The sequence below is a fragment of the Streptomyces noursei genome, from assembly GCF_016917755.1.
GTDB lineage: Bacteria > Actinomycetota > Actinomycetes > Streptomycetales > Streptomycetaceae > Streptomyces > Streptomyces yunnanensis.
This window is the reverse complement of record NZ_CP070326.1, coordinates 8116909-8174579: the sequence shown is the minus strand read 5'-3', so window position 1 is coordinate 8174579 and position 57671 is coordinate 8116909. Positions and strand designations below refer to the sequence as shown.

9 protein-coding genes and 1 pseudogene (2 of these 10 only partly in view) are annotated in these 57671 nt (G+C 75.5%); 6 read left to right on the top strand and 4 right to left on the bottom strand.

What is annotated here, in order from left to right; all coding sequences use genetic code 11:
* From JNO44_RS35435 to JNO44_RS35420, 4 genes are all read left to right on the top strand, one after another.
* On the top strand, positions 1 to 16429 hold the 3' portion of the coding sequence (locus JNO44_RS35435) for a type I polyketide synthase (protein WP_205368073.1). It extends 12179 nt beyond the left edge of the window; the window shows 16429 of its 28608 coding nt (coding positions 12180-28608); its start codon lies off the left edge, out of view; its stop codon occupies positions 16427 to 16429.
* Positions 16430 to 16449: 20 nt separating this feature from the next.
* Positions 16450 to 32763 (top strand): type I polyketide synthase, encoded by a 16314-nt coding sequence (locus JNO44_RS35430; protein ID WP_420882713.1) that lies wholly within the window; start codon positions 16450 to 16452, stop codon positions 32761 to 32763.
* A 55-nt stretch (positions 32764 to 32818) separates the two neighbouring features.
* Positions 32819 to 39019, top strand: a complete 6201-nt coding sequence (locus JNO44_RS35425; RefSeq protein WP_205368071.1) for a type I polyketide synthase — start codon at positions 32819 to 32821, stop codon at positions 39017 to 39019.
* Between the two features lie 143 nt (positions 39020 to 39162).
* Positions 39163 to 40347 (top strand): cytochrome P450, encoded by a 1185-nt coding sequence (locus tag JNO44_RS35420; RefSeq protein ID WP_205368070.1) that lies wholly within the window; start codon positions 39163 to 39165, stop codon positions 40345 to 40347.
* Between the two features lie 87 nt (positions 40348 to 40434).
* Here JNO44_RS35420 and JNO44_RS35415 read toward each other — a convergent pair whose 3' ends face one another.
* The 4 genes from JNO44_RS35415 to JNO44_RS35400 form a co-directional block, all read right to left on the bottom strand.
* Positions 40435 to 40626, bottom strand: coding sequence for a ferredoxin (locus JNO44_RS35415; RefSeq protein ID WP_205368069.1), 192 nt, complete (start codon positions 40624 to 40626; stop codon positions 40435 to 40437).
* A gap of 64 nt (positions 40627 to 40690) precedes the next feature.
* On the bottom strand, positions 40691 to 41887 hold the full coding sequence (locus JNO44_RS35410; RefSeq protein ID WP_205368067.1) for a cytochrome P450: 1197 nt from the start codon (positions 41885 to 41887) through the stop codon (positions 40691 to 40693).
* Positions 41884 to 42942 carry a DegT/DnrJ/EryC1/StrS family aminotransferase gene (locus JNO44_RS35405; RefSeq protein WP_205368065.1) on the bottom strand — a complete coding sequence of 353 codons (1059 nt, stop codon included), beginning with the start codon at positions 42940 to 42942 and terminating at the stop codon, positions 41884 to 41886. Before JNO44_RS35405 ends, JNO44_RS35410 begins: the two co-directional genes overlap by 4 nt.
* Positions 42943 to 42960: 18 nt before the next feature.
* Positions 42961 to 44352 carry a glycosyltransferase gene (locus tag JNO44_RS35400; RefSeq protein ID WP_205368064.1) on the bottom strand — a complete coding sequence of 464 codons (1392 nt, stop codon included), beginning with the start codon at positions 44350 to 44352 and terminating at the stop codon, positions 42961 to 42963.
* A 367-nt stretch (positions 44353 to 44719) separates the two neighbouring features.
* Between JNO44_RS35400 and JNO44_RS35395 the strand changes: the two are divergent.
* Together JNO44_RS35395 and JNO44_RS44025 are read left to right on the top strand one after the other, a co-directional pair.
* A pseudogene (locus JNO44_RS35395) lies at positions 44720 to 48811 on the top strand (type I polyketide synthase); the annotation flags it as partial.
* Positions 48812 to 48856: 45 nt separating this feature from the next.
* Positions 48857 to 57671 carry the 5' portion of a type I polyketide synthase gene (locus JNO44_RS44025; RefSeq protein WP_275695781.1) on the top strand. Its footprint extends 764 nt past the window's final position, so 8815 of the gene's 9579 nt are visible here — the first part of the coding sequence; it begins with the start codon at positions 48857 to 48859; the stop codon falls past the right edge of the window.

The following is a 57671-nucleotide window of genomic DNA, read 5'->3' as shown; positions in this document are numbered from 1 at the left end:
CAACGGCCCGCGGTCCGTCGTGGTCGCCGGCGAGCCCGAGGCGCTGGACGCGCTGCACGCCCGGCTGACCGCCGACGACATCCGCGTCCGTCGGATCGCGGTGGACTACGCCTCGCACTCGCACCAGGTCGAGGACCTGCACGAGGAACTGCTGGAAGTGCTGGCGGAGTTGGCGCCGCGCACGTCGCAGGTGCCGTTCTTCTCGACCGTGACCGGCGACTGGCTGGACACCGCGCAGATGGACGCCGGCTACTGGTTCCGCAACCTGCGCGGCCGGGTGCGGTTCGCCGACGCGGTACGGGAGTTGCTGGCGGCGGAGTACCGGGCGTTCGTCGAGGTCAGCTCGCATCCGGTGCTGACGATGGCGGTGCAGGAGGCGATCGACGAGGCCGGCGTGCCGGCCGTCGCCGCCGGCACCCTGCGCCGCGACCAGGGCGGCACCGACCGCTTCCTGCTGTCGGCCGCCGAGGTCTTCGTGCGCGGTGTGGACGTGGACTGGGCGGGGCTGTTCGAGGGGACCGGTGCGTCCCTGATCGACCTGCCCACCTACGCCTTCCAGCACGAACACCTGTGGGCCGTCCCGCCCGCCCCGGAGGCCGTCGCCGCCGCCGACCCGGACGACGCCGAATTCTGGGCCGCCGTCGAGCAGGCGGACGTCTGCGCGCTGACCGCCGCGCTCGGCACCGACGAGGACTCCGTCGCCGCCGTGCTGCCCGCCCTGTCCTCCTGGCGCCGGGCCCGCCGCGACCGCTCCACCGTGGACGCCTGGCGCTACCGCGTCGTCTGGAAACCCCTCGGCGGCACCCTGCCGCACCCGTCCCTGACCGGCACCTGGCTGCTGGTCACCGCCGACGGCGTCGACGACACCGATGTGGCAGGGGCGTTGGAGACCTACGGCGCCGAGGTGCGCCGACTGGTCCTGGACGAGGAGTGCGTCGACCGCGCCGTCCTGCGGGAGCGGCTGGCCGGCGCGGAGGACGTGACCGGCATCGTCTCCGTCCTCGCCGCCGCCGAGCGGACCGACGCGGTACCGGGCACCTCCCTGGTGCTCGGCACCGCCCTGACCGTGGCACTGATCCAGGCCCTCGGCGACGCCGAAATCGACGCTCCCGTATGGGCGTTGACCCGCGGGGCGGTCTCCACCGGCCGGGCCGACGAGCTGACCGCGCCCGTCCAGGCGCAGGTCACCGGCATCGGCTGGACCGCGGCGCTGGAGCACCCGCAGCGCTGGGGCGGCACCCTCGACCTGCCCGCCGCCCTCGACGCCCGGGCCGCCCAGCGGCTCGCCGCCGTGCTGTCCGGCGCCCTCGGCGGCGACGACCAGCTGGCCATCCGGCCCTCCGGGGTCTTCACCCGCCGCATCGTGCGGGCCGAGGCCACCGCCGGGCGGCCCGCCGGCACCTGGACGCCGCGCGGCACCACGCTGGTCACCGGCGGCTCCGGCACGCTCGCCCCGCACCTCGCCCGCTGGCTGGCCGAACGCGGCGCCGAGCACCTGGTCCTGATCAGCCGGCGCGGCGCGGCCGCCCCGGGCGCCGCCGAACTCGTCGCGGAACTGGCCGAGTCGGGCACCGAGGCGACCGTCGCCGCCTGCGACATCACCGACCGCGACGCGGTCGCCGCGCTGCTGGCCGACCTCAAGGCCGACGGGCGTACCGTCCGCACCGTCGTGCACACCGCCGCCACCATCGAGCTGCACACCCTGGACGCCACCACCCTGGCGGACTTCGACCGGGTGCTGCACGCCAAGGTCACCGGCGCCCAGGTCCTCGCCGAACTGCTCGACGACGAAGCGCTGGACGACTTCGTCCTGTACTCCTCTACCGCCGGCATGTGGGGCAGTGGCGCCCACGCCGCCTATGTCGCCGGCAACTCCTACCTCGCCGCGCTCGCCGAGCACCGCCGGGCCAACGGACTGCCCGCCCTGTCGCTGTCCTGGGGCATCTGGGCCGACGACCTCAAGCTGGGCCGGGTCGATCCCCAGATGATCCGGCGCAGCGGCCTGGAGTTCATGGACCCGCAGCTGGCCCTGAGCGGCCTGCAGCGGGCGCTGGACGACAACGAGAACGTGCTCGCGGTCGCCGACGTGGACTGGGATACCTACCACCCCGTCTACACCTCCGGCCGCCCCACCCCGCTCTTCGACGAGGTGCCGGAGGTCCGCCGGCTCACCGCGGCCGCCGAGCAGAGCGCCGGGACCGTCGCCGAAGGCGAGTTCGCCGCCGCGCTGCGCGCCCTGTCCGACGCCGAGCAGCAGCGCACCCTGCTGGAGACCGTCCGCACCGAGGCGGCGTCCGTCCTCGGGCTGTCCTCCGCCGAGGACCTCACCGACCAGCGGGCCTTCCGCGACGTCGGCTTCGACTCGCTGACCGCCGTCGGCCTGCGCAACCGGCTCGCCTCCGTCACCGGCCTGACGCTGCCCTCGACGATGGTCTTCGACTACCCCAACCCGGCCGCGCTCGCCGCCTACCTGCACGGCGAGCTGGCCGGCGCCCGGTCCGCCGCCGCCGGCGCCGCCGCCGTCCCGACCAGCGCGCCCGCCGCCGACGACCCGATCGCGATCGTCGGCATGAGCTGCCGCTACCCCGGCGGGGTCGGCTCCGCCGAGGACCTGTGGCGGATCGCCCTGGACGAGGTCGACGCGATCTCCGGCTTCCCCGCCGACCGTGGCTGGGACGCCGCGGGCCTCTACGACCCGGACCCCGACCGGCCCGGCCGCACCTACTCCGTCCAGGGCGGATTCCTGCGCGACGTCGCCGAGTTCGACCCGGGCTTCTTCGGGATCTCGCCGCGCGAGGCGCTGTCGATGGACCCGCAGCAGCGGCTCCTGCTGGAGACCGCCTGGGAGGCGTTCGAGCACGCCGGCATCGACCCGGTCGCCCAGCGCGGCAGCCGCACCGGCACCTTCGTCGGCGCCAGCTACCAGGACTACGCCTCCGGCGTGCCCAACAGCGAGGGTTCCGAAGGCCACATGATCACCGGCACGCTCTCCAGCGTGCTGTCCGGCCGGGTGTCCTACCTCTTCGGCTTCGAGGGCCCCGCCGTCACGCTCGACACCGCCTGCTCCTCCTCCCTGGTCGCCATGCACCTGGCCTGCCAGTCCCTGCGCAACGGGGAGAGCTCGCTGGCCCTGGCCGGCGGCGTCAGCATCATGTCCACCCCGATGTCGTTCGTCGGCTTCAGCCGGCAGCGCGCCCTCGCCGAGGACGGCCGCTGCAAGGCGTACGCGGACGGCGCCGACGGGATGACCCTCGCCGAGGGCGTCGGCCTGGTGCTGCTGGAGCGGCTGTCCGACGCCCGCGCCAACGGGCACCAGGTGCTCGCCGTGATCCGCGGCTCCGCCGTCAACCAGGACGGCGCCTCCAACGGCCTGACCGCGCCCAACGGCCCGTCCCAGCAGCGCGTCATCCGCCAGGCGCTGGCCAACTCCGCGGTGGCGCCCGGCGACATCGACGTCCTGGAGGGCCACGGCACCGGAACCGCCCTCGGCGACCCCATCGAGGCCCAGGCCCTGCTCGCCACCTACGGCCAGGACCGCGACGCCGAACGGCCGCTGCTGCTCGGCTCGGTGAAGTCCAACATCGGCCACACCCAGATGGCGTCCGGCGTCGCCAGCGTCATCAAGCTCGTCCGCGCCCTCCAGGAAGGCGTGGTGCCCAAGTCCCTGCACATCGACCGGCCCTCCACCCACGTCGACTGGTCGTCGGGCGCCATCGGGCTGCTCACCGAACGCACCCCGTGGCCCGAGACCGGCCGGCCGCGCCGCGCCGCCGTCTCCTCCTTCGGCATCAGCGGCACCAACGTCCACACCATCCTCGAACAGGCCCCCGCGGACGAGGCGCCCACGCCCACCGACCCGCCGCGGGACGGCCTGGTGCCGCTCGTGCTCTCCGGCCGCGGGGAGGCCGCGCTGCGCGCCCAGGCCGCCCGCCTGCTCGCCTTCGTCGAGGAGCGGCCCGAGGCCCACCTCACCGACCTGGCCCACTCCCTCGCCACCTCGCGCGCCGCGCTGGAGCGCCGCGCCGCCGTCGTCGCCGCCGACCGCGACACCCTGACCCGCGGCCTGCGCGCCCTGTGCGACGGCCGGCCTGACCCCGGCCTGGTCCAGGGCACCGCAGGACGCGGCCGGACCGCCTTCCTGTTCACCGGACAGGGCAGCCAGCGCGCCGGCATGGGCCGCGAACTCCACGACCGCTACCCGGTGTTCGCCGACGCGCTGGACGAGGTGCTGGCCCGGCTCGACGACGGACCGGACCGGCCGCTGCGCGAGGTGCTGTTCGCCGCGCCCGACTCCGCCGAGGCCGCGCTCCTGGACCGGACCGGCTACGCCCAGCCCGCGCTGTTCGCCGTCGAGGTCGCCCTGTTCCGCCTGCTGGCGTCCTGGGGCCTGGCCCCGGACTACCTGGCCGGCCACTCCGTCGGCGAACTCGCCGCCGCGCACGTCGCCGGCGTGCTGTCGCTGGACGACGCCTGCACCCTGGTCGCCGCCCGCGGCCGGCTCATGCAGGCGCTGCCCGAGGGCGGCGCGATGGTCGCCCTGGAGGCCGCGGAGGACGAGGTCCTGCCGCTCCTGGAGGGGCTCACCGACCGGGTGTCCGTCGCCGCAGTCAACGGGCCGCGGTCCGTGGTCGTCGCCGGTGTCGAGGAGGACGTGCTCCTCCTCGCCGACCTCTTCGCCGCCGACGGGCGCCGGACCAAGCGGCTGCGGGTGAGCCATGCCTTCCACTCGCCGCTGATGGACGCCATGCTCGACGACTTCGCCGCCGTCGCCCGCGGGCTGACCTACCACCCGCCGACGATCCCGTTCGTGTCGAACGTCAGCGGCGGCCTGGCCACCGCCGAACAGGTCTGCACGCCCGACTACTGGGTCGGGCACGTCCGCGCCGCGGTCCGCTTCGCCGACGGCATCGACTGGCTCGCCACCCAGGGCGACGTCCACACCTTCCTGGAGCTCGGCCCGGACGGCGTGCTCAGCGGCATGGCCCGGGAGAGCCTCACCGACCCGTCCCGCACGGCACTGCTGCCGACCCTGCGCGGCGACCGGCCCGAGGAACCGGCCCTGGTCACCGCCGTCGCCGCGGCCCACGCGCACGGCGCCCGCGTCGACTGGAGCGGGTATTTCGCCGACCACGGCGCGCGCCGGACCACGCTGCCGACCTACGCGTTCCAACGCGAGCGGTACTGGCCCGACACCACCGCCGCCGGGACGGCCCCCACACCCGGATCCGCCCTCGACGCCGAGTTCTGGGCCGCCGTCGAGCGGGACGACGTCGCCGCCCTCGCCGCCTCCCTGGACCTGGACGACGCCACCGTCACCGCGATGGTCCCCGCGCTCACCGCCTGGCGCCGGCGCCGCGGCGAGCAGAGCGAACTGGACTCCTGGCGCTACCGCGTCACCTGGAAGCCGCGCGGCGGCGCCACCGCACCCGCCGCCCTCACCGGCCGCTGGCTCGTGCTCGTCCCGCACGACCACCAGGACCGTCAGGACGCCGAGACCGCGGCCTGGGCCGCCGACGTCGAGACCGCCCTGGGCACCACCACCGTCCGGCTGCCGGTCACCACCACCGACCGCGCCGCGCTGGCCGCCCGGATCACCGAAGCCGCCGGTGCCCAGGGGCCGTTCAGCGGCGTGCTGTCCCTGCTGCCGCTCGCCACCGGCGACGCCGGCCACCCCGGTGCGCCCGCCGCCCTCACCCTCACCACCACCGCCGTCCAGGCCCTCGGCGACGCCGGCATCGACGCGCCGCTGTGGAACGTCACCCGCGGCGCGGTGGCCGTCGGCCGCGCCGAACAGGTCACCGCGCCCGAACAGGCCGCCGTCTGGGGCCTGGGCCGCGCCGTCGCCCTGGAACTGCCGGCCCGGTTCGGCGGCACCCTCGACCTGCCCGCCACCCTGGACGGCCAGGCCGCCCGCCGGCTGCGCGCCGTGCTCGCGGCCACCGACGGCGAGGACGCGGTGGCCCTCCGGCCCTCCGGCGTCTTCCTCCGCCGCCTGGCCCACGCCCCGGCCGGCCCCGACACCGCCCGCACCGCCTTCGACCCGGCGGCCGGCACCGTCCTGATCACCGGCGGCACCGGCGGCATCGGCGGCCACGTCGCCCGCCGCCTGGCCCGCGACGGCGCCACCCACCTGCTGCTCACCAGCCGCCGCGGCCCGGCCGCCCCCGGCGCCGACGCGCTCCGCGCCGAACTGGAGGAACTGGGCGCCCGGGTCACCCTCGCTGCCTGCGACGCCGCCGACCGCGACGCGCTGGCTGCGCTCCTCGCCGAACTGCCCGACGACGCGCCGCTGTGCGCGGTGTTCCACACCGCCGGCGTCGTCGAGGACCACGTCGTGGACGCGCTCACACCGGAGAGCTTCGCCGCGGTGCTGCGCGCCAAGACCGTCGCCGCCCACCACCTGCACGAGCTGACCGCCGACCTGGACCTCGCCGCGTTCGTGCTGTTCTCCTCCACGGCCGGCGTCCTGGGCGCCGCCGGACAGGGCAACTACGCCGCGGCCAACGCCCACCTGGACGCCCTCGCCGAGCACCGCCGCTCCCGCGGCCTGACCGCGCTGTCCGTCGCCTGGGGCCCGTGGGCCGGCTCCGGCATGGTCGCCGACACCGCCGAACTCACCGACCGGGTACGGCGCGGCGGCTTCGAACCGCTCGCCCCCGAACCGGCCGTGCGCGCCCTGCTGCGCGCCATCGAGAACGACGACACCACCATCGCGCTCGCCGACATCGACTGGGAGCGCTTCCAGCGCGCCTTCGCAGCGGTCCGCCCGCTGCCGTTCGTCGCCGACCTCCCCGAGACCGGCCGGGCCACCCCCGCGACCGCCACCGGCGCCGCCACCGGCCTGCGGCAGCAACTCGCCGAACTGCCGGAGCACGAGCGCCCGGCAGCGGTCCTGGACCTGCTGCGCACCCAGGTCGCCGCCGTCCTCGGCCACGCCGAGGCGCGCACCGTCGAGGACGACCGCGCCTTCCGCGACCTGGGCTTCGACTCGCTGACCATCCTGGAACTGCGCAACGCCCTCAACGCCGCCACCGGCCTGAGCCTGCCCGCCACCCTGGTCTACGACCTGCCCACCCCGCGCGAGATGGCGGACTTCCTGCTCGCCGAACTCCTCGGCACCCTGCCCACCGACACCGCCGCGACCGTCGCCGCCACGTCCCCCAAGCTCTCAGCTTCGTTCGAGCAGGGCGGTACCCCCCTCGACGACGACCCGATCGCCGTCATCGGCATCGGCTGCCGCTTCCCCGGCGGCGTCACCACCCCGGAGGAGCTCTGGCAGCTCCTCGACGAGGGCCGCGACGGCATCAGCCGCTTCCCCGACGACCGCGGCTGGGACCTCGCCGCGCTGGGCGCCGGCGCCTCCGACACCCTGGAGGGCGGCTTCCTCTCCGGCGTCGCCGACTTCGACGCCCGGTTCTTCGGCATCTCGCCCCGCGAGGCGCTGGCCATGGACCCCCAGCAGCGGCTGCTGCTGGAGACCACCTGGGAGGCGCTGGAGCGGGCCGGCATCGACCCGGCCGCGCTGCGCGGCTCCACCACCGGCGTCTTCGTCGGCACCAACGGCCAGGACTACCCGACGCTGTTGCGCCGCTCCGCCTCGGACGTGGCCGGCTACGTCGCCACCGGCAACACCGCCAGTGTGATGTCCGGGCGGCTGTCCTACGCGCTCGGCCTCGAAGGCCCGGCCGTCACCATCGACACCGCCTGCTCCTCCTCGCTCGTCGCCCTGCACTGGGCCGGCCGGGCGCTGCGCGCCGGCGAGTGCGACCTCGTGGTGGCCGGCGGCGTCTCGGTCATGGCCAGCCCTGACTCCTTCGTCGAGTTCTCCACCCAGGGCGGCCTGGCACCGGACGGGCGCTGCAAGGCGTTCTCCGACGCCGCCGACGGCACCGCCTGGTCCGAAGGCGTCGGCATCCTCGTCCTGGAACGCCTCTCCGCCGCCCGCCGCAACGGCCACCAGGTCCTCGGCCTGATCCGCGGCACCGCCGTCAACCAGGACGGCGCGTCCAACGGCCTGACCGCGCCCAACGGCCTCTCCCAGCAGCGCGTCATCGCCCAGGCACTCGCCGACGCCCGCCTGCGCCCCGCCGACATCGACGCGATCGAGGCGCACGGCACCGGCACCACCCTCGGCGACCCGATCGAGGCCCGCGCCCTGATCACCGCCTACGGCCGGGACCGGGACGCCGAACGGCCGCTGCTGCTGGGCACCGTCAAGTCCAACATCGGACACACCCAGGCCGCCGCCGGCGCCGCCGGAGTCATCAAGATGCTGATGGCGATGCGCCACGGCACCCTGCCCAGGACGCTGCACGTGGGCACCCCGTCCAGCCACGTCGACTGGAGCGGCGGCACCGTCGCGCTCCTCGACGACGCGCGGCCCTGGCCACAGACCGGGCAGCCGCGGCGCGCCGGCGTGTCCGCCTTCGGCGTCAGCGGCACCAACGCCCACGTCGTCGTCGAGCAGGCCCCCGAACCCGAAACCCCCGCCGCCGACGCCCCGGCGGCCGAGCCGGCGCCGGAGGCCACGCCCACCGTCGTCCCCTGGATCGTCTCCGGACGCAGCCGGGAAGCGCTCCAGGCGCAACTGGACCGTCTCACCGCGCACACCGCCGCCCACCCCGCGCGCTCGGCGGCGGACGTCGGCCGCTCGCTGGCCACCGACCGCACGCTCTTCCCGCACCGTGCCGTGCTGCTCGCCGGCCCGGACGGGGTGCGCGAGGCCGCCCGCGCCACCGCGCCCCGCACCCCCGGCCGCACCGCGTTCCTGTTCTCCGGTCAGGGCGCCCAGCACGCCCTGATGGGCCACGACCTGTACCAGCGCTTCCCGGTCTACGCCGACGCACTGGACACCGTCCTCGCCCAGTTCGACACCGTGCTGGACGTCCCGCTGCGCGCCGCGCTGTTCGCCGCGCCCGGCACCCCCGATGCCGCGCTCCTGGACCGGACCGGCTTCACCCAGCCCGCGCTGTTCGCCATCGAGGTCGCGCTGTTCCGGCTCGCCGAGTCCTGGCGGCTGACGCCGGACTTCGTCGCCGGCCACTCCATCGGCGAGATCGCCGCCGCACACGTCGCCGGGGTGTTCTCCCTGGAGGACGCCTGCACACTGGTCGCCGCCCGCGCCTCCCTCATGCAGCAACTGCCGCAGGACGGCGCGATGGTGGCCCTGGAGGCCACCGAGGACGAGGTCGCGCCGCTGCTCACCGGCGGCGTCGCGGTCGCCGCGGTCAACGGCCCCCGCTCGGTGGTCGTCGCAGGCGCCGAGGACGCCGTCCGCGCGGTCGCCGACCGGCTCGCCGCCGACGGCCGCCGCACCCGCCGGCTGACCGTCAGCCACGCCTTCCACTCGCCGCTGATGGACCCGATGCTCACCGAGTTCGCCCGGGTCGCGGAGGGCCTGACCTACCACGAACCGCGCATCCCCCTCGTCTCCACCCTCCTCGGCGCCCCGGCCGGCGCCGAACTGCGTACCCCCGGCTACTGGGTGCGGCACGTCCGCGAGACCGTGCGGTTCGCCGACGGCGTGCGCGCCCTGCACGACGCCGGCGCCGGCACCTTCGTGGAGATCGGCCCGGACGGCGTGCTCGCCGCCCTGACCCAGCAGACCCTCGACACCGTCGAGGCCGGCGAGCCCGCCGTCGTCGTGGCGCTCCAGCGCCGCGACCGCGCCGGCGACCTCGCCCTCCTGGAGGGCCTGGCCACCCTGCACACCCACGGCACCGGCCCGTCCTGGCCCGCCTACTTCGAGGCCACCGGCGGCCACCGGACCGATCTGCCCACCTACGCCTTCCAGCGGGAGCGGTACTGGCCCGAGCCCGGCGCCCCCGCGGACGCCCCTCAGGACCCGGCCGACGCCGCCTTCTGGACGGCCGTCGAACGCGCGGACCTGGAGGGCCTGGCCGCCTCCCTCGGCCTGGACGGCGACACCGTCACCGCGATGGTGCCGGCGCTGTCCGCCTGGCGGCGCCGCCAGGGCGCCCGGTCCGCCGCCGCGCAGTGGCGCTACCACGAGACCTGGGCCCCGCTGCCGGCACCCGAGGCGACCGCACCGGCCGGCCGCGCCCTGGTCCTCGTCCCGGCCGGGAACCGCGACACCGCCTGGATGTCGGCCGTCGCCGACGCACTCGGCGCCGACACCGTCACGACCGAACCCGACGCCCTGGCCGGGCAGTTGACGGCCGCCGGCGACACACCCTGGCGCGTCGTGGTGTCGCTGCTCGCCGCCGGGTCCGAGGGACTGCCCGCGGACGGGGCCTGGCCCGTCGCCCTCCTCGCCACCTTGGACGAGGCCGGCGTGCACGCGCCCCTGTGGTGCGTCACCCGCGGCGCCGTCGCGGTCGCGGGGGAGTCCCCGACCGCCGTCGGCCAGGCCGCCCTGTGGGGCCTGGGCCGGGTCGCCGCGCTGGACCACCCCGACCGCTTCGGCGGCCTGGCCGACCTGCCCGCCGACACCGACGCGCACGCCGCCGGGCTGCTCGCCGCACACCTGGCCGCGCCGGGCACCGAGGCCGAGATCGCGGTCCGCGCCACCGGCATCCACGCCCGTCGCCTGGTCCGTACGCCGGCCGCCGACGGCGCCACCTGGCTGCCGACCGGCACCGTCGTGGTCGTCGGCGGCACCGGCACCATGGGCGGCCGGGCCGCCCGCTGGCTGGCCCGCGAGGGCGCCCGCCACCTCGTCCTGACCGCCCCCGGCGACGACACGACCTCCGACGACAACACGACCACCGAGGCCCTGACGGCCGAACTGGCCGCGTTCGGCGCCCGGATCACCGTCGTGGACCACGACCCCACCGCCCCGGACGGCTTCGCCGCGCTCCTCGACGGACTGCCCGACGACACCCCGCTCACCGCGGTCGTGTACGCGCCGGAGGCCGACGCCGCCCCCGACACCGCGGCCGAGCTGTCCGCCGCGCTCGCCCCCGTCACCGCCCTCGGCGCCGCCCTCACCGGCCGGCCGCTGGACGCCTTCGTCCTCTTCGGCTCCATCGCCGGGGTCTGGGGCGTGCGCGGCCGGGCCGCCGAGGCCGCGTCCGGCGCCTACCTCGACGCCTTCGCCCGCGCCTGCCGCGACCGCGGCACCCCGGCGCTGGCCGTCGCCTGGGGCGCCTGGTCCGACCTGGTCGCCCCGTCCCTCGCCGCCCACCTGCGGATGAACGGCCTGCCGGTGATGGACGCGGACACCGCACTGGCCGCCCTCGGCCGGGCCGTCGCCGACGGGTCCGCCGCCGAGACGGTCGCCGACGTCCGCTGGGAGACCTTCGCGCCCCTCCACCACGAGGCCCGCCGCACCGCCCTGTTCGACGCCCTGCCCGAGGCCCGCGGCGCGCTCGCCGAGGCCGCCCGGGACCGCGCCGACCGGCGGACCGCTGCCGGCGACTACGGCCGGTGGCTCGCCGAGCAGCCCGCCGCGGCCCACGACGCCATCCTGCTGACACTGGTCACCGAGAAGGCCGCGACCGTCCTCGGCCACGCCGACCACGACCTGCTCGAACCCGATCTGCCCTTCCGCGACCTGGGCTTCGACTCGCTGACCGCGGTCGACCTGCGCAACCAGCTCACCGCGGAAACCGGCCTCGCCCTGCCCGCCACCCTCGTCTTCGACCACCCCAACCCGGCCGCCCTCGCCGCCCACCTGCGCGCCCAACTCCTCGGCGAGGCGGTCGACTCCGCCGCACCGGTGGCCGCCCCCGTCGCCTCCGGCGCCGCCGCTGACGATGACCCGATCGTCATCGTCGGCATGGCCTGCCGCTACCCCGGCGGGGTCACCTCGCCCGAGGACCTGTGGCAGCTGGTCGGCGACGAGATCGACGCGGTCGGCGACTTCCCGACCGACCGCGGCTGGGACCTGGCCGCGCTCGCCGGCGACGGACCGGGCCGCAGCGCCACCGCCCAGGGCGGATTCCTCTACGACGCCACCGACTTCGACCCCGGCCTGTTCGGCATCTCGCCGCGCGAGGCCCTGGTGATGGACCCGCAGCAGCGGATCCTGCTCGAAACGTCCTGGGAGGCCCTGGAGCGGGCCGGCATCGACCCGGCGACGCTGCGCGGCAGCGGCACCACCGGCGTCTTCGTCGGCGGCGGTTCCGGCGACTACCGGCCGCCGGAGGAGGCCGGGCAGTGGCAGACCGCCCAGTCCGCCAGCCTGCTCTCCGGTCGCCTCGCCTACACCTTCGGCATCCAGGGCCCCACCGTGTCGGTCGACACCGCCTGCTCCTCGTCGCTGGTCGCGCTGCACCTGGCCGCGCAGGCCCTGCGCGCCGGCGAATGCTCGATCGCGCTGGCCGGCGGCGTCACCGTGATGGCCACCCCGGTGGGCTTCGTCGAGTTCAGCGCCCAGGGCGCCCTGTCGCCGGACGGCCGCTGCCGGGCCTTCTCCGACGACGCCAACGGCACCGGCTGGTCCGAAGGCGTGGGCATGCTCGTCGTCGAACGGCTCTCCGACGCCCGCCGCAACGGTCACCGCGTCCTCGCCGTGCTCCGCGGCTCCGCCATCAACCAGGACGGCGCGTCCAACGGCCTGACCGCCCCCAGCGGCCCCGCCCAGCAGCGCGTCATCCGCCAGGCCCTCGCCAACGCCCGCCTGCGCCCCGTCGACATCGACGCCGTCGAGGCCCACGGCACCGGCACCAAGCTCGGCGACCCCATCGAGGCCCAGGCCCTGCTCGCCACCTACGGCCAGGACCGCGAGCGGCCCGTGCTGCTCGGCTCGCTCAAGTCCAACATCGGCCACACCCAGGCCGCCTCCGGCGTCGGCGGCGTCATCAAGATGGTCCTCGCCATGCAGCACGGCGAACTGCCGCGCTCCCTGTACGCCGAGAACCCCTCGTCGCACGTGGACTGGACCGCCGGCCGCGCCCACCTGCTCACCGCCAGGACCCCCTGGCCCGACGCCGGTCGGCCGCGCCGCGCCGCCGTCTCCTCCTTCGGCGCCAGCGGCACCAACGCCCACGCCATCCTGGAGCAACCGCCGCGCGAGGAACTGCCCGTGCGCCCCGCGGACGACGGTGCCCCGCTGCCGTTCCTGCTCTCCGGCCGCTCGCAGAACGCCCTGCGCGCCCAGGCCCGCCGACTCCTGGCCCGCCTCACCGCCCACCCCGACACCCGGACCGCCGACCTGGCGTACTCCCTGGCGACCACCCGGGCCGCCTTCGAGCACCGGGCCGCGATCACCGCCACCGACCACGACGACCTGCGCACCGGCCTGACCGCCGTCGCCGAGGGCACCACCGCCCCGCACACCGCCGAACACCACCTCCAGCGCACCGGAAAGCGCGCCGTGCTCTTCTCCGGCCAGGGCTCCCAGCGCCTGGGCATGGGCCGCGAACTGTACGAGCGCCACCCGGTGTTCGCGAAGGCGTTTGACGCCGTACTGGCCCGCCTCGACGACCGGCTCGACACCCCCCTGCGGGACGTCGTCTGGGGCACCGACGAAGAGGCGCTGCACGCCACCGGGAACACCCAGCCCGCCCTGTTCGCCGTCGAGGTCGCGCTCTACCGCCTGATCGAATCCTGGGGCGTGCGGCCCGACTTCGTGGCCGGCCACTCCGTCGGCGAGCTCGCCGCGGCCCACGTCGCCGGGGTGCTCTCCCTGGACGACGCCTGCCGCCTGGTCGCCGCCCGTGCCGCCCTGATGCAGCGCCTCCCGGCCGGCGGCGCCATGATCGCCGTCGAGGCCACCGAGGACGAGGTCACCCCGCTCCTCACCGACGGCGTGTCCCTCGCCGCGGTCAACGGCCCGGCCGCCGTGGTCCTCTCCGGCGCGGGCGACGCCGTGACCGCCCTGGCCGAGGCGCTGGCCGAACGGGGCCACCGCACCACCCGGCTGCGGGTCAGCCACGCCTTCCACTCGCACCTCATGGACCCGATGCTGGCGGACTTCCGCACCGTCGCCGAGGGTCTGGAATACCACCCGCCGCGCATCCCCGTGGTCTCCAACCTCACCGGGGACGTCGCCGACGCGACCGACCTGTGCTCCGCCGACTACTGGGTGCGCCACGTCCGCGGCACCGTACGGTTCGCCGACGGCGTGCGCACCATGGCCGACCGCGGCGTGCACCTCTTCCTCGAACTCGGCCCGGACGCCGTGCTGTCGGCCATGGCCCGCCAGTGCGCACCGGACGCCGTCGTCGTCCCGGCCCTGCGCCGCACCCGCGGCGAGGACGAGACGCTGGTCGGCGCCGTCGCGCAACTGCACGTCCACGGCGCGGGTCCGCGCTGGGACGCGTACTTCGCCGGCCGCGGCGCCCAGTGGCTGGACCTTCCGACGTACCCCTTCCAGCGCGGCCGCTTCTGGTCGGAGTCCCTTCCGGGCGCCGCATCGGCCGCCCCGGCAGCCGGACAGCCGGCCGAGACCGACGCGGCCTTCTGGGACGCCGTCGCACAGGAGGACTTCACCGCATTGGAATCGGTACTCGACGTCGAGAGCGACGCACTGTCCAAGGTGCTGCCGGCCCTGATGGACTGGCGCAGCCGCCAGGCCGACGAGTCCCAACTGGCCGGCTGGCGCCACCGCATCGTCTGGAAGCGGCTCACCGGCGCCGCCCTGGCACACCGCAAGGCGCTCAGCGGCACCTGGCTCGCGGTGATCCCCGAGGGCCTCGCCGACGACCCCTGGGTGACCACCACCCTCGACGGCCTCGGCACCCACCTCGTGCCTCTGGAGGCCGCGGAGGCCGACCGGGCCGCGCTGGCCGACGCGATCGCGGCCCGCACCGCCGACGGCACCCGCTTCGGCGGCGTGGTCTCCCTGCTGGCCCTGCGCGACACGCTCACCGGCGCGGTGCCCGAGGGCACCGCCCTGACCACCGCCCTCCTCCAGGCCCTCGGCGACGCCGGCGTCGACGCACCGCTGTGGTGCGTCACCCGCAGCGCCGTCTCCGCCGGCCGCACCGACCGGCCGCACCGACCGCTCCAAGGCGCCGTCTGGGGCCTGGGCCGGGTCGCGGCCCTGGAGTACCCGCAGCGCTGGGGCGGCCTGGTGGACCTGCCGGAGGAGCCCGACGAGCGGTCCGCGGCCGGCCTCGCCGCCGTCCTGGCCGGTCTGGACGGCGAGGACCAGGTCGCCGTGCGCGGCACCGCGGTGCTCGCCCGCCGTCTGGTGCCGGCCCCCGGCCGCAAGCCGTCCCGGCCCTGGCACCCGTCCGGCACCGTCCTGGTCACCGGCGGCACCGGCGCCCTCGGCGCGCACGTCGCCCGCCGCCTGGCCAAGGACGGCGCCCAGCACCTCGTCCTGCTCAGCCGACGCGGCCCGGACGCCCCCGGTGCGGCGGAACTGCGCGCGGAACTCGACGCGTTGGGCACCGACGTCACCGTCGCCGCCTGCGACGTCGCCGACCGCGACCAGCTGACGGCCGTCCTGGACGCGCTGCCCGCCGACCGGCCGCTGACCGGTGTGGTGCACACCGCCGGCGTCCTCGACGACGGCGTGCTGGACCGGCTCACCCCCGAGCGGTTCCAGGAGGTGTTCCGTGCCAAGGTCACCTCGGCCCTGCTGCTGGACGAGCTGACCCGCGACCGCGAGCTGGCCGCGTTCGTCCTCTTCTCCTCCGCCTCCGCCGCGGTCGGCAACCCGGGCCAGGCCAACTACGCCGCTGCCAACGCCGTCCTGGACGCGCTCGCCGAACAGCGCCGGGTGCAGGGCCTGCCCGCCACCTCGGTCTCCTGGGGTGCCTGGGGAGGCGGCGGCATGGCCGACGCCGACGGCGCCGACGAGGCCGCCCGGCGCGCCGGGGTCGGCGCCATGGACCCGCACCTCGCCGTGGAAGCCCTGCTGCGCCTGGTCGCCGAGAAGGAGCCGACCGCGGTGGTCGCCGAGGTGGCCACGGACCGGTTCGCCGGCGCCTTCGGCGGCAGCCGACCCAGCACCCTGCTGCGGGAGTTCCCCGGCTACCGCGAGGCGCTCACCGCCCAGGCGGAGCAGGCCGCGGACGGCGGCGGGCTGGCCGCCCGACTGGCCGCGCTGCCGCCCGCCCGCCGCCTGGACACCGTCGTGGACCTGGTGCGCACCCGCGCCGCGCAGGTGCTCGGCTACCCCGACACCGAAGCGGTCGCCGCCGAACGGTCCTTCCGCGACCTGGGTGTCGACTCCCTCGGCGCCGTCGAGCTGCGCAACCAACTGAGCGCGGCCACCGGCCTGAACCTGCCGGCGACGCTGGTCTTCGACCACCCGACCCCCCTGGGCCTGGGGGAGCACATCCTCGGCGGGCTCTTCCCGGACGAGCCGGCCGGGTCCGACGACGAGACGGAGATCCGGGCCCTGCTGGCCTCCGTCCCGCTCGACCAACTGCGGGAGATCGGGGTCCTGGAGCCCCTGCTCCAGCTCGCCGGACGCGGCGGCCGGGCCGCGGACGACGACGGTGAGTCCGTCGACTCGATGACAGTGGCAGACCTGGTGCGGGCCGCGCTCAACGGCCAGTCCGACCTGTAGCGCGATTGATGGAGCAGACGATGAACGCGCCCGAGAACCCCGAGAACAACGTAGTCGCCGCACTCCGCGCCGCGGTCAAGGAGACCGACCGGCTCCGGCGGCAGAACCGGATGCTGGTCGCGGCGGCCAAGGAACCGATCGCCGTGGTCGGCATGGCCTGCCGCTTCCCCGGCGCCGTCGACTCCCCCGAAGCGCTGTGGGAGATGGTCGCCACCGGCACCGACGTGATCTCCGGATTCCCCGACGACCGCGGCTGGGACCTGGACGCGCTGCGCAACAGCGGCACCGACGCCCGCGACACCGACGTCAGCCAGCGCGGCGGATTCCTGGACTGCATCGCCGACTTCGACCCCGGCTTCTTCGGGATCTCGCCGCGCGAGGCGGTCACCATGGACCCGCAACAGAGGCTCCTGCTGACCACCGCCTGGGAGGCCGTCGAGCGGGCCGGTATCGACGCCACCACGCTGCGCGCCACCCGCACCGGCGCGTTCATCGGCACCAACGGCCAGGACTACGCCTACCTGCTCGTCCGCTCCCTGGACGACGCCACCGGCGACGTCGGCACCGGCATCGCCGCCAGCGCCGCCTCCGGCCGGCTCTCCTACACCCTCGGCCTCGAAGGCCCCGCGCTCACCGTCGACACCGCCTGCTCCTCGTCGCTGGTCGCCCTGCACCTGGCCGTGCAGGCGCTGCGCAACGGCGAGTGCGGCATGGCGCTGGCCGGCGGCGTCAACGTGATGGCCACACCGGGCTCGCTGGTCGAGTTCAGCCGCCAGGGCGGGCTGGCCCGGGACGGCCGCTGCAAGGCGTTCGCGGACGCCGCCGACGGCACCGGCTGGTCCGAGGGCGCCGGCGTGCTGCTGCTGGAACGACTCTCCGACGCCCAGCGCAACGGCCACCCGGTGCTCGCCGTGGTCCGCGGCTCCGCCGTCAACCAGGACGGCGCCTCCAACGGTTTCACCGCCCCCAACGGCCCCTCCCAGCAGCGCGTCATCCGGCAGGCCCTCGCCAACGCCGGCCTGGCCACCGGCGACATCGACGCGGTCGAGGCGCACGGCACCGGCACCCCGCTCGGCGACCCCATCGAGGCGCAGAGCATCCTCGCCACCTACGGCCAGGACCGCGCCCGCCCGGTGCTGCTCGGCTCGATCAAGTCGAACATGGGCCACACCCAGGCCGCGTCCGGCGTCGCCGGCGTGATCAAGATGATCATGGCGATGCGGCACGGCGTCCTCCCGCAGACCCTGCACGTCGACCGGCCCTCCACCCACGTCGACTGGACCACCGGCCGCGTCGAACTCCTCACCGACGCCCACCCGTGGCCCGAGACCGGCCGGCCGCGCCGCACCGGCATCTCCTCCTTCGGCGTCAGCGGCACCAACGCCCACGTCATCGTCGAACAGGCCCCCGACACCCCCGCCAGGACCGCCGCCGACGACACCCCGCCCCGCACCCCGCAGACACTGCCGTGGCTGCTCTCCGCCCGCACCGGCGCCGCCCTGCGCGACCAGGCCACCGCGCTGCTCGACCACCTCGACCGCCCCGACGGCAACGACGGCAACCGCGCGCCCACCGCCCTGGACACCGCGTTCTCCCTCGCCACCACCCGCGCCGCCCTGGAGCACCGGCTCGCCGTCGTCACCGGCACCGACGGCACCGCCGGGCGGGACGCCCTGACCGCCTGGCTGGCGCACGGCACCGCCCCCGACGCCCACGAAGGACACGCCGCCGGACGCACCCGCTGCGCGGCCCTCTTCTCCGGCCAGGGCGCCCAGCGCCTGGGCATGGGCCGCGAACTCCACGCCCGTTTCCCGGTGTTCGCCCGGGCCCTCGACACCACCGTGGACCTGCTCGACGCCGAACTGGGCGGCTCCCTGCGGGAGGTGATCTGGGGCACCGACGGCGCCGATGAGGCACCGCTGGACGAGACCGGCTTCACCCAGCCCGCCCTGTTCGCCGTCGAGGTCGCGCTGTACCGCCTGATCGAATCCTGGGGCGTCGCCCCGGACTTCGTCGCCGGCCACTCCCTCGGCGAGATCGCCGCCGCACACGTCGCCGGGGTGTTCTCCCTGGAGGACGCCTGCACGCTGGTGGCCGCCCGTGCCGGGCTGATGCAGGCGCTGCCGCGCGGCGGGGCGATGGTCGCCGTCGAGGCCACCGAGGACGAGGTCGCCCCGCTGCTGACCGAGGGCGTCGCGATCGCCGCGATCAACGGCCCCACCTCGCTCGTAGTCTCCGGCGACGAGACCGCCACCCTCGCCGTCGCCGCCCGCCTCGCCGAACGGGGCCGCCGCACCACCCGGCTGCGGGTCAGCCACGCCTTCCACTCGCCGCTGATGGAACCGATGCTCGCGGAGTTCCGCGCGGTCGCCGAGGGCCTGTCCTACGGCGAACCGCAGATCCCGGTGGTCTCCAACCTCACCGGCGCGGTCGCCGACGGCATCCTGCTCGGCACCCCCGACTACTGGGTCCGGCACGTCCGCGAGGCGGTCCGCTTCGCCGACGGCATCCGCGCCCTCGCCGACGCCGGCGTCGGCGCCTTCCTCGAACTCGGCCCGGACGGCACGCTCGCCGCCCTGGCCCAGCAGTCCGCCCCCGACACCCTCTGCGTCCCCGTCCTGCGCAAGGACCGCGACGAGGAGCCCGCCGCGGTCGCCGCACTGGCCCGGCTGCACACCGCCGGCGTCCCGGTGGACTGGACGGCGTTCTACGCCGGCACCGGCGCCCACCGCACCGACCTGCCGACCTACGCCTTCCAGTACGAGCGCTACTGGCCCAAGGCCACCTACCGGCCCGCCGACGCCACCGGCCTCGGCCTGACCGCCGCCGACCACCCGCTGCTCGGCGCCGCCATGTCCGTCGCCGGGTCCGACGAGCTCCTGCTCACCGGCACCCTGTCGCTCGCCACCCACCCCTGGCTCGCCGACCACGCCGTCGGCGGCATGGTCTTCTTCCCCGGCACCGGCTTCCTGGAACTGGCCGTCCGCGCCGCCGACCAGGTCGGCTGCGGCCGGGTCGAGGAACTCATGCTCGCCGCGCCGCTGGTCCTGCCCGCCACCGGCACCGTCCAGATGCAGATCGCGGTCGGCGCCGCGGACGACGACGGCGGCCGTGACCTGCGCTTCTTCACCCGGCCCGGGGACGACCCGGACGCCGCCTGGACCCAGCACGCCACCGGCCGGATCACCGAGGGCGAGCGCGTCCTCGCCCTCGACACCACCACCTGGCCGCCCCGCGACGCGGAGCCCGTCGACATCGACGGCCTCTACGACCGCTACCGCGCCAACGGCCTCGACTACGGACCCGTCTTCCGCGGTCTGCGCGCCGTATGGCGCCGCGACACCGAGATCTACGCCGAGGTCGCCCTGCCCGAAGGCACCGCCGACGCCGACGCCTTCGGCCTGCACCCGGCCCTCTTCGACGCCGTCCTGCACAGCACCCTCTTCGCCTCCGCCGACGGCGACGACCGCAGCCTCCTGCCGTTCGCCTGGAACGGCGTGTCCCTGCACGCCGCGGGCGCCGAGGCGCTGCGCGTCCGGATCACCAGCTGCGGCCCCGACGCCGTGGAGATCACCGCCGTCGACCCGCAGGGCCGCCCCGTCGTCTCCGTCGAATCGCTGACGCTGCGCGCCGCCGGCCCCGACGCCGGCACCGCCGACCACCGCACCGACGCCAACTCCCTCTTCCGCATGGACTGGACGCCCCGCACCGTCCACGCCCCGGCCACCCCCGCCATCTGGGCCGTCCTCGGTACCGACCCGCTCGGCCTGACCGAGGCGCTCACCGCCGCCGGCCCCGACACCGTCGCGGAGCTCCGCAACGGTGTCGACGCCCTCGGCGAACTCACCGCCGGCGCCGACCGGCCGGTGCCGGACGTGGTCGCGGTACCGCTGCGCGGCCCCGCCGACCACGGGCCGGCCGGTGCCCACGACCTGACCCGCACCGTCCTGGCCCTGCTCCAGGAATGGCTGGCCGAGGACCGCTTCGCCCGCTCCCGGCTGCTGCTCGTCACCCGCGGCGCGGTCGCCGACGGCGAGCGCGGCCCGCTCGACCTGGCCGCCGCCCCGGTCTGGGGCCTGGTGCGCTCCGCCCAGTCCGAGAACCCCGGCCGACTGCTGCTGGTCGACCTCGACGACACCGCCGGGTCCGCCGCCCAACTCCCGTTGCTGCCGGCCCTCCTGGACGCCGACGAGCCGCAGGCCGTGGTCCGCGAGGGCACCGTCCGCGTCGGCCGGCTCGCCCGCCTGGACTCCGGCCACGGCCTCGTCCCGCCGCCCGGCACCCCCTGGCGCCTGGGCAGCCGGGCCAAGGGCAGTCTCGACGGTCTCGCCCTGCTGCCCCACCCCGAGGCCCGACGACCCCTCACCGGCCACGAGGTCCGCGTCGGCATCCGCGCCGCTGGCCTGAACTTCCGTGACGTGCTGAATGCGTTGGGGATGTATCCGGGTGATGCGGGGCTGTTCGGTTCGGAGGCGGCCGGTGTGGTCGTGGAGGTCGGGCCGGACGTCACCGGCCTGGCACCCGGCGACCGGGTCATGGGCATGGTCTTCGGCGGCTTCGGACCGCTCGGCATCGCCGACGCCCGGCTGCTCACCCCCGTCCCGGCCGACTGGTCCTGGGAGACGGGTGCCTCCGTTCCGTTGGTGTTCCTGACCGCGTACTACGCCCTGAAGGAGTTGGGTGGTCTGCGGGCGGGGGAGAAGGTGCTGGTGCATGCCGGTGCCGGTGGTGTCGGTATGGCGGCGATCCAGATCGCCCGGCATGTCGGTGCCGAGGTGTTCGCCACGGCCAGTGAGGGCAAGTGGGACGTGCTGCGCTCGCTGGGCGTGGCCGACGACCACATCGCCTCCTCCCGCACCCTCGCCTTCGAGGCGGCATTCGCCGAGGTCGCCGGTGACGGCGGCCTGGACGTGGTGCTGAACGCGCTGTCCGGCGACTTCGTCGATGCCTCGATGCGGCTGCTGGGCGACGGCGGCCGGTTCCTGGAGATGGGCAAGACCGACATCCGCGCCGCGGACTCCGTCCCCGACGGCCTCACCTACCACTCCTTCGACCTCGGCATGGTCGATCCGGAACACATCCAGCGGATGCTGCTCGACCTCGTCGGGCTGTTCGACCGCGGCGCACTGGCCGCGCTGCCGGTCCGCAGCTGGGACGTGCGCCGCGCCGGCGAGGCGTTCCGCTTCATGAGCCTGGCCCAGCACATCGGCAAGATCGTGCTCACCGTGCCGCAACCCCTCGACCCCGACGGCACCGTGCTCCTCACCGGCGGCACCGGCGGCCTGGCCGGCCTGCTCGCCCGCCACCTGGTCACCGAGCACGGCGCCCGCCACCTGCTGCTGGCCGGCCGGCGCGGCCCCGACGCCCCCGGCGCCGCCGCGCTCCACGCCGAACTGACCGCCCTGGGCGCCGAGGTCACCGTCGCCGCCTGCGACGTCGCCGACCGCGCCGCGCTCGCCGCGCTGCTCGCCACCGTGCCCGCCGACCACCCCCTCACCGCGGTCGTGCACACCGCCGGCGTCCTGGACGACGGCACCCTCCCCGCCCTGACCCCCGACCGCCTCGCCACCGTCCTGCGGCCCAAGGTGGACGCCGCCTGGCACCTGCACGACCTCACCCGCGACCTCGACCTGGCCGCGTTCGTGCTCTACTCCTCCACCGCCGGCGTCATGGGCGGACCGGGCCAGGCCAACTACGCGGCCGGCAACACCTTCCTCGACGCGCTCGCCGCCCACCGACACGCCCTCGGCCTGCCCGCCACCTCGCTGGCCTGGGGCGCCTGGGAGCAGGGCGCCGGCATGACCGGCGCACTGACCGACCACGACCTGCGCCGGGTCAGCGACGCCGGCGGCCAACCGCTGCTCACCGCCGAACGCGGCCTCGCCCTCTACGACGCCGCCACCGCCGCCGACGAACCCCTCATCGTCCCGCTCGGCCTCACCGGCGGTGCGCTGCCCGCCGGGGTCGGCGTTCCCGCCGTGCTGCGCGGCCTGGTCCGCACCGCGGGCCGCCGGGCCCGGGCCGGCACCGCCGGCGTCTCCCGCGCCGGCCTCGCCGAACGCCTCGCCGCCCGGCCAGAAGAGGAGCGCACCCCCTTCCTCGTCGAGCTGGTGCGCACCGAGGCCGCCACCGTCCTCGGCCACGGCTCCACCGACCCCGTGGACGCCCGCCGCGAGTTCCGCCAACTCGGCTTCGACTCGCTGACCGCCATCGAACTGCGCAACCGACTCGGCAAGGCCACCGGCCTCACCCTGCCCGCCACCCTCATCTTCGACTACCCGACCCCCGACCGCCTCGCCGTCTACCTGCACGACGAACTCCTCGGCACGGACGCCCCGGTGACCGTCACCGCCGCCGCACAGGCCGCGGACCCGGAGCACGACCCGGTCGTCATCGTCGGCATGAGCTGCCGCTTCCCCGGCGGCGTCAGCTCACCCGAGGAGCTGTGGGACCTGGTGGCATCCGGTACCGACGCGATCACCGGCTTCCCCGCCGACCGCGCATGGGACCGCCACCCGCCGCTCGGCGGCGCCCCCGGCGCCCGCACCGGCCAGGGCGGATTCCTCCGCGACATCGCCGACTTCGACGCCGCCTTCTTCGGCATCTCGCCGCGCGAGGCCCTGGCCATGGACCCGCAGCAGCGCATCCTCCTCGAAGTCGCCTGGGAGGCCGCCGAGCGCGCCGGCATCGACCCGCAGACCCTGCGCGGCAGCCACACCGGCGTGTTCATGGGCGTCAGCGGCCAGGACTACGCCGGCCTCGTGATGCGCTCCCGCGACGACATCGCCGGCCACGCCACCACCGGCCTCGCCGTCAGCGTCGTCTCCGGCCGCCTCGCCTACGCGCTCGGCCTGGAGGGCCCGGCCCTGTCCGTGGACACCGCCTGCTCCTCCTCCCTGGTGTCGCTGCACCTGGCCGCCCAGGCGCTGCGCGCGGGGGAGTGCACCATGGCCCTGGCCGGCGGCGTCACCGTCATGACCACCGCCGCCAACTTCACCGGCTTCTCCCGGATGGGCGGCCTCGCCCAGGACGGCCGCTGCAAGGCGTTCTCCGACTCCGCCGACGGCACCGGCTGGTCCGAGGGCGCCGCCGTCCTCGTCCTGGAACGCCTCTCCGACGCCCGGCGCGCCGGCCACCGCGTACTCGCCGTGGTGCGCGGCTCGGCGGTCAACCAGGACGGTGCGTCCAACGGTCTGACGGCGCCCAACGGCCCCGCCCAGCAGCGCGTCATCCGGCAGGCCCTGGCCAACGCGGGCCTGACCCCCGCCGACGTGGACGCGGTCGAGGCGCACGGCACCGGCACCCCGCTCGGCGACCCCATCGAGGCCCAGGCCCTGATCGCCGCCTACGGCACCGACCGCGACCCCGAACACCCGCTGCTGCTCGGCTCGGTGAAGTCCAACATCGGCCACACCCAGTCCGCGGCCGGCGCGGCCGGGCTGGTCAAGATGGTCATGGCCATGCGCCACGGCACCCTGCCGCAGACCCTGCACCTCACCGAACCGTCCTCGCACGTGGACTGGTCGGCGGGCACGGTGCGGCTGCTCACCGAGCGGACCGCCTGGCCGCAGACGGATCGGCCGCGTCGGGCCGGGGTCTCCTCGTTCGGCATCAGCGGTACCAACGCCCACGTCATCCTGGAGCAGCCGCCCGCCGAGCCCACCCCCGCCGCCGACCCGGGCCGGCCCGCGCCCACCGTGGTGGCCTGGCCCGTCTCCGCGCAGACCCCGGCCGCCCTCGACGCCCAACTGGACCGGCTGCGCACCGCCGCCGCCCTGGCGCCGCTCGACACCGCCCACACCCTCGCCACCGGCCGCTCGCTCTTCGAACACCGCGCCGTCCTGCTCGCCACCGTCGGCGACCCGGTGACCGGCGCCCCCGACCTGCCCGAGGTCGCCAGGGGAGCGGCGACGCCGCACCGCACCGCGTTCCTCTTCTCGGGGCAGGGTGCTCAGCGGCCGGGGATGGGGCGTGAACTGCACGCCGCATTCCCGGTGTTCGCGGCGGCGTTCGACGAGGTGGTGGCTCTGTTGGACGCGGAGTCGGGCTCTGCTGGCGATGGGGGCGTGTCGCTGCGGGAGGTGATGTGGGGCGAGGGGTCGGAGTTGTTGGATCGGACGCGTTTCACGCAGCCGGCTTTGTTCGCGGTGGAGGTGGCGCTGTTCAGGTTGGTGGCCTCGTGGGGGGTGGGGCCGGAGTTCGTGGCCGGGCATTCGGTCGGTGAGATCGCGGCGGCGTATGTGGCCGGGGTGTTCTCGTTGGTGGATGCGTGTCGTTTGGTGGTGGCGCGGGCGCGGTTGATGGACGCGTTGCCGGCGGGCGGTGTGATGGTTGCGGTGGAGGCGGCCGAGGCGGAGGTGGCGCAGCTGCTCGTCGACGGGACTGCGATCGCTGCCGTCAACGGGCCGGTGTCGGTGGTGGTCTCCGGTGCGGAGGCGGCTGTTGGGCGGGTCGTGGATCAGTTGGAGGAGCGAGGCCGGCGGACCCGTCGGTTGGCGGTCAGCCATGCTTTCCACTCGCCGTTGATGGATCCGATGTTGGACGCCTTCCGGGCCGTCGCCGAGGGCGTGGACTACCACCAGCCGCGCATCCCCGTGGTCTCCCTCCTCCCCGACGCCGGCCCCGCCGGCGACCCGGCCACGCCCGGCCACTGGGTCCGGCACGTCCGCGACGCCGTCCACTTCGCCGACGGCGTCCGCACCCTGGCCGAGCGCGGCGCCACCGCCTTCCTGGAGATCGGCCCCGACGGCGTACTGTCCGCGCTCGCCCGCGGCGTCCTGCCCGCCGAGACGCTCGTGACGCCCGCCCTCCGCAAGGACCGCGACGAGGAGAGCGCCCTGCTCGCCGGACTGGCCCGGCTGCACGTCGCCGGCGTGACCGTCGACTGGAGCGCCACCCTGACCGGCACCGGGGCGCGCGGCACCGACCTGCCGACCTACGCCTTCCAACGCGAGCGGTACTGGCCGGAGTTGGCCGCCGATCCCGCGGGCGGCGGCGCGGATGCCGCGGACGCGGAGTTCTGGGCCGCAGTGGAGCGCGCGGACGCCACCGCGCTCGCCGCCCACCTGGACATCGACGGCGACCAGCTCGGCGCCGTGCTGCCCGCACTGTCCGCCTGGCGCACCCGCCGCCGCACCACCTCGGCCACCAACGCCCTGCGCCACCGGGAGAGTTGGGAACCGCTGTCGCTCGCCGGCCCGCCGCGCACCGGCAGCGTCCTGGTGCTGGTGCCCGCCGCCGCGACCACCGACCCCTGGGCCGCCGACGTCGTCGCCGCCCTCGGCCCGGACGCCCGCCGGGTGGACGTCCCGGCCGACGGCACCGACCGTGCCGCGCTCGCCGCCCTGCTCACCGAAGCGGCCCACGACACCGCCCCGACCACCGTGGTCTCCCTGCTCGCGCTCGACGAGACCAGCGGCGACGACGCGGTACCGGCCGGCACCGCCGCCACCGCCGCGCTGGTCCAGGCCCTCGCCGACACCGACCTCCCGGCCCCGCTGTGGGCCCTGACCCGGGGCGCGGTCGCCGCGCTCCCCGACGAGCAGCCGACCGCCCCCGCCCAGGCCGCCGTCTGGGGCCTCGGCCGGATCGCCGCGCTCGAACTCCCGCGCCACTGGGGCGGACTGGTCGACCTGCCCGCCGACCTCGACGAGCGCACCGCCCGCCGCCTGCCCGCCGCACTGGCCGACGCCGGCGACGAGGACCAGCTCGCGCTGCGCGCCACCGGCGCCTACGGCCGCCGGATCATCCCGGCGCCCGCCTCCGACGACGCCCCCGGCACCGGGTGGCAGCCGACCGGCACCGTCCTGATCACCGGCGGCACCGGCGCGCTCGGCCGGCACACCGCCCGCTGGCTCGCTGCCCACGGCGCCGAGCACCTGCTGCTGCTCAGCCGCAGCGGTCCCGACGCGCCCGGCGCGGCCGAACTCACCACCGAACTCACCGCTCTCGGCGCCCGCGTCACCCTCGTGGCCTGCGACGCCGCCGACCGGGAGCAGCTGACGCGGGTCCTCGCCGAGGTACCGCAGGACTGCCCGCTGACCGGCGTGGTGCACACCGCCGGAGTGCTCGACGACGGCGTGCTCACCGGCCTCACCCCGGACCGGTTCGCCACGGTCTTCCGCGCCAAGGTGGCCTCCGCCGTCCTCCTCGACGAGCTGACCCGCGGCACCGAGCTGGCCGTCTTCGCACTGTTCTCGTCCGTCGCCGGCGCCGTCGGCAACCCCGGCCAGGCCGGCTACGCCGCCGCCAACGCGGTCCTCGACGCCCTCGCCGCCCGCCGCCGGGCCCAGGGCCTGGCCGGCACCTCGATCGCCTGGGGCGCCTGGGCCGGCGACGGCATGGCCGCCCGCCACACCCGCCCCGGCACCGACCCCGTCGGCCTGCTCGCCCCCGAACTCGCCGTACCGGCCCTGGCCCGCGCCGTGACCGAGCCCCAGCCCACCCTCGTCCTCGCCGACCTCCAGCAGCCGCGGCTCCTGGAATCCCTGCTGGCCCTGCGCCCCAGCCCGCTCCTGAGCCGGCTGCCCGCCGCCCGCACCGCGGCCCGCGCGGTCCGGGAAGCGGACCGCCGTCGAGCCGACGCCGCGGCCGACCTGCGCGACCAACTGGCCGGCACCGCACCCGCCGACCGCCCCGCCGTCCTCCTCCGCCTGGTGCGGACGACGGCCGCCGCGGTCCTCGGCCACACCGGTGCCGACGCCATCCGGGCCGACAAACCCTTCCGCGACCTCGGCTTCGACTCGCTGACCGCGGTGGAACTGAGCACCGCTCTCGCCGCCGCCACCGGCCTGGCCCTCCCGCCCAGTCTCGTCTTCGACCACCCCTCCCCGCGGGCGCTCGCCGACCACCTGCGTGCCGAACTCACCGGCGACCGGCCGGAATCCGCCCCCGCGGCCCCGCCGGCACCGGTCCCCGCTGCGGACGACGACCCGATCGTCGTCGTCGGCATGGCCTGCCGCTTCCCCGGCGGCGTCACCACCCCCGAGGAGTTCTGGCAGCTGCTCGCCGAGGGCCGGGACGGCATCGACGCGTTCCCCACCGACCGCGGCTGGGACCTCGACGTGCTCGCCGGCGACGGCCAGGGCCACAGCGCCACCGAGGTCGGCGGATTCCTCTACGACGCGGCCGACTTCGACCCCGGCTTCTTCGACATCTCCCCGCGCGAGGCGCTTGCCATGGACCCGCAGCAGCGGCTGCTGCTGGAGACCGCCTGGGAGGCCGTCGAACGCACCGGCACCGACCCGACCCGGCTGCGCGGCAGCCGCACCGGCGTCTTCGTCGGCACCAACGGCCAGGACTACGCCGGCCTCGTCCTGCGTGCCCAGGAGGACGTCGAGGGACACGCCGGCACCGGGCTGGCCGCCAGCGTGATCTCCGGCCGCCTCGCCTACGCCTTCGGCTTCGAGGGTCCGGCCGTCACCGTCGACACCGCCTGCTCCTCCTCGCTCGTCGCCCTGCACTGGGCCGTCCAGGCGCTGCGCGCGGGGGAGTGCTCCCTGGCCCTGGCCGGCGGTGTCACCGTCATGACGACCTCGACGAGCTTCGCCGGCTTCACCCGGCAGGGCGGCCTGGCACCGGACGGGCACTGCAAGGCGTTCTCCGACTCCGCCGACGGCACCGGCTGGTCCGAGGGTGTGGGCGTCCTCGTCGTCGAACGCCGCTCCGACGCGCTCCGCAACGGCCACCGCGTACTCGCCGTGGTGCGCGGCTCGGCGGTCAACCAGGACGGTGCGTCCAACGGCTTGACGGCGCCCAACGGCCCCGCCCAGCAGCGCGTCATCCGGCAGGCCCTGGCCGGCGCCGGCCTCGTCCCCGGCGACGTGGACGCGGTCGAGGCGCACGGCACCGGCACCGTGCTCGGCGACCCCATCGAGGCCCAGGCGCTGCTCGCGACCTACGGCCAGGACCGTCCCGCCGACCGGCCGTTGTGGCTCGGCTCGGTGAAGTCCAACATCGGCCACACCCAGGCCGCCGCTGGCGCCGCCGGCCTGATGAAGATGGTGCTGGCCCTCCAACACGGCACGCTGCCGCGCACCCTGCACGTCACCGAGCCCTCGACCCGGGTCGACTGGTCGGCCGGCGCGGTGCGGCTGCTCACCGAGCGGACCGCCTGGCCGCAGACGGATCGGCCGCGTCGGGCCGGGGTCTCCTCGTTCGGCATCAGCGGAACCAACGCCCACGTCATCCTGGAGCAGCCGCCTGCCGAGCCCGCTCCCGTGGACCCTGCCGACCGCCCCACCCGGACGCCCGCCGTCCTCCCGTGGGTCGTCTCGGCCCGATCGGCCGCCGCGCTCGACGCGCAGCTCGCGCGGCTGCGGGCGTTCGCCGCCGAGCGCCCGGACCTGCCGCCCGCCGACGTCGCCCACTCGCTCGTCACCGGCCGCGCCACCTTCGAACACCGGGCGGTCCTGCTGTCCGCGCCCGACGGCATCACCGCGGCCGCCCGCGCCGAGGCCCGCGAACGCCGCACCGCGTTCCTCTTCTCGGGACAGGGTGCTCAGCGGCCGGGGATGGGGCGTGAACTGCACGCCGCATTCCCGGTGTTCGCGGCGGCGTTCGACGAGGTGGTGGCTCTGTTGGACGCGGAGCTGGCAACGGGGTCCGGTGAGGGTGTGTCGCTGCGGGAGGTGATGTGGGGCGAGGGGGCGGAGCTGTTGGATCGGACGCGTTTCACGCAGCCGGCTTTGTTCGCGGTGGAGGTGGCGCTGTTCCGGTTGGTGGCCTCGTGGGGGGTGCGGCCGGAGGTTGTGGCCGGGCATTCGATCGGTGAGATCGCGGCGGCACACGTGGCCGGGGTGTTCTCGCTCGCGGACGCGTGTCGCCTGGTGGTGGCGCGGGCGCGGCTGATGGACGCGTTGCCGGCCGGCGGCGTGATGGTGGCCGTGCAGGCGCCGGAGGAGGAGGTGGCGCAGCTGCTCGTCGACGGGACTGCGATCGCTGCCGTCAACGGGCCGGTGTCGGTGGTGGTCTCCGGTGCGGAGGCGGCTGTTGGACGGGTTGTCGATCAGTTGGTGGGGCGGGGGCGGCGGGTCCGCCGGCTGGCGGTCAGCCATGCTTTCCACTCGCCGTTGATGGATCCGATGTTGGACGCCTTCCGGGCCGCCGCGGAGGGCCTGGACTACCACCAGCCGCGCATCCCCGTGGTGTCCAACGTGACGGGCGAGGTGGCCACGGCGGAGGAGCTGTGCGCGGCCGACTACTGGGTGCGGCACGTCCGGGCGACCGTGCGGTTCGCCGACGGCGTCCGGGCACTGGCCGGGCGCGGCGCCACCGCCTTCCTGGAGATCGGCCCCGACGGCGTACTGTCCGCCCTGGCCGCGGCCTGCCTGTTCGACACGGACGCCGAAGTGGTGCCCGCCCTGCGCAAGGGCCGCCCCGAGGAGCACACCGCCCTCACCGCCGCCGCCCAACTCCACGTGGCCGGCGTGGACATCGACTGGACCGCGGTCCTGGCCGGCACCGGCGGGCGGCGGACCGCCCTGCCCACCTACGCCTTCCAGCGCGAGCGGTACTGGCCCTCGCTCGCCGCACAGGCCCCCGGCGACGCCGGCGGGCTCGGCCTGGAAGCCGGGCGGCACCCGCTGCTCGGGGCCGCGACCACCGTCGCCGGATCCGCGGAGATCCTGCTCACCGGCCGCCTGTCGACCACCGCCCAGCCGTGGCTCGCGGCCTACGAGGCGGACGGCCGCACCGTCCTGCCGGCCGCGGTCCTCGCCGAACTCGCCGTCCGCGCCGGCGACCAGGCCGACTGCCCGACCGTGGCGGAACTGACCGTCACCGCACCGCTCGTCCTCACCGGCACGGCGGCCCAGCGCCTCCAGGTCCGGGTGGCCGCCCCCGACGACACCGGTCGGCGCGCGCTGTCCGTGCACGCCCGCCCCGACGACGCCCCCGACCGCCCCTGGACGCTGCACGCCACCGCGGTCCTCACCCACGACACCCCGCAGCCCCCGGCGCCCGACACCGTCTGGCCGCCGGAGCGCGCCGTACCGCTCGACGCCCTGCCCACCGCCACCGGCCCGGCCGGGATCGCGGCGGCCTGGCAGCGGGGCGACGAACTCTGCGCCGAGATCGAGCTCCCCGAACCCGGCCCGGCGGAGCGGGCGTTCGCGCTGCACCCGGCGCTGCTGGACACCGCGGTCCGCGCCGGCGGCCTGCTGGACGGCGATGCCGTCCTGGACGCCGTCGGCTGGCGGGGCCTCGCCCTGCACGCCGCGTCCGCCACCGCCCTGCGGGTCCGCCTCACCCCGGACGGCACGGACACCTGGGCCCTGGAGGCCACCGACCCGCACGGCGCTCCGGTCGTCTCCGTCACCGGGCTCACCCTGGGTACGCCCACCGTCGACCGGTCGGGGGCGGGGGCGGCCGATGACGGTGCGACCCTGCTCGACCTGGACTGGGTGCCCGCGCCGCAGGCCGCGCACACCAGCGGCGCCCACCTCCCGTACGCCGTCCTCGGCGATCAACTCACGGACTTGGACGGGGAGTTGTGGATCACGGGCGACGGGCCCGGGCGCGTCGCGTCGCTGACCGCGCTGCTGGACGGCGGTGCGCCGCTGCCCCGGCTCGTCCTCGCGCCGGTGCTGGGCGTGCCGACCGGGGAAGGCGACCTGCCCGCCGCGGTGCGCGGTACCACCACGGCGGTGCTGGAGCTGCTGCAGCGCTGGACCGTCGACGCCCGCACCGCCGACAGCCACCTGGTGATCGTCACCCGCGGCGCCGTCGCCGCCGGGGCGGAGGACGTGCACGACCTGGCGGCGGCCCCGGTCTGGGGCCTGGTCCGCTCGGCGCAGTCCGAACACCCCGGCAGCTTCCTGCTGCTCGACCTCGACCCCGCCGATCCCGCGGGAGCCGCCCGCGCCGCCGCGCCGGCCGCCCTGGCGGCCCTGCTCGACGCGGGCGAGACCCAGGCCGCTGTGCGCGCCGGCACGCTCACCGTCGCCCGGCTGACCCGGGCCGCCGACGGACCCGAGGCCACCGCCGGACACCCGGTGCGGGACTGGGACCGCGACGGCACCGTCCTGATCACCGGCGGCACCGGCGGCCTGGGCGGCCTCCTGGCCCGCCACCTGGTCACCGGACACGGCATCAAGCACCTGCTGCTCGCCGGGCGCCGCGGCCCGGACGCCCCCGGCGCGAGGGCCCTGCGCGACGAACTGGCCGCCCTCGGCGCCGAGGTGACCGTCGCCGCCTGCGACGTGGCCGACCGCGCCGCGCTGGACCGGCTGCTCGCGCAACTGCCTCCGGAGCACCCGCTGACCGCCGTCGTGCACACCGCCGGCGTCCTCGACGACGCCACCGTCGGCACCCTGACACCCGAGCGGCTGGACACCGTCCTGCGCGCCAAGGCGGACGCCGCCTGGCACCTGCACGACGCCACCCGCGACCGCGACCTGGCCGGGTTCGTGCTGTACTCCTCGGTCGCCGGTGTCACCGGCGGCCCCGGCCAGGGCAACTACGCCGCCGGCAACACGTTCCTCGACGCGCTCGCCGCGCACCGCGCCGCCCAGGGCCTGCCCGGGCTGTCGCTGGCCTGGGGACCGTGGGCGCAGGACGCCGGCATGACCGGCACCCTCGGCGTCGCCGACCTGGCCCGCCTGGAGCGCTCCGGCATGCCGCCGCTCACCCCGGAACAGGGCCTGGCCCTGTTCGACGCCGCCGGCGCCCGCGGCGACGGGTTCGCGGTGGCGGTGCGGCTCGCCCGTGGCGCCGCCGCACCGGGCGCCGGCGAGGTCCCCGCGGTGCTGCGTGCCCTGGTGCGCGGCCGGCGCCGCACGGCGGCCGCGGCCGGGCACGGCGGGGGACTGGCCCGCCGGCTGGCCGCCCTGGACGCCGAGCAGCGGCATCAGGCGCTGCTCGACCTGGTCCGCACCGAGACGGCCGCGGTGCTCGGCCACTCCGGGGCGGACGCCGTCCCGGCCGAACGGGACTTCAACCGGCTGGGCTTCGACTCGCTGATGGCGGTCGAACTGCGGACGCGGCTGGCCACCGCCACCGGGGCCCGGCTGCCGGCCACCCTCGTCTTCGACCACCCGACGCCGGACGCGGTCGCCCGGCACCTCGCGTCGGCACTGCCCGGCGGGGCCGCGGGCGGACCGGACCGTTCCCCGCTGGCCGAACTCGACCGGCTCGCGGCCGACTTGTCGCCGGAGCGCGCGGACGACGCCACCCGACAGGGCGTCGTCGGGCGGCTGCGGCACCTGCTGGCGCAGTGGGACGGCACCCGGCAGGACGGCGGTGGGACGACCGTCGACGACCGCATCGAAGCGGCGAGCGCCGAAGAGGTCCTCGCCTTCATCGACCACGAGCTCGGCCGGCAGGCGGACTCCTGACCCGCCCGACTCCCGTCGCTCGCGCGCACCACATCTGAGGAAGGTTGCACGGACCATGCCGGACGAAAAGAAGCTCGTCGACTATCTGAAGTGGGTCACGAAGGACCTCCACCAGACCCGCCAGCGCCTTCAGGAGGTGGAGGCGGGGCGCCACGAACCCGTGGCGATCGTCGGCATGGCCTGCCGCTTCCCCGGCGGTGTGCGCTCCCCGGAGGACCTGTGGGAGCTGCTGTCCGCGGGCCGGGACGGCATCGGGCCGTTCCCCGCCGACCGCGGCTGGGACCTGGCGGCGCTGGCCGGCGACGGGCCCGGTCGCAGCGCCACCCAGGAAGGCGGATTCCTGCCCGACGCGGCCGCCTTCGACCCGGGCTTCTTCGACATCTCCCCGCGCGAGGCGCTCGCCATGGACCCGCAGCAGCGGCTGCTGCTGGAGGCCGCCTGGGAAGCCGTCGAACGCGCCGGCATCGACCCGGCCGGGCTGCGCGGCAGCCGCACCGGCGTCTTCGTCGGCACCAACGGCCAGGACTACGCGCACCTGGTCCTCGCCGCGCAGGACGACCTGGGCGGCTACGCGGGCAACGGCCTGGCCGCCAGCGTGCTCTCCGGCCGACTGGCCTTCGCGCTCGGCCTGGAAGGCCCGGCCGTCACCCTCGACACCGCCTGCTCCTCGTCACTGGTGACCCTGCACCTGGCCGCCCAGGCCGTGCGCGCCGGCGAATGCGGCCTGGCCCTGGCCGGTGGCGTCACCGTGATGACGACCTCGTCGAGCTTCGCCGGCTTCAGCCTCCAGGGCGGTCTGGCGCCGGACGGCCGCTGCAAGGCGTTCGCCGAGGCGGCCGACGGCACCGGCTGGTCCGAGGGCATCGGTCTGCTCCTCGTCGAGCGGCTCTCCGACGCGCAGCGCAACGGCCATCCGGTGCTCGCCGTGCTGCGCGGCTCCGCCGTCAACCAGGACGGCGCGTCCAACGGCCTCAGCGCGCCCAACGGCCCGTCCCAGCAGCGGGTCATCCGGCAGGCGCTGGCCGGCGCCGGCCTCGTCCCCGGCGACGTGGACGCGGTCGAGGCGCACGGCACCGGCACCCGGCTCGGCGACCCCATCGAGGCCGGTGCGCTGCTCGCCACCTACGGCCAGGACCGGCCCGCCGACCGGCCCTTGTGGCTCGGCTCGGTGAAGTCCAACCTCGGCCACACCCAGGCCGCCGCGGGCGTCGCCGGCGTCATCAAGATGGTGCTGGCCCTGCGGCACGGCGTCCTCCCGCAGACCCTGCACGTGGACGCGCCCTCCTCGCACATCGACTGGGAGACCGGCGCCGTGCGGCTGCTCACCGCACCCGTCGCCTGGTCCGGGGGCGACGACCGGGTGCGCCGGGCCGGCGTCTCGTCGTTCGGCATCAGCGGCACCAACGCCCACGTCATCCTCGAACAGGCCCCCGATCAGCCGGAACCGACCGCGGAAGAGGCGGCGGCCGCAGCGCCCGGCGGCACCGCCGAGGGGCGGCCCCCCGCTCCGATCGTCCCGCGCGCCGTGCCGTGGCCGGTCGCGGCGCGCACCGCCGGCGCCCTCGACGCCCAACTGGCGCGGGTCCGCGCGCTGACCACCGCGCCCGGCCGCACCGCCGCCGACGTCGGTCACGCGCTGGTCACCGCCCGCACCCCCTTCGAGCACCGGGCGCTGCTGGTCCACGAGGGCGGCGCCCTCACCGAGGTGGCGCGCGGCGCCGTTCCCACCGGCGACCGGGGCGGGCTGGCCGTGCTGTTCTCCGGACAGGGCTCCCAACGGCCGGGCATGGGACGCGAACTCCACGCCCGCTACCCGGTCTTCGCCGCCGCCTTCGACGAGACCGTCGCCCTGCTCGACGCCCGGCTCGGCACGTCGCTGCGCGACATCGTCTGGGGCCAGGACCGCACCCGGCTCGACGACACCCGCCACACCCAGCCCGCGCTGTTCGCCGTCGAGGTCGCGCTGTACCGCCTGCTGTCCTCCTGGGGCATCCGGCCCGACCACGTCACCGGACACTCCATCGGCGAGATCACCGCGGCGCACGTCGCCGGTGTGCTGACCCTCGCCGACGCCTGCACCCTGGTGGCCGCCCGCGCCACCGCCATGAGCGAACTGCCGTCCGGCGGCGCGATGGTGGCGCTGGAGGCCACCGAGGACGAGGTGCGCCCGCTGCTCACCGACGACCTCGCGATCGCCGCGGTCAACGCCCCCCGGTCCGTCGTCGTCGCCGGCGCCGAGGACGACGCCCTCGCCGTCCGCCGGCACTTCGACGACCTGGGCCGCCGCACCACCCGGCTCCCGGTCAGCCACGCCTTCCACTCGCCGCTCATGGACCCGATGCTCGACGCCTTCCGGACGGCCCTCGCCCCGCTGACCTTCGCCGAGCCGGAGATCCCGGTCGTCTCCAACCTCACCGGCCTCCCAGCCACCGCCGAGGAACTCGCCACCCCGCACTACTGGGTGTGCCACGTCCGGCAGGCCGTCCGCTTCGGCGACGGCGTGCGCACCCTCGCCGACCGCGGCGTGCGGACCTTCCTCGAACTCGGCCCGGACGGCGTGCTGTCCGCCCTGGTCCGGGAGAACCTCCCCGAGCCCGGTCTGGTCGCGGTGCCCGTGCTGCGCAAGGAGCGGCCCGAGGAGACCACCGTGCTGGCCGCCCTGGGCACCCTGTGGGCGCACGGCGCGGACGTGGACTGGGACGCGGTGTTCGCCGGCACCCGCACCCCGCAGGCCGACCCCGTCGCACTGCCGACGTACGCCTTCCAGCGCGCCCGCTACTGGCCCACCCTCGGCGCCCGCCACGGCGACCCGGCCGACCTCGGGCAGGCCGCCGCCGCCCACCCGCTGCTGGGCGCCGCCGTCACCCTCGCCGACGCCGACGAGACCGTGCTCACCGGCCGCCTCGCGCTGCCCACCCACCCCTGGCTCGGCGACCACCGCAGCGACGGCCGGATCACCGTCCCCGGCGTCGCCTTCGCCGAACTCGCCGTCCGCGCCGGCGACCTGAGCGGCACCCCGCACCTGGCGCAGCTCGACCTGCCGGCGCCGCTCACCCTCGGCGACGGCGACGCCGTCACCCTCCAGGTCCGGGTCGGCGCCCCCGACGCCGCGGGCCACCGGCCGCTGACCGTCCACGCCCGCCCCGCAGCCACCGAGGACGCCCCCTGGACCACCTGCGCGACCGGCCTGCTCGCCCCCGACGCCCCCGAAGCGCCCGCGGATCCGATCGGCCCGGCCGACGCCGCATGGCCGCCGCGGGACGCCCGCCCGGTGCCCGTCGCCGACCTCGACGCGGCCGCCACCGCCGCCGGCCGCCACTACGGCCCCCACTTCCAGGGCCTGACCGGGCTGTGGCGGCGCGACGGCGAGGTCTTCGCCGAGGTGGCCCTGCCCGCCGCCACCGCCGCCGACCGCGCCTTCGGCATCCACCCCGCGCTGCTGGCCACCGCGCTCCGCGCCACCGCCGCACTGGACGACGACCACACCGCCGGCCACACCCCCGAACCGACCGGCTTCACCGGACTCGCCCTGCACGCCACCGGGGCCACCGCGCTGCGGGTCCGGCTCACCGCGACCGGGCCCGACACCGTGGCCCTCGCCGCCGCGGACGCCACGGGCGGCGCGGTCCTGACCGCCGACACCGTCACCCTCGGCTCCCCGCAGGACCGCCCGACCCCCGCACCCGCCGGCCACACCGGGCAGGGCGGCCTGTTCCACCTCGACTGGGTGCCGGTCGACCCCGGCGCCCGGGCCACCGGCACCCGCTGGGCCGTCGTCGGCGACGACGAACTCGACCTCGGCTACGCCCTGCACCGCGCCGACGAGACCGTCAGCGCCTACGCGGCGTCGCTGGGCGGAGCCATCGGCGACAGCGGTCTGGCGCCGGACGTCTTCCTCGTCCCCGTCGTCGGCGGTCCGGACGCCGGGCCCGACGCCGTGCACGCCGTCACCGCCCGCGCCCTGGGGCTGCTCCAGGAGTGGCTGAACGAGCCGCGGTTGGCCGGCGCCCGCCTGGTCTTCGTCACCTGCGGCGCGGTCGCGGTGCCGGGCGAGACCGTCACCGACCCGGCCGGCGCCGCCGTCTGGGGCCTGCTGCGCTCCGCCCAGACCGAGAACCCGGGCAGTCTGCTGCTGGTCGACCTCGACGACGCGTTCCGGTCCGCCGGGATGCTGCCGCACGTCCTCACCCTCGACGAACAGCAGCTCGTCGTCCGCGACCACGCGGTCCGCGCCGCCCGCCTGGCCCGGCTGCCGGAGCCGGCCGCCGGCACCGCGCCGGCCCGCGCCTGGGACCCGGACGGCACCGTCCTGATCACCGGCGGCACCGGCGGCCTGGGCGCCGCGCTCGCCCGCCACCTGGTCACCGTCCGCGGCGCCCGCCACCTGCTGCTCGCCGGCCGCCGCGGCCCCGAGGCACCGGGCGCCGGCGAACTGGTGGCGGAGCTGACCGCACGGGGCGCGGACGTGCGGGTGGCCGCCTGCGACGTCGGCGACCGCGCCGCCCTCGACGCGCTCCTCGCCACGGTCCCCGCGGCGCACCCGCTGACCGCCGTCGTGCACACCGCCGGCGTCCTGGACGACGCCCTGATCGGCTCGCTCACCCCCGACCAACTGGCCACCGTGCTACGGCCCAAGGCCGACGCCGCCTGGCATCTGCACGACGCCACCCGCGGCCTCGACCTGGCCGGCTTCGTCCTGTACTCCTCGGTCTCCGGCGTCCTGGGCAGCCCCGGCCAGGGCAACTACGCCGCCGCCAACGCCTACCTCGACGCGCTCGCCCGATACCGCGCCGGCCAGGGCCTCCCGGCGCTCTCCCTCGCCTGGGGCCCCTGGGGCCGGGGCAGCGGCATGACCGCGTCGGTCAGCGACGCCGACCTGGAGCGGATGGCGCGCGGCGGCCTGCCGCCGCTGACCGTCGAGGACGGCCTGGCCCTGTTCGACGCCGCCGTCGGCCGCCCCGAGCCGGCCCTGGTGCCCAGCCGCATCAACGTCGCCGGCCTGCGGGACCAGCAGGCCCTGCCGGCGCTCTGGCGCGACCTGGTACCGCGGGCCCGCCGCACCGCGGCCGCCGCCGACCGCTCCCCGGTCACGGTGCGCGAGCGCCTCCGCCACCTCGACGAGGCCGGCCGGGAGCAGCTGCTCACCGACCTCGTCGTCGGCTACACCGCCGGCCTGCTAGGCCACCCCGACCCCACCGCCGTCGACCCCGAACGGGGCTTCCTGGAGCTGGGCTTCGACTCCCTGGTCGCGGTCGGCCTGCGCAACCAGCTCGCCGAGATCCTCGGCCTGCGCCTGCCCTCGTCCATCGTCTTCGACAGCAAGTCCCCCGTGAAGCTGGCGCGTTGGCTGCACCAGGAACTCGCCAACCGTCCCCTGCCGGGCGCCACCGGCCCCGCCGCCGCGGACGCCCGCCCCGCGGTGCGCTCCGACGACACCCTGGAGGGCCTGTTCTACAACGCGGTGCGCGGCGGCAAGCTCGTCGAGGCGATGCGGATGCTCAAGGCCGTCGCCAACACCCGGCCGATGTTCGACACCCCCGCCGAGCTGGAGGAGCTCTCCGAGCCGGTGACGCTCGCCGACGGCCCGGGCCGGCCCCGGCTGATCTTCGTCAGCGCTCCGGGCGCCACCGGCGGCGTCCACCAGTACGCGCGCATCGCCGCGCACTTCCGCGGCAGCCGCCATGTCTCCGCGCTGCCCCTGATGGGCTTCGCCCCCGGCGAGCTCCTCCCGGCCACCAGCGAGGCCGCGGCCCGCATCGTCGCCGAGAGCGTCCTGATGGCCAGCGAGGGGGAACCGTTCGTCATGGTCGGCCACTCCACCGGCGGCTCGCTGGCCTACCTCGCCGCCGGTGTCCTGGAGGACACCTGGGACGTCCGGCCCGAAGCGGTGATCCTCCTCGACACCGCGTCCATCCGCTACAACCCCGGCGAGGGCAACGACCTGGACCGCACCACGCGGTTCTACCTGGCCGACATCGACTCGCCCTCGGTGACGCTCAACAGCGCCCGGATGTCCGCCATGGCCCACTGGTTCATGGCGATGACCGACATCCAGGCACCCGCACCCACCGCCCCCACCCTCCTCGTGCGCGCCGCCCGGACCCTCGACGGCTTCCGGCTCGACACCTCGTCCGTCCCCGCCGACGAGGTCCGGGACATCGACGCCGACCACCTCTCCCTCGCCAAGGAGCACTCGGCACTGACCGCGCAGGCCATCGAGGGATGGCTCGCGGAACTGGAGGAACCCGCGGTGTGAGAACAGATCGATCCGGGTGGCCGGACAAGCCGCCAGATATCCCGCCGAGGTGGGGCGGGGTGGCGCCGCCCCGCCCCACCCGGCCCCGCGCAGACAGTCGGACGCCTGTCCCCCCACGGCACCACCCTCCAGAGGAGTCCTCCATGAGCACACCCACCGCGCCGCCCTCCCTCGCGGCGGAGGCGCGCACCGTCCTGCGCCTGAGCCCCCTGCTGCGCGACCTGCAATCCAGGGCCCCCGTCTGCAAGGTCCGCACCCCGGCCGGCGACGAGGGCTGGCTCGTCACCCGTCACTCCGAACTCAAACAGCTGCTGCACGACGAGCGGTTGGCCCGCGCCCACGCCGACCCGGCCAACGCACCGCGCTACGTACGCAACCCGTTGCTGGACCTCATCGTCACCGACGACGTCGACGGGGCGCGCGCCCTGCACGCCGAGATGCGCTCGCTGCTCACCCCGCAGTTCTCCGCCCGCCGGGTCCTGGACCTGGTACCGAAGGTCGAGGCCCTCGCCGAACAGGCGCTCGCGCACCTCACCGCCCAGGGCCCGCCCGCCGACCTGCACGGCGACTTCTCCATGCCGTTCTCCCTGTCGGTGCTGTGCGCCCTCATCGGCGTCCCCGCCGCGGAGCAGGGCCAGTTGATCGCCGCGCTCGCCAAGCTCGGCGAAATCGACGACCCGACCCGGGCCCACGAAACCCAGGACGAGCTGTTCGGTCTGCTGTCCGGACTGGCCCGCCGCAAGCGCACCGCACCCGAGGACGACGTCATCTCCCGGCTGTGCCCGAAGGTGCCGTCCGACGACCGCATCGGACCGATCGTCGCCGGACTGCTCTTCGCCGGCCTGGACAGCGTCGCCAGCCACATCGACCTGGGCACGGTGCTGTTCACCCAGTACCCGGAACAGCTCGCCGCGGCGCTCACCGACGAGCAGCTGATGCGCAGCGGAGTCGAGGAGATCCTGCGGTCCGCGAAGGCCGGCGGTTCGGTGCTCCCGCGGTACGCCACCGCCGATGTGCAGGTCGGCGACGTGACCATCGAGACCGGCGACCTGGTGCTGCTGGACTTCACGCTGGTGAACTTCGACCGCACGGTCTTCGACGAGCCCGAGCTGTTCGACATCCGGCGGGCGCCCAACCCGCACCTGACGTTCGGCCACGGCATGTGGCACTGCATCGGTGCACCGCTGGCCCGGGTCCAACTGCGCACCGCCTACACCCTGCTCTTCACCCGGCTCCCCGGCCTGCGGCTGGCCCGCCCGATCGAGGAACTGGGCTTCTCGTCCGGCCAGTTGTCCGCCGGACTGACGCAGCTGTCCGTCACCTGGTGACGATCTGCCTGCCCTCTCCCGGGCAGGCAGAAGTGAGGGCCCCCGACCCGCTCGGCCGGGGGCCCTCACGCACGGGGAGCCGGCTCCTCAGTCCGCCGCGACGCTGATCGCCCCGGACGGGCACAGCGCCGCCGCCTCGCGGGCGGCGACGGCCGGAGCGCCCGCCGCCGGGTCGAGGACGGTCACCAGACCGTCGTCGTCCTGGTCGAACAGGTCCGGTGCGGTCAGGACGCACTGGCCGGCCCCGACGCAGCGGGCGGGGTCCACGGTGATGCGCACGATCGTTCCTCCGAGGGTCGGTTCGTTGCCGGGGTCGGGCCGCCGGCGGGCGGCCCGACCGGGCTCACTTCCAGGTGACGGGCAGTTCGTGCAGGCCGAACAGCACCCCGTCGTACTTCAACGGCAGTTCCGCCACCGGCACGGCGAGCGTGAGGGAGGGGATCCGGGCGAAGAGCGTGCGGTAGGCGATGTCCATCTCCTCCCGCACCAGGTTCTGGCCCAGGCACTGGTGGACACCGTAGCCGAACGCCACGTGCGAGCGCGCCGAGCGCTCCGGGTCGAACTCCGAGGGCGCCGCGAAGGCCGTGTCGTCGTGGTTGGCGGCGGCGATCAGCGGCACGATGCCCTCACCGGCCCGGATCAGCTGACCGCCGATCTCCACGTCCTCGACGGCCACCCGGAACGCCACCAGATCGGCCACCGAGTAGTAGCGCAGCAGTTCCTCGACGATCCGGTCGTCGCCGATCCACTGCGGGTTGGTGAGCAACTGCACCACGCCCAGGCCGATGTTGTTCGCCGTCGTCTCGTGCCCGGCGATCAGCAGCAGCATCGACACCCCGGACAGCTCCTGCCGGGACAGCGTGCCCGCGGCGATCAGCCGGCTGATCAGGTCGTCTCCTGGCCGCCGCTGCTTGATCTGGATGAGCCGGCCCAGATAGCGCAGCAGTGCCTGGGCCGCCTTGTCGCGCTCCTCGTCGGTCGAGCTGAGCCGGACCAGCACCCGGGTCCGGCCCTCGAAGAAGTCCCGGTCGGCCTTGGGCACCCCGAGCAGACTGGAGATCACCAGGGACGGCACCGGCAGCGCGAAGGACTCGATGAGGTCCGCCGAGGTGCCCGCGGCCAGCATCGCGTCGATCCGCTCGTCCACGATCTGCTGGATCACCGGCCGCAGTTCCCGCACCTTGCGCACGGTGAACTCGGGGATCAGCGTCTTGCGGAACCGGCCGTGCTCCGGTGGGTCCATCGCCACGAACCACCCCGGCACCTCGTACTGCGACGGGGCGCCACCGGTCCGACCGGCCTTGGGGAAACCCGGTTTGGAGGGGTCGGCGCTGATCCGCGGGTCGGTCAGCACCGCCCGGACGTCCTCGTGTCGGGTCACCAACCAGACCGGCCCGCTGGGGAGTTCGGAGCGGACCAGGCCCGTTCCGCCGCGGTAGGTCGCGTACTCCGGCGGGGGGAAGGGCCGGCCCGGCCTGCGCAGCGGGAAGGCCACCGGGCACTGCGGCGCGGTCGTCCGCGCGTCGGCTCCGGTGCTCATGCCGCTCCGTAGAACGCGCGGATCCGGCCGGTGATGAACTCCTGCTCCTGCGCGGTCAGTCCGGTGTGCGTGGGCAGGTAGAAGCCGTCGGCGCTGAGCCGGGCCGCGTTCAACGTGGGCCAGTCGGCGGAGAAGTAGCCGGGCTGACGGCTCATCGGCTTGAAGAACACCCGGGTCTCGATGCCCTCGCCGGCGAGGTACCCGCACAGCTCGTCGCGCCGCTCGGCCCGCAGGTCGTACATCCACAGCACATCGCGCGGCGGCATCAGTGTGATGCCGGGGATGTCGCGCAGCGCCTCGTCGTAGCGCTTCTCGATGTCGCGGCGCAGGGCGAGGATGGTGTCCAGCTGCTCGGTCTGGGCGAGCGCCACCGCGGCCTGCATGTTGGTCATCCGGAAGTTGTAGGCCAGCTTCTTGTGCAGGAAGCTGTGGTCCTTGGTGAACGCCATCGCCCGCAGATGGGCCATCTGCTCGGCCAGGTGCGGGTCGTGGGTCAGGCAGACGCCGCCCTCGCCGGCCGAGATGATCTTGTTGGCGAAGAGCGAGAAACAGGCGATGTCGCCCCGCGGCCGCACCCCGTGCGCCTCGGCGGAGTCCTCCACCACCCGCAGGTTGTACTCGTACGCCACGTTCAGCACGGCGTCCATGTCGCACTGCCGGCCGTAGATGTGCACCGGCATGATCACCTTGGTGCGCGGGGTGATCTTCTCCTCGATGCGGGATACGTCGATGTTCAGGTCGTCGCCGCAGTCCACGAACACCGGCGTGGCACCGGTGTAGGTCACCGCCCAGGCGGACGCGATCATCGTGAACTCCGGGACGATCACCTCGTCACCGGGGCCGACGCCCAGCGCGTGCAGCGCCAGCGTCAGCGCCGTGGTGCCGGAGGAGCAGGCGACGCCGAACGGCACGTCGTTGTACGTGGCGAACGCCTCCTCGAACTGCCTGACATAAGGCCCCTGCGAAGAGATCCAGCCGCCGCTGACGGCCTCCGTCACATAGTCGAGCTCGCGGCCCTGGAGCCACGGCATGGACACCGGATACGTAAAGGACATGAGTTGAGTCTTCCTCGGTCAGTCGGTTGCCAGGGCGGGAAGGCCGAGCAGCAGGTCCGCCGCCGCGGCCCGGCCGCCGGCGTCCCGCAGCAGCCCGGCGAAGTGCTCCGCGCGCTCGGTGAAGGAGGGCTGGTCGAGCACGCGGGTGATCTTGTCCAGGACGTCCTCGGTGTCCACGGTCTCCGGCCGGTCCAGCGTCAGGCTCACCCCGAAGTCCTGGCCCCGGATCGCCTGGTCGTCGCAGTCCACCCACAACGGCCGGACCACCAGCGGCTTCCCGAAGTACAGGCCCTCGTGGTAGCCGTTGCCGCCGGCGTGGGTGAAGAACGCCTTCACGTTCGGATGGGCCAGCACGTCCAGCTGCGACGGCACCCAGCCCTCGATCCGCAGGTTGTCCGGCAGCTCGGCGGCCGGCGGCAGCAACTCCTGCTGGCTGCGCGGGAGTTTCCACAACACCTGGTGGCCCCGGCCGTCCAGCCGCCGGGCGACCTCCACCAGCGACGCGACCTGCTCGCGGGTCAGCCGGGTGATCGTGCCGAAGCCCATGTACACCACGGACTTCTGCGCCGACAGCCAGTCCGCCAGGCCGTCGTCGTCCGGTGCCTGGGGCAGCGGCGGCACCATCGTGCCCACCAGCCGCAGCTTCGGATGCATCGGGAACGGGTAGTCCAACTCCCTTACGGAGTAGCACAACACCTGCTCCGCATGGTCGATCCGCGCCATCATCTGCCGTGCCTGGGGCGCGATGCCCAGCTCGGTGCGGATCCGGTTGTCCTCCTCGACGACCTTGCGGATCTCCGGCGTCAGGAACATCCCGAGCGTCCGCAGCCGGAACAGCTGGTTCTCGATCCGCTGGGCCAGGGACATCGCGGCCGGCAGCCCCGAGTGCGGCACTGGGAAACCCGACGGGGTGTAGGACTTGGCGAACGGGACGTGCGAGGTGAGGACGTTGCTCGGCACGAACGGCACCCCGAGCACGAACGGAACGCCCTTGGTGATCGCCAGCTCGTACCCGAACTGGCACATGCTCTCGATCACCATCAGCGCCGGCTGGACCTCCTCGACGATCTCCTCCAGGCGGCGGTACTTCGCCCTCCGCGACTCCGGAGCGAACGAATGCCGAATCACCGCCGCGTGCGCCTTGAACCGCGACCGCTGCGTCACCTCCGCATACGTCGCGTCGTCCCATGTGACCGCCGACATCTGCGAGACGGTGTCGCCGAGCGACGCGAACTGCACCGGGCTGCCGTCCGCCACGGCCGCCACCTCGTCGCGCGCTTTCTCGTCGGTGGCGAACCACAGGTCCGCCACGTCGCGCCGGGACAATTCCCCGGCCAGCACGAGCAGCGGATTGAGCAGGCCGCTTTCGGCATAACTGACGAACAGGATCGGCCGCCGATTCGCGCCCATGGACAACACCCCTCGGAATGTGGCGGGCCGCCGGGCCCGCGCGCCACGCACCCGCCCGGCCCGGTCGCCGGGTGAGTGCATTCGCCGACGCCGCCACCCCAGGCGCGTGCTGCCGGAAGGAACGGTCACCGGCCGGCACCCGGAACGCGCCGCGTGGAAAACGGGTCGGTTACTTGGTCTCATGCCACGGACCGGGGAATCACTAGTCTTCGCCGCGCGACAGCCCTTTCTGGGGCGTGTGGCCAATGCCCGTCCCCGGCGCCCGTCATTCCTTAGGGAAAAGTACAGCGTTTGCGAACGTACGATCCGGCACGCAGAGGTGACCTGAGGCCAACTTTTCCGCAGGGGTGAGCAAGGCATGACGATCGGAGCCGACGAGGACCCGGTGGTGGTCGTCGGAATGGCCTGCCGTTATCCGGGTGGGGTCGCCGGCCCGGAGGACCTGTGGGAACTGGTCCGCACCGGCCGCGACGCGACCACCGCCTTCCCGGACGACCGCGGCTGGGACCTGGCCGCACTGGCCGGCGACGGACCCGGCCGCAGCGCGACCCGCGAGGGCGGATTCCTCACCGGCGCCGCCGACTTCGACGCCGCCTTCTTCGGCATGTCGCCCCGCGAGGCCGTCTCCACCGACCCGCAACAGCGCCTCGTCCTGGAGACCGCCTGGGAAGCCCTGGAGCGCGCCGGCATCGACCCGCACTCCCTGCGCGGCAGCCGCACCGGCGTCTTCATCGGCGCCAGCGGCCAGGACTACGCCGCCGTCACCCACGCCTCGCCCGACGACCTGGACGGCCACGCCCTCACCGGCCTGGCCCCCGGCGTCGCCTCCGGTCGCCTGGCGTACGTCCTGGGCCTCGAAGGCCCCGCCGTCACCGTCGACACCACGTCCTCCTCCTCGCTGGTCGCACTGCACTGCGCGGTTCGCGCCCTGCGCGCGGGGGAGTGCAGCACCGCCCTGGCCGGCGGCGTCACGGTGATGTCCACCCCGGCCGCCTTCGTCGGCCACACCCGACAGGGCGGCCTCGCACCCGACGGCCGCTGCAAGCCGTTCTCCGACGACGCCGACGGCACCGCCTGGGCGGAGGGCGCCGGCATCGTCGTCCTGGAGCACCTGTCCACCGCCCGCGCCGCCGGCAACCCGGTCCTCGCCGTGCTGCGCGGCTCGGCCGTCAACCAGGACGGCGCCTCCGACGGCCTCACCGCACCCAGCGGTCCCGCCCAGGAACGCGTCATCCGCGCCGCCCTCGCCGACGCCCGACTCGCCCCCGCCGACATCGACCTCGTCGAGGCGCACGGCACCGGCACCCGGCTCGGCGACCCCGTCGAGGCCCGGGCGCTGCTCGCCGCCTACGGCCAGGACCGGGACCCGGACCGACCGCTGCGCCTCGGCTCCCTGAAGTCCACCCTCGGCCACGCACAGGCCGCCGCCGGCATCGGCGGAGTGATCAAGACCGTCCTTTCCCTCCGGCACGGCCTGATGCCGCGCATCCGGCACCTGGCCACCCCCACCCGCCAAGTCGACTGGTCCCAGGGCGCCGTGGCCCCCCTCACCGACCACACGCCCTGGCCACCGGCGGACCGACCGCGCCGCGCCGGCGTCTCCTCCTTCGGCATCAGCGGCACCAACGCCCATGTGATCCTCGAAGAGGCCCCGCCCGCCGACGTCCCCGTCACCCGGCCCGGCGCCCTCCGCCCCACCACCGTCCCGTGGCCGGTCTCCGCCGCCACCCCCGAAGCCCTCGACGCCCAACTCGCCCGGCTCCGCGCCCACCTGCGCACCCGGCCGGACCTGGACCCGCTGGACGTCGGCTACTCCCTCGCCACCGGCCGCGCCGCGCTCCGCCACCGGGCGGTCCTCCTGCCGACCGCCGACGGCGCCGCCGCGGACGCCGTCGAGCACGCCCGCGGTGCGGCCCACCAGCGCCGCACCGCCGTCCTCTTCTCCGGCCAGGGCAGCCAGCGCCTGGGCATGGGCCGCGAACTCGCCGCCCGTTTCCCGGTGTTCGCCGACGCACTGGACGACGTGCTGCGCGCCCTGGACCGGCACCTGGACGGCCCGGTGCGCGAGGTGATGTGGGGCACCGACGCCGCGCTGCTGGACCGGACCGGCTGGACCCAGCCCGCCCTGTTCGCCGTCGAGGTCGCCCTCCACCGCCTGATCACCTCGCTCGGCCTGCGCCCCGAGGCCGTCGGCGGCCACTCCGTCGGCGAGATCGCCGCCGCCCACGTCGCCGGCGCCCTGAGCCTGGAGGACGCCTGCCGCCTGGTGGCCGCCCGCGCCACGCTGATGCAGGCGCTCCCGGCCGGCGGCGCGATGGCCGCGCTGGAGGCCACCGAGGACGACGTGGCCCCGCTGCTCGGCGCACACCTCGCGCTGGCCGCCGTCAACGGCCCCACCGCGGTCGTCGTCGCCGGAACCGAGGACGCCGTGCTGCAACTGACCGCCCACTTCGCCGACCGCGGCCGGCGCACCAGCCGGCTGGCCGTCTCGCACGCCTTCCACTCGCCGCTGATGGAGCCCATGCTCGACGCCTTCCGGGACGTCGTGGGCCGATTGACCTTCCACCAGCCGTCGATCCCGCTGGTCTCCAACCTCACCGGTGAACTCGCCGGCAGCGAGATCACCACCGTCGAGTACTGGGTCCGGCACGTCCGCGACACCGTCCGCTTCGCCGACGGCATCACCGCACTGGCCAAGGCCGGCACCGACGTCCTGGTCGAACTCGGCCCCGGCAGCGTGCTGTCCGCGATGGCCCGCGACACCCTGGGCCCCGACAGCACCACCGACGTCGTACCCGCCCTGACCAAGGGACGGCCCGAGGAGACCGCGTTCGCCGGCGCCCTCGGCCGCCTGCACACCCTCGGCGTCCCCGTCGACTGGCCCGCCTTCTACGCCGGCACCGGCGCCCGCCGCGTCGAACTGCCCACCTACGCCTTCCAGCGCGTGCGCCACTGGCCCACCCCGCCCCGCCCGAACGGCACCGGGCCCGGCGCCCTCGGCCACCCCCTGCTCGGCTCCGCCGTCGAACTGGCCGACGGCGGCGGCACCGTCTGCTCCGGCGCCCTCTCCCTCCGCACCCACCCCTGGCTCGCCGACCACACCGTCGCCGGCCGGGTCGTGCTGCCGGCCACCGCGCTGCTGGAACTCGCCGTGCGCGCCGGCGACGAGACGGGCTGCGACGTCCTGCACGAACTCCACCTCACCACCCCGCCGGCCCTGCCCGACGACGCCGCCCTGCACGTCCAGGTGCACGTCGGCCCGGCCGACGCCACCGGGCGCCGCGCCGTCACCGTCCACACCCGCCCCGACCACCACCCGGCCGGCGACTGGACCCGATGCGCCACCGGCACCCTCGGCAGCACCCCGCCGTCCACCACCGAAGCCGCCACCGACGGCACCCCGGCCAGTTGGCCGCCGGTCGACGCCGAACCCCTCGACCTCGCCGACCACTACGAACGGCTTGCCGACCGCGGCTTCGACTACGGCCCGACCTTCCGCGGCCTGCGCGCCGCCTGGCGACGCGGCGCGGAGATCTTCGCGGACGTGGAATGCCCGCCCGGCACCGCCGACGACGCCCCCGACCACGGACTGCACCCCGCCCTGCTCGACGCGGCCCGGCACGCCGCCATGGCCGTGGACGGCACCGTGCCCGTCGCCTGGCACGGCGTCCGGCTGCACGCCGTCGGCGCCACCGCGCTGCGGGTCCGCATCCGCCCCACCACGACCGGCACGCTGACCCTCACCGCGGTCGACGTGCACGGCGCGCCGGTCGTCACGGTCGAGGCCCTCGCCGCCCGCCCGCTGACCGACGAGGAGCGCGCCGCCCCCCGGACCCCGCGGCAGGCCCGCGGCGAGACGCCCGCCGACGCCCGCCCGGCCCGGCCCGCCGCGGCCCGCCCCGGCCCGGCCGGCGAACCCCTCCCGGACACCACCGCGTCCCACCCCACCGCCGGCCACCTCGCCGCGCTGCCGCCGGCCGCCCGGGAGCGCCACCTGCTGGACCTGGTGCGCACCCAGGCCGCCGCCGTCCTGGGCCACCCCGGCCCCGAGGCCGTCGGCACCCGCAGCGTCTTCAAGGAGCTCGGGTTCGACTCGTTGGCCGGCGTCGAACTCGCCGACCGGCTCACCGCCCGCACCGGACTGCGCCTGCCGGCCACCCTCGTCTTCAACTTCCCCACCCCCGAACGGGCGGCCCACCGCCTCGGGGAACTCCTCGCCGCGACCGACCCCCTCGACCCCGGGGCGTACGGCGAGGAACTCACCAGGTTCGAGGCGATCGTGACGAACCTCCCGCCGGACGGCCCCGAACGCCGGGCCGTCGCGGACCGGTTGGACGCCATCGTCTCCGCACTCCGCCAGAACTCGCCTGCAGAGGTGCCCTCCTCGGACGAGGACATCGACACGGTGTCGGTCGACAGACTGCTCGACATCATCGATGAAGAGTTCGAAACCACATAGAGAAATTGTTGCTTTCGTTCGCGACCCGATGACGAGGACGGATCGATGCAGGAACCCCAGCAAGGCCAGCCGGACCAGCAGGAGAAAATCGTCGACTATCTCCGGCGGGTCACTTCAGATCTTCGCCGTGCCCGCCGCCGCATTGGCGAACTGGAATCCAAGGACAACGAGCCCATCGCCATCGTCGGAATGGGCTGCCGACTTCCCGGCGGCGTCAATTCACCGGAATCCCTGTGGGACCTGGTGCGGTCCGGCGGCGACGCCATTTCCGGATTCCCCGCCGACCGCGGCTGGGACCTGGAAACCCTCACCGGAAACGGCGACGGCAGCAGCACCACCCACGAAGGCGGATTCCTCTACGACGCCGCGGAATTCGACGCCGCCTTCTTCGGCATCTCGCCGCGCGAGGCGACCGCCATGGACCCCCAGCAGCGCCTCCTCCTCGAAGTCGCCTGGGAGGCGCTGGAGCGCGCCGGCATCGCCCCCACCGCCCTGCGCGGCAGCCGGTCCGGCGTGTTCGTCGGCTCCTACCACTGGGGCGCGCCCTCGGCCGAGGGCGCCACCGAACTGCACGGCCACGCCCTGACCGGCACCGCCGCCAGCGTGCTGTCCGGCCGCCTGGCCTACACCCTCGGCCTCGAAGGCCCGGCCGTCACCGTCGACACCGCCTGCTCCTCCTCCCTCGTCGCCCTGCACCTGGCCGCCCAGTCCCTGCGCGCCGGCGAATCCTCGCTCGCCGTGATCGGCGGCGTCACGATCCTCACCGAGCCGTCCGTCTTCGTCGAGTTCAGCGCCCAGGGCGGCCTGGCACCGGACGGCCGCTGCAAGGCGTTCTCCGACGCCGCCGACGGCACCGGTTGGGCCGAGGGCGTCGGCGTCCTCGTCGCCGAGCGGCTCTCCGACGCGCAGCGCAACGGCCACCCGGTACTGGCCGTCCTCCGCGGCTCCGCCGTCAACCAGGACGGCGCCTCCAACGGCCTGACCGCCCCCAACGGCCCCTCCCAGGAACGCGTCATCGAGCAGGCCCTCGCCCGGACCGGCCTGACCCCCGCCGACATCGACGCCGTCGAGGCACACGGCACCGGCACCCGGCTCGGCGACCCCATCGAGGCCCAGGCCCTGCTCGCCACCTACGGCCAGGGACACACCCCCGACCAGCCGCTGTGGCTCGGCTCCCTGAAGTCCAACATCGGGCACACCCAGGCAGCCGCCGGTGTCGCCGGTGTCATCAAGATGGTCATGGCGCTGCGCCACGGCCACCTGCCGCCGACCCTGCACGCCGACGCGCCCTCCTCGCACGTGGACTGGTCCGCGGGATCGGTACGGCTGTTGACCGAGGGTCAGCAGTGGCCGGAGACCGGACGTCCGCGCCGGGCCGCGGTGTCCTCGTTCGGCATCAGCGGCACCAACGCGCACGCCCTGCTGGAACAGGCACCCCACCCCGCGGACACCCCGGACGCCGGCGACGGCATCGCGCCCACCGAACCGGCCGGCACGCCCGCCGCGCTGCCCTGGATCGTCTCCGGTCACTCCCCGCAGGCGCTGCGCGACCAGGCGGCCGCCCTGTCCGCCCGGGTCGAGTCCGACCCCGCGCTCCGCCCCCAGGACATCGGGCACACCCTGCGCACCGCCCGCGCCCTGCTGGAACGGCGCGCCGTCGTCGTCGCCCCCGACCGCGACGAACTCCTCGCGGCCACAAGCGAGTTGGCAGCCGGCCGGTCCGCGAACGCCGTAGTCGAGGGCCTCGCGGACGTCGAGGGTCGGACGGTGTTCGTGTTCCCCGGTCAGGGTTCGCAGTGGGTGGGGATGGGTGGGCAGTTGCTGGATGAGTCGCCGGTGTTCGCGGAGCGGATTGCGGAGTGTGCGGCGGCGTTGGCGGAGTTCACCGATTGGTCGTTGGTGGATGTGTTGCGGGGGGTGGTGGGTGCGCCGTCGTTGGAGCGGGTCGATGTGGTGCAGCCGGCGTCGTTTGCGGTGATGGTGTCGTTGGCTGGGTTGTGGCGTGATCGTGGTGTGTTGCCGGATGCGGTGGTGGGGCATTCGCAGGGTGAGATTGCTGCTGCGGTGGTGTCGGGTGGGTTGTCGTTGCGGGACGGGGCGCGGGTGGTGGCGCTGCGGAGTCAGGCGATCGGTCGTGCGTTGGCGGGGCGGGGCGGGATGATGTCCGTCGCGTTGTCGGTGGAGGCGCTGGAACCGCGGTTGGAGGGGTTCGAGGGGCGGGTGTCGGTGGCCGCCGTCAACGGCCCCGGCGCGGTGGTGGTGTCGGGCGAGCCGACCGCCCTGGACGAGCTCCAGGCACAGCTGGCCGCCGACGACATCCGGGCCCGTCGGATCGCGGTGGACTACGCCTCGCACTCGCACCAGGTCGAGGACCTGCGCGAGGAACTGCTCGCCGCACTCGCCGAGGTGACCCCCCGGGAAGCGCGGATCCCGTTCTTCTCCACGGCGACCGGCGACTGGCTGGACACCACCGAGCTGGACGCCGGCTACTGGTTCCGCAACCTGCGCGGCCGGGTGCGGTTCGCCGACGCGGTACGGGAGTTGCTGGCGGCGGAGTACCGGGCGTTCGTCGAGGTCAGCTCGCATCCGGTGCTGACGATGGCGGTCCAGGACCTGATCGAGGAGGCCGGGGTCACGGCCGTCGCGACCGGCACCCTGCGTCGCGACCAGGGCGGCGCGGGCCGCTTCCTGCTGTCGGCCGCCGAGGTCTTCGTGCGCGGTGTGGACGTGGACTGGGCGGGGCTGTTCGAGGGGACCGGTGCGTCCCTGATCGACCTGCCCACCTACGCCTTCCAACGCGAGCGGTACTGGAACACCCGCACCGCCGCCGACCGCACCCCGGCCGACGCGCCGATGGACGCCGAATTCTGGGCCGCCGTCGAGCAGGCGGACGTCTGCGCGCTGACCGCCGCGCTCGGCACCGACGAGGACTCCGTCGCCGCCATCCTGCCCGGCCTCACCTCCTGGCGCCGGGCCCGCTCCCAGCGCACCACCCTCGACTCCTGGCGCTACCGCGTCACCTGGACGCCCCTCGCCCAGGTGCCCCGCGCCACCCTGACCGGCACCTGGCTGCTGGTCACCGCCGACGGCATCGACGACACCGATGTGGCAGGGGCGTTGGAGACCTACGGCGCCGAGGTGCGCCGACTGGTCCTGGACGAGGAGTGCGTCGACCGCGCCGTCCTGCGGGAGCGGCTGGCCGGCGCGGAGGACGTGACCGGCATCGTCTCCGTCCTCGCCGCCGCGGAGGACGACGCCGCCCGCCACCCCGGCCTCACCCGGGGACTCGCGCTCACCGTCTCCCTCGTCCAGGCCCTGGGCGACGCCGAGGCGACCGCGCCGCTGTGGTTCCTGACCCGAGGAGCCTTCGCCACCGGCCCGTCCGACCCCGTCACCCGCCCCCTGCAGAGCCAGATCGCGGGCGTCGGCTGGACCACCGCGCTGGAGCACCCGCAGCGCTGGGGCGGCACCGTGGACCTGCCCGACACCCTCGACGCCCGGGCCGCCCAGCGGCTCGCCGCCGCGCTGTCCGGCGCCCTCGGCGCCGAGGACCAGCTCGCCCTCCGCGCCGCCGGGGTACTGGCCCGCCGCATCGTGCGCGCCGGACACCGCGCCGGACGACCGGCGCGGACCTGGGCGCCGCGCGGCACCACCCTGATCACCGGCGGCTCCGGCACCCTCGCCCCGCAGCTCGCCCGCTGGCTGGCCGAACGCGGCGCCGAGCACGTGGTGCTGGTCAGCCGACGCGGTGCCGACGCCCCCGGAGTGCCCGAACTCCTCGCGGAGGCAGCCGAGTCGGGCACCGAGGTGACCGTCGCCGCCTGCGACATCACCGACCGCGACGCGGTCGCCGCGCTGCTGGCCGACCTCACGGCCGACGGCCGCACCCTGCGCACCGTCGTCCACGCCGCCGCCGCCATCGAGCTGTCCGCGCTCGCCGACACCACCGTGGCGGAGTTCGCCGACGTCGTGCACGCCAAGGTCACCGGCGCACGGATCCTCGACGAACTGCTCGACGACGCGGAACTGGACGACTTCGTCCTGTACTCCTCCACCGCCGGCATGTGGGGCAGCGGCGCCCACGCCGCCTACGTCGCCGGCAACGCCTATCTGTCCGCGCTCGCCGAGCAGCGCCGCGCCCGCGGACTGCGCACCACCTCCATCCACTGGGGCAAGTGGCCCGACGACCGCGCACGCGAGCTGGCCGACCCGCACCGGATCCGCCGCAGCGGCCTGGAGTACCTCGACCCCGAGCTGGCGCTCACCGCGCTCCAGCACGTCCTGGACGACGACGAGACCGTCATCGGCCTCATGGACATCGACTGGGACACCTACCACGACGTGTTCACCGCGGGCCGGCCCGCGCACCTCTTCGACCAGATCCCCGAGGTGCGACGCCGCCTCGACCAGGCATCCGCCCCGGACCCCGCGGGCCCGGCCGCCGACGGCCTGGCCGCCCGCCTGCACGGCCTCGTCGCCGCCGAACAGGACCGGCTGCTGCTCACCCTGGTCCGCACCGAGGCCGCCGCCGTCCTCGGCCACGCCTCCGCCGAGTCCTTCCCCGAGCGCCGCGCCTTCCGCGACCTCGGCTTCGACTCGGTCACCGCCGTGGACCTGCGCAACCGGCTCGTGGCCGGCACCGGACTGCGGCTGCCCTCGACGATGGTCTTCGACCACCCCAACTGCGCGGCGCTCGCCGCGTTCCTGAAGACGACGGCGCTCGGCGTCCCCGGCGCCGCACCGCAGCAGCACGCCGCGACCGGCACCCCGGCCGACGACGACCCGATCGCCGTGATCGGCATGAGCTGCCGCTTCCCCGGCGGCGCCGCCACCCCCGAGGAACTGCTGCGGCTCGCCCTCGACGGCGCAGACGTCATCTCGGAGTTCCCCGCGGACCGCGGCTGGGACGCCCGGGGCCTGTACGACCCGGACCCCGACCGCCCCGGCCACACCTACTCCGTCCAGGGCGGCTTCCTCCACGAGGCCGCCGGCTTCGACCCCGGCTTCTTCGGCATCTCCCCGCGCGAGGCGGTCGCCATGGACCCGCAGCAGCGGCTCCTGCTGGAGACCTCCTGGGAGGCGTTCGAACGCGCCGGCATCGACCCCACGTCACTGCGCGGCAGCGCCGCCGGCACCTTCTTCGGCGCCAGCTACCAGGACTACTCCTCCACCGTGCAGAACGGCACGGGGGAGTCCGAGGCGCACATGGTGACCGGCACCGCGGCCAGCGTCCTGTCCGGCCGGGTCTCCTACCTGCTCGGGCTGGAGGGCCCCGCGGTCACCGTGGACACCGCCTGCTCCTCCTCCCTGGTCGCCCTGCATCTGGCCTGCCAGTCCCTGCGCAACGGCGAGAGCTCCCTCGCGCTGGCCGGTGGCGCGGCCGTGATGGCCACCCCGCACGCGTTCGTCGGCTTCAGCCGGCAGCGTGCCCTCGCCAAGGACGGCCGCTGCAAGCCGTTCTCCGACACCGCCGACGGCATGACGCTCGCCGAGGGCGTCGGCGTCGTCCTGCTGGAGCGCCTGTCCCACGCCCGCGCCAACGGACACCGGGTACTGGCCGTGATCCGCGGCTCGGCCGTCAACCAGGACGGCGCCTCCAACGGCCTGACCGCGCCCAACGGCCCGTCCCAACAGCGCGTGATCCGCCAGGCGCTCGCCAACGCCGGCCTGACCGGCGCCGACGTCGACGCGGTCGAGGCGCACGGCACCGGCACCCGGCTCGGCGACCCCATCGAGGCCCAGGCCCTGCTCGCCACGTACGGCCAGAACCGCGACGCCGAACGGCCGCTGCTGCTGGGCTCGGTGAAGTCCAACATCGGCCACACCCAGGCCGCGGCCGGCGTCGCCGGCGTCATCAAGATGGTGCTGGCCATGGACGCCGGCGAACTGCCCGGCACCCTGCACCTCGACGCGCCCTCCCGCCACGTCGACTGGACCGCAGGCGCCGTGGAACTGCTGCGCGGGCGCACCCCGTGGCCCGAGAGCGGGCGCCCCCGCCGGGCCGGTGTCTCCTCGTTCGGCATCAGCGGCACCAACGCCCACCTGATCCTCGAACAGGCCCCGGCCACCGAGCCGCCCGCCGACCCCGACTGCGCCCAGGACACCGCCACCGACACCGTCGTCCCCTGGCCGCTCGCCGCCAAGTCCCCGGCCGCCCTGCGCGCCCAGGCCGCCCGGCTGCTCGCCACCGTCGAGCACGCCCCCGACCTTCCGCCCGCCCCCGTCGGCCACGCCCTGGCCACCACCCGCGCCGCCCTCGAACACCGCGCCGTCGTCGTCGGCGAGCGCCGCGAGGACTTCCTGCGCGGCCTGGCCGCCCTGTCCACCGGCGCCTCGGCGGCCGGCCTGGTCACCGGCACCGCCGGCCCCGACCCCGAGGGAGCGGTCTTCGTCTTCCCCGGCCAGGGATCCCAGTGGTGGGGAATGGGCCGCGAACTCCTCGCCACGTCCGAGGTGTTCCGCACCGCGATCGACGACTGCGCGACGGCCCTCGCCCCGTACGTCGACTGGTCGCTGCACGACGTCCTGGCCGGCGAGGGCGACCCCGCCCTGCTGGAGCGGGTGGACGTGGTCCAGCCCGCGCTGTTCGCCATGATGGTCGGGCTGTCCGCGCTCTGGCGCTCCCACGGCGTCGCCCCGGCGGCCGTGGTCGGCCACTCGCAGGGCGAGATCGCCGCGGCCTGCGTCGCCGGAGCCCTCAGCCTGGCGGACGCCGCCCGCGTGGTGGCGCTGCGCAGCCAGGCACTGCCGCAACTGTCCGGACGTGGCGGCATGATGTCGGTCTCCGCCCCCGTCGAGCGGGTCAGCGCACTCCTCGCCCCGTGGCAGGAGGCGCTGTCCGTCGCCGCGGTCAACGGGCCCTCGTCCGTGGTCGTCTCCGGCGACACCGACGCGCTCGACGCCCTGCTCACCGCCTGCCAGGAACAGGGCGTGCGGGCCCGCAGGGTGTCCGTGGACTACGCCTCGCACGGGCGGCACGTCGAGGCCGTCCGTGACGAACTCGCCCGCGTCCTCGCGCCCGTCGACCCGCGCGCCCCCGAGGTGCCGTTCTACTCGACGGTCACCGGCGACCGCGTGGACGACGCCGCCTTCGACGGCTCCTACTGGTACACCAACCTCCGCCAGACCGTCCGCATGGAGGAGGCCACCCGCGCCCTCCTCGCCGCCGGACACCGCGTCTTCATCGAGGTCAGCCCGCACCCGGTGCTCGCCGCCCCGATCCAGGAGACGCAGGAGGCCGTCGCGGAGGCCACCGGCGGGTCCGCGGTGGTCCTCGGCTCGCTGCGCCGCGACGAGGGCGGCCCGCGGCGCTTCCTGACCTCGCTCGCCGAGGCCCACGCCCACGGCGCCCCGGTCGACTGGACCACCGCCTTCGCCCGGTCCGCCTACCGGCCGGTGGACCTGCCGACCTACCCCTTCCAACGGCAGGACTTCTGGCCCGAGGTCCGGCCCGCCACCCCGGCCGCCGGCGCCGACGCCTCCGACGCCGCGTTCTGGCAACTGGTCGAGAGCCAGGACCTCGCCGCGCTCGCCGACGTGCTCGGCGTCCCCGCCGACGCCGAGCACACCGCGCTCGGCACCGTGCTGCCGGCCCTGTCCGCCTGGCGCGCCAAGGCCCAGGCCCGCACCCGGATCGACGAACTGCGCTATCACGTCCAGTGGACCCGGGTCGCCGAGCCCGCAGCGGCCCCCGCCACCGGCCGGCTGTTGGTCGCCGTCCCGCCGGACCACGCCGACGCCCCCTGGGTCGCCGCGGCGCTCGACGCCCTGGGCCCCGACACCGTCCGCTTCGAGGCCAAGGGCACCGACCGCGCGGGATGGGCCGCGCAGATCGCCCAACTCATCGAGGACGGGGAGGAGTTCAGCGGCGTGGTGTCGCTGCTGGCAGCCGCCGAGGACCTCCACCCGGACTTCGGCTCGGTGCCGCTGGGGCTGGGGCAGACCCTCGTCCTCGTCCAGGCCCTCGGCGACGCCGGCCTGACCGCGCCCCTGTGGTGCCTGACCCGCGGCGCCGTCGCCACCGGCCGCGACGACGCCCTCGGCAGCCCGACACAGGGCGCCCTGTGGGGCCTCGGCCGGGTCGTGGCCCTGGAACACCCCGGCCGCTGGGGCGGCCTGATCGACCTGCCCGCCACCCTCGACGCCCGCGCCGCGGCCCGCCTCACCGGCCTGCTCGCCGACCCCGCCGGCGAGGACCAACTCGCCGTCCGCGCCACCGGCGTGCTCGCCCGCCGCATGGTGCACGCCGCGCCGTCCGCGCCCCGCGCCGGGCGCCGCTGGCGGGGCCGCGGCACCTGCCTGATCACCGGCGGCACCGGCGGCATCGGTGGCCGGGTCGCCCGCTGGATGGCCGAGCACGGCGCCGCCCACCTGGTCCTGACCAGCCGGCGCGGCCCGGACGCACCCGGCGCCGCCGCACTCCGGGCCGAACTGGAGGCCCTGGGCGCCCGCGTCACCCTCGCCGCCTGCGACGTCGCCGACCGCGACGCCCTGGCCGCCCTGCTCGCCGACCTCCCCGCCGACCAGCCGCTCAGCTCCGTCTTCCACTCCGCCGGCGTGGCCGACGGGGACGCCCCGGCAGCCGACCTGACCCTCGATCAGCTCGACGCGCTGCTGCGCGCCAAACTGACCGCCGCCCACCACCTGCACGAGCTGACCGCCCCCCTCGACCTCGACGCGTTCGTGCTCTTCTCCTCCGGCGCCGCGGTCTGGGGCAGCGGCGGCCAGCCCGGCTACGCCGCCGCCAACGCCTTCCTCGACGCCCTCGCCGCCCACCGCAGGTCCCTCGGCCTGCCCGGCGCTTCCGTCGCCTGGGGCACCTGGGGCGAGGTCGGCATGGCCACCGTCCCCGAGGTCCACG

What these genes read in the sequence shown, in the direction of transcription:
- JNO44_RS35430 (WP_420882713.1), top strand. Translation starts at nt 16,450, where the DNA reads ATGAACGCGCCCGAGAACCCCGAGAACAACGTAGTCGCCGCACTCCGC.
- JNO44_RS35425 (WP_205368071.1), top strand. Translation starts at nt 32,819, where the DNA reads ATGCCGGACGAAAAGAAGCTCGTCGACTATCTGAAGTGGGTCACGAAG.
- JNO44_RS35420 (WP_205368070.1), top strand. Translation starts at nt 39,163, where the DNA reads ATGAGCACACCCACCGCGCCGCCCTCCCTCGCGGCGGAGGCGCGCACC.
- JNO44_RS35410 (WP_205368067.1), bottom strand. Translation starts at nt 41,887, where the DNA reads ATGAGCACCGGAGCCGACGCGCGGACGACCGCGCCGCAGTGCCCGGTG.
- JNO44_RS35405 (WP_205368065.1), bottom strand. Translation starts at nt 42,942, where the DNA reads ATGTCCTTTACGTATCCGGTGTCCATGCCGTGGCTCCAGGGCCGCGAG.
- JNO44_RS35400 (WP_205368064.1), bottom strand. Translation starts at nt 44,352, where the DNA reads ATGGGCGCGAATCGGCGGCCGATCCTGTTCGTCAGTTATGCCGAAAGC.